At 69.4% G+C, this 51,804-nt stretch carries 52 protein-coding genes; 37 read left to right on the top strand and 15 right to left on the bottom strand.

What is annotated here, in order from left to right; genetic code table 11:
* Window positions 1-193, top strand: a 193-nt coding sequence (locus VHU88_06385) for a hypothetical protein (protein HEX3611298.1), incomplete at its 5' end; no start/stop codon positions are given.
* Window positions 194-206: 13 nt separating this feature from the next.
* On the opposite strand, the gene VHU88_06380 is transcribed toward VHU88_06385, so the two are convergent.
* Window positions 207-1,205: an NAD(P)-dependent oxidoreductase gene (locus tag VHU88_06380; GenBank protein ID HEX3611297.1), complete on the bottom strand. Its 999-nt coding sequence runs from the start codon at window positions 1,203-1,205 to the stop codon at window positions 207-209.
* Between the two features lie 90 nt (window positions 1,206-1,295).
* Here VHU88_06380 and VHU88_06375 point away from each other — a divergent pair, with 90 nt between their 5' ends.
* The 5 genes from VHU88_06375 (at window position 1,296) to VHU88_06355 (ending at window position 5,771) form a co-directional block, all read left to right on the top strand.
* Window positions 1,296-1,949, top strand: a complete 654-nt coding sequence (locus tag VHU88_06375) for a hypothetical protein (GenBank protein ID HEX3611296.1) — start codon at window positions 1,296-1,298, stop codon at window positions 1,947-1,949.
* Between the two features lie 491 nt (window positions 1,950-2,440).
* Window positions 2,441-2,659 (top strand): hypothetical protein, encoded by a 219-nt coding sequence (locus tag VHU88_06370; protein ID HEX3611295.1) that lies wholly within the window; start codon window positions 2,441-2,443, stop codon window positions 2,657-2,659.
* A gap of 79 nt (window positions 2,660-2,738) precedes the next feature.
* The gene (locus VHU88_06365) at window positions 2,739-3,956 is read left to right on the top strand and encodes an acyl-CoA dehydrogenase family protein (GenBank protein ID HEX3611294.1); all 1,218 of its coding nucleotides are present in this window, start codon (window positions 2,739-2,741) and stop codon (window positions 3,954-3,956) included.
* Window positions 3,944-4,714 (top strand): SDR family oxidoreductase, encoded by a 771-nt coding sequence (locus tag VHU88_06360; protein HEX3611293.1) that lies wholly within the window; start codon window positions 3,944-3,946, stop codon window positions 4,712-4,714. The genes VHU88_06365 and VHU88_06360 overlap by 13 nt, the downstream gene beginning before the upstream one ends.
* A 52-nt stretch (window positions 4,715-4,766) precedes the next feature.
* A complete protein-coding gene (locus VHU88_06355) occupies window positions 4,767-5,771 on the top strand; it encodes a phosphotransferase family protein (protein HEX3611292.1) in 1,005 nt (334 codons plus the stop codon).
* Between the two features lie 9 nt (window positions 5,772-5,780).
* On the opposite strand, the gene VHU88_06350 is transcribed toward VHU88_06355, so the two are convergent.
* Window positions 5,781-6,074: an antibiotic biosynthesis monooxygenase gene (locus VHU88_06350; protein HEX3611291.1), complete on the bottom strand. Its 294-nt coding sequence runs from the start codon at window positions 6,072-6,074 to the stop codon at window positions 5,781-5,783.
* 318 nt (window positions 6,075-6,392) lie between these two features.
* Here VHU88_06350 and VHU88_06345 point away from each other — a divergent pair, with 318 nt between their 5' ends.
* From VHU88_06345 to VHU88_06330, 4 genes are all read left to right on the top strand, one after another.
* Entirely contained in the window at window positions 6,393-7,871 is a 1,479-nt protein-coding gene (locus VHU88_06345; protein HEX3611290.1) for an aldehyde dehydrogenase, read from the top strand.
* 189 nt (window positions 7,872-8,060) lie between these two features.
* Window positions 8,061-8,291 (top strand): hypothetical protein, encoded by a 231-nt coding sequence (locus tag VHU88_06340; GenBank protein ID HEX3611289.1) that lies wholly within the window; start codon window positions 8,061-8,063, stop codon window positions 8,289-8,291.
* 250 nt (window positions 8,292-8,541) lie between these two features.
* Window positions 8,542-9,450: a hypothetical protein gene (locus tag VHU88_06335; protein HEX3611288.1), complete on the top strand. Its 909-nt coding sequence runs from the start codon at window positions 8,542-8,544 to the stop codon at window positions 9,448-9,450.
* A 117-nt stretch (window positions 9,451-9,567) separates the two neighbouring features.
* Entirely contained in the window at window positions 9,568-9,762 is a 195-nt protein-coding gene (locus VHU88_06330) for a hypothetical protein (GenBank protein HEX3611287.1), read from the top strand.
* A gap of 89 nt (window positions 9,763-9,851) precedes the next feature.
* Here the strand turns inward: VHU88_06330 and VHU88_06325 are convergent, their stop codons facing one another.
* Entirely contained in the window at window positions 9,852-10,409 is a 558-nt protein-coding gene (locus VHU88_06325; GenBank protein ID HEX3611286.1) for a TetR/AcrR family transcriptional regulator, read from the bottom strand.
* Window positions 10,410-10,506: 97 nt separating this feature from the next.
* On the opposite strand from VHU88_06325, the gene VHU88_06320 reads away from it, so the two are divergent.
* The 5 genes from VHU88_06320 to VHU88_06300 all read left to right on the top strand — a co-directional run bounded on the left by VHU88_06320 (window position 10,507) and on the right by VHU88_06300 (window position 13,719).
* Window positions 10,507-11,271, top strand: a complete 765-nt coding sequence (locus VHU88_06320) for an SDR family oxidoreductase (GenBank protein HEX3611285.1) — start codon at window positions 10,507-10,509, stop codon at window positions 11,269-11,271.
* A gap of 59 nt (window positions 11,272-11,330) precedes the next feature.
* Window positions 11,331-11,600 (top strand): type II toxin-antitoxin system prevent-host-death family antitoxin, encoded by a 270-nt coding sequence (locus VHU88_06315; GenBank protein ID HEX3611284.1) that lies wholly within the window; start codon window positions 11,331-11,333, stop codon window positions 11,598-11,600.
* Window positions 11,590-11,991 carry a type II toxin-antitoxin system VapC family toxin gene (locus VHU88_06310; protein HEX3611283.1) on the top strand — a complete coding sequence of 134 codons (402 nt, stop codon included), beginning with the start codon at window positions 11,590-11,592 and terminating at the stop codon, window positions 11,989-11,991. Before VHU88_06315 ends, VHU88_06310 begins: the two co-directional genes overlap by 11 nt.
* 71 nt (window positions 11,992-12,062) lie before the next feature.
* On the top strand, window positions 12,063-12,710 hold the full coding sequence (locus tag VHU88_06305; protein HEX3611282.1) for a DUF1345 domain-containing protein: 648 nt from the start codon (window positions 12,063-12,065) through the stop codon (window positions 12,708-12,710).
* 130 nt (window positions 12,711-12,840) lie between these two features.
* Window positions 12,841-13,719: an alpha/beta hydrolase gene (locus VHU88_06300; protein ID HEX3611281.1), complete on the top strand. Its 879-nt coding sequence runs from the start codon at window positions 12,841-12,843 to the stop codon at window positions 13,717-13,719.
* Between the two features lie 11 nt (window positions 13,720-13,730).
* Here VHU88_06300 and VHU88_06295 read toward each other — a convergent pair whose 3' ends face one another.
* Window positions 13,731-14,270: a PadR family transcriptional regulator gene (locus VHU88_06295; GenBank protein ID HEX3611280.1), complete on the bottom strand. Its 540-nt coding sequence runs from the start codon at window positions 14,268-14,270 to the stop codon at window positions 13,731-13,733.
* Window positions 14,271-14,353: 83 nt separating this feature from the next.
* Between VHU88_06295 and VHU88_06290 the strand changes: the two genes are divergently transcribed.
* The 6 genes from VHU88_06290 (at window position 14,354) to VHU88_06265 (ending at window position 22,002) form a co-directional block, all read left to right on the top strand.
* The gene (locus VHU88_06290; protein ID HEX3611279.1) at window positions 14,354-15,880 is read left to right on the top strand and encodes a class I adenylate-forming enzyme family protein; all 1,527 of its coding nucleotides are present in this window, start codon (window positions 14,354-14,356) and stop codon (window positions 15,878-15,880) included.
* Window positions 15,873-18,290, top strand: coding sequence for a xanthine dehydrogenase family protein molybdopterin-binding subunit (locus VHU88_06285; protein HEX3611278.1), 2,418 nt, complete (start codon window positions 15,873-15,875; stop codon window positions 18,288-18,290). Before VHU88_06290 ends, VHU88_06285 begins: the two co-directional genes overlap by 8 nt.
* 37 nt (window positions 18,291-18,327) lie before the next feature.
* On the top strand, window positions 18,328-19,107 hold the full coding sequence (locus tag VHU88_06280; GenBank protein ID HEX3611277.1) for an enoyl-CoA hydratase/isomerase family protein: 780 nt from the start codon (window positions 18,328-18,330) through the stop codon (window positions 19,105-19,107).
* Between the two features lie 6 nt (window positions 19,108-19,113).
* Window positions 19,114-19,995 carry an FAD binding domain-containing protein gene (locus VHU88_06275; GenBank protein ID HEX3611276.1) on the top strand — a complete coding sequence of 294 codons (882 nt, stop codon included), beginning with the start codon at window positions 19,114-19,116 and terminating at the stop codon, window positions 19,993-19,995.
* On the top strand, window positions 19,992-20,723 hold the full coding sequence (locus VHU88_06270) for a (2Fe-2S)-binding protein (GenBank protein HEX3611275.1): 732 nt from the start codon (window positions 19,992-19,994) through the stop codon (window positions 20,721-20,723). The genes VHU88_06275 and VHU88_06270 overlap by 4 nt, the downstream gene beginning before the upstream one ends.
* 178 nt (window positions 20,724-20,901) lie before the next feature.
* Window positions 20,902-22,002 carry an alpha/beta hydrolase gene (locus tag VHU88_06265; protein ID HEX3611274.1) on the top strand — a complete coding sequence of 367 codons (1,101 nt, stop codon included), beginning with the start codon at window positions 20,902-20,904 and terminating at the stop codon, window positions 22,000-22,002.
* A gap of 149 nt (window positions 22,003-22,151) precedes the next feature.
* Here the strand turns inward: VHU88_06265 and VHU88_06260 are convergent, their stop codons facing one another.
* Both VHU88_06260 and VHU88_06255 read right to left on the bottom strand, forming a co-directional pair.
* Entirely contained in the window at window positions 22,152-22,313 is a 162-nt protein-coding gene (locus VHU88_06260) for a hypothetical protein (GenBank protein HEX3611273.1), read from the bottom strand.
* Window positions 22,314-22,529: 216 nt separating this feature from the next.
* Window positions 22,530-22,793: a hypothetical protein gene (locus VHU88_06255; GenBank protein HEX3611272.1), complete on the bottom strand. Its 264-nt coding sequence runs from the start codon at window positions 22,791-22,793 to the stop codon at window positions 22,530-22,532.
* A gap of 242 nt (window positions 22,794-23,035) precedes the next feature.
* Between VHU88_06255 and VHU88_06250 the strand changes: the two genes are divergently transcribed.
* Window positions 23,036-23,305 carry a WhiB family transcriptional regulator gene (locus tag VHU88_06250; protein ID HEX3611271.1) on the top strand — a complete coding sequence of 90 codons (270 nt, stop codon included), beginning with the start codon at window positions 23,036-23,038 and terminating at the stop codon, window positions 23,303-23,305.
* An 865-nt stretch (window positions 23,306-24,170) separates the two neighbouring features.
* Here VHU88_06250 and VHU88_06245 read toward each other — a convergent pair.
* Window positions 24,171-24,830: an NAD(P)H-dependent oxidoreductase gene (locus tag VHU88_06245; protein HEX3611270.1), complete on the bottom strand. Its 660-nt coding sequence runs from the start codon at window positions 24,828-24,830 to the stop codon at window positions 24,171-24,173.
* 100 nt (window positions 24,831-24,930) lie between these two features.
* Between VHU88_06245 and VHU88_06240 the strand changes: the two genes are divergently transcribed.
* The 4 genes from VHU88_06240 (at window position 24,931) to VHU88_06225 (ending at window position 28,598) form a co-directional block, all read left to right on the top strand.
* Window positions 24,931-25,443: a MarR family winged helix-turn-helix transcriptional regulator gene (locus tag VHU88_06240; protein HEX3611269.1), complete on the top strand. Its 513-nt coding sequence runs from the start codon at window positions 24,931-24,933 to the stop codon at window positions 25,441-25,443.
* Window positions 25,444-25,564: 121 nt separating this feature from the next.
* Complete coding sequence (locus tag VHU88_06235) at window positions 25,565-26,704, top strand: TIGR03857 family LLM class F420-dependent oxidoreductase (GenBank protein HEX3611268.1); 1,140 nt, start codon at window positions 25,565-25,567, stop codon at window positions 26,702-26,704.
* On the top strand, window positions 26,701-27,804 hold the full coding sequence (locus VHU88_06230) for a phosphotransferase (GenBank protein HEX3611267.1): 1,104 nt from the start codon (window positions 26,701-26,703) through the stop codon (window positions 27,802-27,804). The genes VHU88_06235 and VHU88_06230 overlap by 4 nt, the downstream gene beginning before the upstream one ends.
* The gene (locus tag VHU88_06225; GenBank protein HEX3611266.1) at window positions 27,801-28,598 is read left to right on the top strand and encodes an SDR family oxidoreductase; all 798 of its coding nucleotides are present in this window, start codon (window positions 27,801-27,803) and stop codon (window positions 28,596-28,598) included. Before VHU88_06230 ends, VHU88_06225 begins: the two co-directional genes overlap by 4 nt.
* A 10-nt stretch (window positions 28,599-28,608) precedes the next feature.
* On the opposite strand, the gene VHU88_06220 is transcribed toward VHU88_06225, so the two are convergent.
* Window positions 28,609-29,253 carry a TetR/AcrR family transcriptional regulator C-terminal domain-containing protein gene (locus VHU88_06220; GenBank protein HEX3611265.1) on the bottom strand — a complete coding sequence of 215 codons (645 nt, stop codon included), beginning with the start codon at window positions 29,251-29,253 and terminating at the stop codon, window positions 28,609-28,611.
* A gap of 242 nt (window positions 29,254-29,495) precedes the next feature.
* On the opposite strand from VHU88_06220, the gene VHU88_06215 reads away from it, so the two are divergent.
* Complete coding sequence (locus VHU88_06215; protein ID HEX3611264.1) at window positions 29,496-32,840, top strand: transglutaminase family protein; 3,345 nt, start codon at window positions 29,496-29,498, stop codon at window positions 32,838-32,840.
* A gap of 57 nt (window positions 32,841-32,897) precedes the next feature.
* Here the strand turns inward: VHU88_06215 and VHU88_06210 are convergent, their stop codons facing one another.
* Both VHU88_06210 and VHU88_06205 read right to left on the bottom strand, forming a co-directional pair.
* Window positions 32,898-33,563: a peroxiredoxin-like family protein gene (locus tag VHU88_06210; GenBank protein ID HEX3611263.1), complete on the bottom strand. Its 666-nt coding sequence runs from the start codon at window positions 33,561-33,563 to the stop codon at window positions 32,898-32,900.
* 10 nt (window positions 33,564-33,573) lie between these two features.
* Window positions 33,574-34,818 carry an acyl-CoA dehydrogenase family protein gene (locus VHU88_06205; GenBank protein ID HEX3611262.1) on the bottom strand — a complete coding sequence of 415 codons (1,245 nt, stop codon included), beginning with the start codon at window positions 34,816-34,818 and terminating at the stop codon, window positions 33,574-33,576.
* 95 nt (window positions 34,819-34,913) lie between these two features.
* On the opposite strand from VHU88_06205, the gene VHU88_06200 reads away from it, so the two are divergent.
* The gene (locus VHU88_06200) at window positions 34,914-35,867 is read left to right on the top strand and encodes a helix-turn-helix domain-containing protein (GenBank protein ID HEX3611261.1); all 954 of its coding nucleotides are present in this window, start codon (window positions 34,914-34,916) and stop codon (window positions 35,865-35,867) included.
* Here VHU88_06200 and VHU88_06195 read toward each other — a convergent pair.
* The 3 genes from VHU88_06195 to VHU88_06185 form a co-directional block, all read right to left on the bottom strand.
* Window positions 35,853-36,905, bottom strand: a complete 1,053-nt coding sequence (locus tag VHU88_06195; protein HEX3611260.1) for a HoxN/HupN/NixA family nickel/cobalt transporter — start codon at window positions 36,903-36,905, stop codon at window positions 35,853-35,855. The two genes, VHU88_06200 and VHU88_06195, sit on opposite strands and share 15 nt — an antisense overlap.
* Window positions 36,906-36,939: 34 nt before the next feature.
* The gene (locus VHU88_06190; GenBank protein ID HEX3611259.1) at window positions 36,940-37,773 is read right to left on the bottom strand and encodes an alpha/beta hydrolase; all 834 of its coding nucleotides are present in this window, start codon (window positions 37,771-37,773) and stop codon (window positions 36,940-36,942) included.
* Between the two features lie 113 nt (window positions 37,774-37,886).
* Window positions 37,887-38,492 carry a muconolactone Delta-isomerase family protein gene (locus tag VHU88_06185; GenBank protein ID HEX3611258.1) on the bottom strand — a complete coding sequence of 202 codons (606 nt, stop codon included), beginning with the start codon at window positions 38,490-38,492 and terminating at the stop codon, window positions 37,887-37,889.
* Window positions 38,493-38,641: 149 nt separating this feature from the next.
* On the opposite strand from VHU88_06185, the gene VHU88_06180 reads away from it, so the two are divergent.
* Window positions 38,642-39,604 carry a DUF4331 family protein gene (locus VHU88_06180; protein HEX3611257.1) on the top strand — a complete coding sequence of 321 codons (963 nt, stop codon included), beginning with the start codon at window positions 38,642-38,644 and terminating at the stop codon, window positions 39,602-39,604.
* Window positions 39,601-40,317 (top strand): SDR family oxidoreductase, encoded by a 717-nt coding sequence (locus VHU88_06175; protein ID HEX3611256.1) that lies wholly within the window; start codon window positions 39,601-39,603, stop codon window positions 40,315-40,317. The genes VHU88_06180 and VHU88_06175 overlap by 4 nt, the downstream gene beginning before the upstream one ends.
* Window positions 40,318-40,321: 4 nt before the next feature.
* On the opposite strand, the gene VHU88_06170 is transcribed toward VHU88_06175, so the two are convergent.
* Entirely contained in the window at window positions 40,322-43,072 is a 2,751-nt protein-coding gene (locus VHU88_06170) for an AAA family ATPase (protein ID HEX3611255.1), read from the bottom strand.
* Window positions 43,073-43,342: 270 nt separating this feature from the next.
* Here VHU88_06170 and VHU88_06165 point away from each other — a divergent pair, with 270 nt between their 5' ends.
* The 5 genes from VHU88_06165 (at window position 43,343) to VHU88_06145 (ending at window position 48,639) form a co-directional block, all read left to right on the top strand.
* Window positions 43,343-43,660: an antibiotic biosynthesis monooxygenase gene (locus VHU88_06165; GenBank protein HEX3611254.1), complete on the top strand. Its 318-nt coding sequence runs from the start codon at window positions 43,343-43,345 to the stop codon at window positions 43,658-43,660.
* A 13-nt stretch (window positions 43,661-43,673) separates the two neighbouring features.
* The gene (ccrA, locus tag VHU88_06160) at window positions 43,674-44,912 is read left to right on the top strand and encodes a crotonyl-CoA carboxylase/reductase (protein HEX3611253.1); all 1,239 of its coding nucleotides are present in this window, start codon (window positions 43,674-43,676) and stop codon (window positions 44,910-44,912) included.
* A 5-nt stretch (window positions 44,913-44,917) separates the two neighbouring features.
* Complete coding sequence (locus tag VHU88_06155; GenBank protein ID HEX3611252.1) at window positions 44,918-46,801, top strand: AMP-binding protein; 1,884 nt, start codon at window positions 44,918-44,920, stop codon at window positions 46,799-46,801.
* A gap of 136 nt (window positions 46,802-46,937) precedes the next feature.
* On the top strand, window positions 46,938-47,564 hold the full coding sequence (locus VHU88_06150; protein ID HEX3611251.1) for a hypothetical protein: 627 nt from the start codon (window positions 46,938-46,940) through the stop codon (window positions 47,562-47,564).
* 7 nt (window positions 47,565-47,571) lie between these two features.
* The gene (locus VHU88_06145; GenBank protein HEX3611250.1) at window positions 47,572-48,639 is read left to right on the top strand and encodes a DUF4331 family protein; all 1,068 of its coding nucleotides are present in this window, start codon (window positions 47,572-47,574) and stop codon (window positions 48,637-48,639) included.
* Here the strand turns inward: VHU88_06145 and VHU88_06140 are convergent.
* Complete coding sequence (locus VHU88_06140; GenBank protein HEX3611249.1) at window positions 48,612-48,938, bottom strand: muconolactone Delta-isomerase family protein; 327 nt, start codon at window positions 48,936-48,938, stop codon at window positions 48,612-48,614. The two genes, VHU88_06145 and VHU88_06140, sit on opposite strands and share 28 nt — an antisense overlap.
* A gap of 41 nt (window positions 48,939-48,979) precedes the next feature.
* Here VHU88_06140 and VHU88_06135 point away from each other — a divergent pair, with 41 nt between their 5' ends.
* Both VHU88_06135 and VHU88_06130 read left to right on the top strand, forming a co-directional pair.
* The gene (locus tag VHU88_06135; protein ID HEX3611248.1) at window positions 48,980-50,389 is read left to right on the top strand and encodes an MmgE/PrpD family protein; all 1,410 of its coding nucleotides are present in this window, start codon (window positions 48,980-48,982) and stop codon (window positions 50,387-50,389) included.
* Window positions 50,390-50,700: 311 nt separating this feature from the next.
* Entirely contained in the window at window positions 50,701-51,771 is a 1,071-nt protein-coding gene (locus VHU88_06130; GenBank protein ID HEX3611247.1) for an alpha/beta hydrolase, read from the top strand.
* Window positions 51,772-51,804: the final 33 nt, after the last annotated feature.

The raw sequence follows: 51,804 nt of genomic DNA, 5'->3' as shown, positions 1-51,804 counted from the left end.
GTCCTACCTGGACCCCGGTTCAGGTGGGCCGGACAACGACTTCACCAACCGCAACACGACGTTCATGACGTGGAACCTGTTGCATCTGGCCCGCATGATCACCGACGCGGGCGGTATCCCCGTGCACGGCAACCAGCGCTCGCGGTGGGACGCCGGCTGCCGTTTCGACTTCCCCAATCCCGAACACCGATGACAGGGGACCGGCATTACCGGCGACGGGTGACCACCGGCGAGATCCCGTTGACGACGTCGTGTATCGGTTCGCCGTCCAGTACGCGGCGGATGTTGGCCACGGATTGGCCGATGACCCGGGCCACGGCCTGGGCGGCTGCGCCGGCTGCGTGGGGGGAGAGCAGGACGCGGTCGTGGGTGCGTAGCGGGTGGTCCGGCGGCAGGGGTTCGGTGGGGTAGACGTCGAGGGCGGCGCCGGAGAGGTGCCCGGAGTCCAGGGCCGCGATCAGGGCCGTCGGGTCCAACACCCCGCCACGGCCCACGTCGACGACGATCGCCCCGGCGGGCAGCGCGGCCAGTTGGGCCTCGCCGATCAGGCCATGGGTGTCCGGTGTCCGCGGTAGGCACAGCAGCAGGACATCGCTGCGCGCGCACAGCGCAGGCAGCTCCAGCCACGGGAAAAGAGCCTCCGGGCGCCTGTGCCGCGACCAGTACGCGACCTCGCACCCCCACGCGGCGAACAACGATGCCGCGAGGCTGCCCACTGACCCGAACCCGAGTACGCCGATCCGCAGCCCACCGATCTCGCCGAGACTGCGGGTCACGACGTCCATCTGCGGCCAACCCCCGGCGCGGATTTGGCGGTCCGCCCAGGCCATGGATCGCGCCACGGAAATCGTTGCTCCGACCGCCCATTCGGCCACCGAGCGGGCATTCGCGCCGGCCGTGTTGGCCACCGGGACCCCGCGGGCCGCCAGGCCGTCGAGATCCACGCTGTCCGTGCCGACGCTCGGCTGCTGGACGAAAGCCAACTGCGGTCCGGCCGCGGCCACCGCGGCGGCGTCGAACGGCAGCGGATGCGTGCCCTGCCAGGCCGCCAACACCAACTCGGCATCGGCCAACGCGGCATGCAGTTCCGGCTGCGACGGGTGGAACAGCATCGTCAGATCGGCGCGCTCCGGCAGGTTACCGAGGAACGGCCGGATCCGTTCCGCCGGCAGGGGGAACAACGACAGCACCCGCCACCGACCCATTCCTTCACCCTAAATCCGTCGGGAAATCACCTCGCAGCGGGCACCAGCGCCAACACCGACGGAGGACCTTGGCGTGTCAGACTCCGCTTCGTGGCAGCGCGGCACGACCTGGCCGGCGGCGGACCTGGACCTGGCTTGCGGGTGCTGGTGACCGCTTTGGCGATCGAGGACGGCCAGACCCCACCGCCCGAGGTGGGGCAGGAACGGCTTTGGACCCTGGAGTTCTTCGAAGCCGAAGGCGATGCGCCCGACACGACCGTGACATCGGTGGAGGCGCTTGCCGAGCCGGAGGCCCCGCCGATGGGGCCCGGCCCCTGCGAGATGGGTGAGCGACCGGGGGAGCGGACCGTGTGGCCGACCCGCCTGACAGGTTTCGATTGGTCGGCAACCTGGTGGGCCCGGCGTCCCGTCACCGGCCGCGTCGCCTTGCGTGGCCGTTTGACGAACGACCTGCACGGATACCTGGGTGTCACTGCCGGAGTCCGGGGCCGCGTCACCCGCGTCCAGGTGGTGGTCGAGACCTACCGGCCCGGGCCCGGGAGACATCGAATTGCGCACCTGCAGCGGACACGCGAGATGGACGTGGCGCCGCGGTGGTTCGACAACGGCCTGGTGCCCGACCTGCCCGCGGGCCCCGTCCCATCCGGTTGGTACCCGATGAAGAGCCCTGACGTCCCGTACACCGCCGAGACCGGGGTACTGATCGACCTCGACCGAACAGTGGATGCGCTCCGGGACGGTTGAGGGATTGCGGGATTGGTGAAGAAAGTGCAGTAGGTCCGGAACCTCTGGTTCGTCCGGGGCGTCGAAGCAGCGGAAGAGGATCACCGTCCCGTCTGCCGGGTGACTGCGCGTGGCGCCACTCCGGAGGTCGTGACATTCGATGTCGCGGACATCGAACCCTGACCGAGGAGACCCGTTTTCGATGCCTGCTGTGCGAACCCGTTCCACCCTCAGCGTCATGTCCGTCGCCCTGCTGGCCGGTTCCTGGGCGGCACCTGCGGCCGGCGCGGCCGTGGTGACCCCGACCGGTGGGGATGTGCCCGGCGATCACGTCCAGGTGACGCTGTGGCGGGGCAGGCCGATCACATGCCCGGACAGCGACGCCTCACTGCGCCCCGGGGCCCTGGTGACCGGCGGGCGTGAGTGTTTCCGTCTTCACCGCCAGGTCATGGCCGTCGAGGAACCCCGCGACGTCAAGGTGTTTCCGGGGGCGGGACGGTGCGGGTTGGCAGGTGGTGGTGACCTTCAACGACCGGCAGCGGCGGGAGTTCGCCCGCGTCACCGCCGCGGCGCTCGGCCATGAACTGGCGATCCTGGACGGGCACCGGCTGATCAGCGCACCCACCGTCATGGACCGGATCACCGCCGGCAAGCTCGGGATCGTCGGACTCACGCGGCCGCAGGCCCGACACCTCGCCGACGACCTCCGAAACTCCCGATCGGACCGCTGAACCCGGCGCGCGCCAACGGGTCACAACGGCTCCTGGCCCCGAAGTCGTCGGCCCGCGGCGCCCGGCAAGAATCAACGCCATGACGACTTCCCGGATCGCGGAGTCCGTACCGAAGAGCCCTGGCCTGACCGAGCGGGTGATCGACCTGAAGGGTCGGATGCTCGAGTTCATCGACGGGGAGGTCTTTCCCGCCGAGCGGGTGGTCGAGGAGGGTGGCGAGGCCGGGCGCAACGCGCTCGCGGAGCTTCGGGCCAAGGCGCAGCGCCTTGGCCTGTGGGCACTGGGTCACCCCGTGGATCTGGGCGGCGGCGGGCTGTCGTTCATGGAGTTCGTCCACCTGAACGAGATCATCGGCCGGTCCGAGATCGGGATGCTCGCCGTCGGGTCGATGACCCAGCACGACACCGTGATGTGGCGCCGCTACGGCACGGCGGAGCAGAAGAAGCGCTGGCTCGACCCGCTGGTGGCGGGGGAGTACCAGTGGATCGGGATCGGGCTCACCGAGCCGGAGGTAGCCGGCTCGGACCCGACGTTGATGCAGACCACCGCCGTACTCGACGGCGAACAGTGGGTCATCAACGGCCACAAGTGGTTCACCTCGTGGGCGAGCGCTTCGCCGGCGGTGCTGGTGTGGGCCAAAACCGACCCTGACGCGAAGCCGCACCGGCAGTTCTCCGCGATCATCGTCCCGGTCGACACCCCCGGGTACACGCACGTGCGCGACATCCGCACGATGGGCCACGCCACCGGCCGGCACGGCGAGATCCGCCTGGAGAACGTGCGCGTCCCGAAGGAAAACCTGTTCGGCCCGCGAGGCGAGGCCTTCGCGATCGCGCAGACCCGCCTGGGCCCGGGGCGCATCTTCCACTGCATGCGCTGGCTCGGTCAGATGCAGCGCGCCTTCGAGCTGATGGTGGACCGCGCCCGCACCCGTTATGCCCACGGCTCCTACCTGCACGAGAAGGGCGAGATCCGCCGGTACATCGCCGAGTCCGCCGCCGACATCCAGGCCCATCGACTGATGACGCTCGAGGCTGCGCGAGTGGTCGACGAAGGCGGCGACGACCGGGTCGCGATCTCGCTGATCAAGTTCCGCGGTGCGCAGTATCTGCACGACGTCATCGACCGCGCGATCCAGGTCCACGGCGCCGCGGGCGTCACGGAGGACTTCCCGCTGGAGAAGATGTACCGCGAGGCCCGCTACGCGAGGATCTACGACGGGCCTGACGAGGTGCACCGCATGGTCGTCGCACGGACCCTCACCAGGGACGGAGCCGTCGCGCCGTGGCGGAAGTAGTGGCATCGCTGGCGGGGCGCGTCGCTGTGGTCACCGGTGGTACTCGCGGCCTCGGCTACGAGATCGCCCGCGCGTTCGCCGAGCACGGCGCCGACGTCGTGGTCGCTTCGCGTAAGCCCGAGGCCTGCGTTGCCGTCGCGCAGGACCTGTCGGGGAGGACCGGCCGCCGCGTCCTGGGCGTACCCGCGCACGTCGGACGGTGGGAGGACTGCGACCACCTCGCCGAGGCTGCCTACGCCGCGTTCGGCCGCGTCGACGTCCTCGTCAACAACGCCGGCATGTCGCCGCTGTACCCCTCGCTCGACCAGGTCGGCGAGGACCTCTTCGACAAGGTGATCGCGGTCAATCTCAAGGGCCCGTTCCGACTCGCCTCGCTCATCGGGACGCGGATGGTCGCGGCCGGTGCCGGCTCGATCATCAACATCAGCAGTGTCGCAGCCGTCCAGCCGAGCGCGGTGGAACTGCCCTACGCGATGGCCAAGGCCGGCCTCAACAACATGACGGTCGCGATGGCCCGCGAGTTCGCCCCCACGGTGCGCGTGAACACGATCATGCCGGGCATGTTCATGACCGACATCTCGAACGCGTGGGATCCCCTCGAGGTCGAGCGCCGCTTCCGCGAGAACGTCCCGGCGGGCCGCGGCGGGCAGCCCCACGAGATCGTCGGCGCCGCGCTCTACCTCGCGAGCGACGCGTCGAGCTACACCACCGGTTCGGTGATCAAGGTGGACGGCGGCATGGCCTGGGCCGCGGGCTGACGTGACGTCAGAAAACATCGAGGGCGTAGACCTCGTCGCGCTCGAAGGATGGATGGACGGTCAGGGCCTCGGTGCAGGCCCCGTCACCGACACCGAGGTCCTCGTCGGCGGCACCCAGAACATCCTGCTCAAATTCACGCGCGACGACCGCGGCTACGTCCTGCGCCGCCCGCCGGTCCACAAGCGCGGCAACAGTGACGAGACGATGCGCCGCGAGGCCCGCGTACTGGCTGCGCTGGCAGGCAGCGAGGTCCCGCACCCCGGGCTGATCGCGGCCTGTGCGACGGAGGAAGTCCTCGGCGCCGCGTTCTACCTGATGGAACCCGTCGAGGGCGTGAACCCCTCCGAGGATCTCCCCGAGCGCCTGACCTACGACCAGGACTGGCAGACCGCGCTCGGCCTGTCGATGGTCGACGGCCTCGCGGCGTTGAGCCGGGTCGACCTGGCAGCGCGTGGACTGGCCGACTTCGGCCGCTCCGACGGCTGGCTGGAGCGGCAGGTCCCGCGCTGGCGCAAGCAGCTCGACTCCTACGCCGCGCTGCCGAACTACCCGGGTCCGTCCCTCCCGCACGTCGACGAGGTCGGCGGATGGCTCGAGGAGCACCGGCCCGAAATGGCGCACCTCGGTCTGCTGCACGGCGACGTCCACTTCGCGAACGTGATCATCAAGCGTGACGCCCCGGAGCTCGTGGCATTCGTCGACTGGGAGCTGGCTACCGTCGGCGACCCGCTGCTCGACCTAGGCCACATGATCTCGACCTGGCCGGGCCGCCCCGCCACCGTCGCCCGCGTCGAGATCCCCGGGCTGCCCGGCCCGGACGTCCTCATCGAGCGCTACGCCCAGCAGTCCGGCCGCGACGTGAGCGACATCGAGTGGTACATCGTCCTGGCCTGCTATCGCCTCGGAATCATCCTCGAGGGTTCCTACGCCCGGATGCTCGCCGGCCAGGCCACGCAGGAAGTCGGCGAACGCCTGGGCCGGATCGCCCGTGAGCTGTTCGGCCAGGCGCACGAGATCACCGGCCGGCCCGGGCCGCGTCCCGCGACCGGTGTCTGAGCTCCTCGCTCACGCCCCGGGGTTGGAGTACGTGCTGAACCCCGGGGGCCCGGCGAGCATCGGCCCGATGGCGTCCATCAGGCCGGTCTCCACCCGCCAGGACAGGTATTTCTGTTGGTGCTCGCGGCTCTCCCAGACCTCGATCAGCAGGATTCTGCTCGCGTCGTCCAGGTCCCGGTGGGTGGTGACGCTGATGCAGCCGGCATACGCCCGGGTCTCCGGCAGTACCGAGACCAGCGCGTTCCAGAAGTTGTCCGACTCCTCGGCCTTGGTGGGGAAAAGCACGGTCACCGTGACTGACATGGATCCGCCCTTCGGGGGTCGCGGATGGGGTCTCTCCCGCACGTGAATCTAAACCGGCGGACCAGGATCCGGAATGGGCGGAGCCCGCCGAGTACCTCCGGCCGTCCCGCAACTCCGCCGGCACCCAAACCGCTCCGCGCCGGCGGGCAGTTGACACGCAACTGCCAGGCCGCGTAGGAGTGGATCCCACTCGTACGCAGGTGATCGCGCAACCTCACAAACCCACGTCCCCCTCGACACGGCCGGACCCGTCCGCGGGCCTCGGCGGTCGAGGGGGACAGCAGGCCTCAGCCCCTTCAGTTCCTAGCAGGAGGAACAGTGACCGTAACCCTCGAACCGCAGACCGATCTGGACCGTCGGCTCTTCTTCATCGACGGGCAATGGGTCCAGCCGCGCGGCTCCGAGACGCACGTGGCTGTGGAGGCCGCCACCGAGAAGGTGCTCGGCACCGCGTCCCTGGGCACCGATGCGGACATCGACGCCGCGGTGCTCGCTGCCCGGCGGGCGCTGGACACCGGACCGTGGGGTCGCACGACCGCCGCCGAGCGGGCCGAGGTGATGCATCGCTTCGCCGCGGCGCTGATGGCGCGCGGGGAGGCCACCAGCAAGCTGGTCAGCCAGGAGAACGGCATGCCGATCGGGCTGTCGTCGATGTTCAACGGCGCCGCGCCGGCGATGATGCTGCAGATGTACGCGGAGTTGATCAAGCAGCTCGCCCTCGAGGAGGTCCGGCCCAGCGCGACCGGTGCCACGATCGTGCGCCGCGAGCCGGTCGGGGTCGTCGGGGCGATCACGCCCTGGAACTACCCGCAGGCGCTCGCCATGTTCAAGATCGCCCCTGCGCTGGCGGCCGGTTGCACCATCGTGCTCAAGCCGTCGCCGGAGACCGCACTGGACTCCTACGTCTTCGGCGACGCCGCCCAGGAGGCCGGTCTGCCCCCGGGCGTGCTCAACATCGTGCTCGCCGGACGCGAGGCGGGCGCGGCACTGGTCTCCCATCCCGGTGTCGACAAGATCGCCTTCACCGGTTCCACCGCAGCCGGGCGGATCATCGGGGCCGAGTGCGGTCGCCTCATCCGACGCGTGACCCTGGAACTGGGCGGCAAGTCGGCCGCGATCATCTGCGACGACGCCGACCTGGACGTGCTGATCGCCGGACTGCCGACCGCCTCGTTCATGAACAACAGCCAGACCTGCACCACCCAGTCGCGGATCCTGGCGCCGCGCTCGCGCTACAAGGAGGTCGTCGACGCAGTGGCGACCGTCGCCAACTCCTTCAACGTCGGCAACCCGCTGGACCCGGAGGTGACCTGCGGGCCGATGGCCAGTGAGACCCACCTGAACCGGGTGCTCGGTTACATCCAGGCCGGGCGCGACAGCGACGCCCGGTTGATCACCGGGGGCGGGCGTCCCGCGAACCAGGACCGCGGTTGGTTCGTCGAGCCGACGGTTTTCGCCGACGTCAAGAACAGCGACCGACTGGCCCGCGAAGAGGTCTTCGGCCCGGTCATGGCAGTCATCCCCTACGACAGCGACGACGAGGCGGTCGCGATCGCCAACGACAGTAACTACGGTCTCGGCGGCTCGGTCTGGACCACCGACGAGGCACGCGGCCTGGACATCGCGCGCCGGGTCCGCACCGGCACCATCGGCATCAACCACTACAACATCGACCTCGGCGCCCCGTTCGGCGGCATGAAGGACAGCGGCCTGGGACGCGAACTCGGCCCGGAGGCCTTCAACGCCTACCTGGAATACAAGTCGATCTACGCCAGCGCAGCCCAACTGAAGGCCTGAACGGCAGCCTGGCGACCCGATCCGACCTGGTTTCATCGGCTGTCCGGCTCGGCCGGGCAGCCGATGACCGAGGAACCGTCGGGTCGTCGGGTCGTCGGACGAGCGAGTCTGACGATGCGTCACTTCGATCGCGACTACTGACAGGCCTTGCCGCCGCAGTCGTGCACGGATCGTAGGACGGCTTCCATCTTGTCGAAGCTGTCTGCCTGGCCGTCGAACCTGGTCATCCTCGCCCGACGAGCACTCGGTCCCGTTCTCGTCGACGAACACGTGGTGATAGTCCCCACCGGGGCGCAGGTCGATCTCGCAGACCGTCATCACGCAGCCGAACGGCGCGAACCACGTGCGCACCTGGTCCGGGCTGGTGAGCACGTCGAACACGAGCGCGGCCGGGGCCTGGAACCTGCCGGGGTGCACTGAACCTCTAGGTCGCCGGGGAACTCGACGAGCATCGACCCCCGCCGCTTTGGTTCCACCGCCGGCCTCCTGACCACCGGTGCCGGCGGACCGGCCTCAGCATGGCTGCCGCCGGGTGGAGTGATCAAGACGCCTCCGGAGCTGCCGGGAAGGATGTGGCGGCGCAGGGTGCGGGATCGACAAATCCCGGCACCGTGTCGGTTAGCGGACGGACATCTGTGCGGGAATGGGATTTTCGGGTGCGAATCCCTCGGTGAGGGTGCTCCTACCCGGCCGGCTGGACCGGGTGTGCGTCCAGGCTGGAGGAATCGTGCGCAACCTGATCCGCGCCGCAGGGACCATGTCCGCCGGCGCTGCTGTCGCCCTGATCGCGGCATCCGGTGCCGGGGCGGTGACAGTCGCCGGGACCCGCGCGGCGCCGACCGTCCTGGCGGCCCCGGTCGAGGTGGATCCGGATCTGCCGGTGGTGACGGCCGGCCCGGGTGGTGCCGCGTTCCGTACCGAGCCGACGCCGGATTCCCCGGTGGTGTTCGTACTGGCCGCCGGCCGCGGCGCGAACGTCGCCTGCTGGATCCTCGGGGACAGCGTGGAGGGGCCCTACGGGACCAGCGCTCGTTGGTTCGTGGCCCCCGACGGCGGCAGCCTGGTCCCGGCCGCGCGGGTCCGCGTCGACGACTCGTCCTACCCGGGTTCGTGCCGGGACGACGGCTGGTACGCCGACGACGGGTTCACCGACGCGCACTGGCACCACAATCACGTCTGGCACTACCGCGGCGATGCGCACCGCGACGGCACGCACCACGACGGCGGGCGGCCAGGGCCGATCACCGGCCCGCCGCACCGGGTCCCGCCGCCGCACACCCGCACCGACCCTGCGCCGCACACCGGCACCGACCCGGGTTCACGCACCGACCCGGGCCACCACACGCGCACCGACCCCGCGCCGCGCCCGCACACCGGTACCGATCCGATGCCGCGCACCGATCCAGGCCCGCGGACCGACCCGGGCCACCACACGCGCACCGACCCTGCGCCGCACGGGAACTTCGACCCCGCGCCGAGCCCGCACACCGGTAGCGCCCCGATGCCGCGCACCGATCCAGGCCCGCGGATCGACCCGGCCCCCCACGCTCATCCCGGGCCCGTGCACCCGGTCGGCTGAGGCCTACGCCCAGGCCGGCCGGCCCGGTTGCTGATGTTGCCGTCTTCCTGAACCGGGAAAGAACTCTTCGTCCTTCCCGGAGCGATCCGCCGGACGATGGCTCTAGGGTCAGTGCCCATGAATACGGAGACGATCAGGGCTCGGCTGCACGACGCGATGCATCACAGTCACCGCAACGCGACCGAGGAGGAGCTCGCCGAGGTGGGTGCGCTCGTGCTGACCGTGGTCGCCGCAGTCACCGCGGAACTGGCCGAGGTGATCGCGGAACTATCCGCCCGCGTCACCGCCCTGGAGTCGGCCGCCGGCGCCTGAACCTGACGCGCGCCGGTCAGTCCGGTGATGCGTCGGTCGGCCACCAAGGTTCGCCGCGTCAGTGCGGTGGCGCCTCCGACAGCGAGGCCTCATGGGCCTGCGCGCAGCAGTCCCTGGGCGATGATCCTCAGCATGGGGCGGACAGCGCCGGTATCGAGTCGGCCCTGGTCGGCGACGGCGGCCACGCCGAGCAGGAGACGGCACACCTGTTCCGGCTCTACGCCGCCGCGCAGGGATCCCGCGGCGCGCAACCGTTCCAGGACCTCGGCGTTGGCCTGCGCGAGCAGCTCGTACCTGGGCTGCATGGGAGTGCCGGGGTTGGCGAGGGCGGCGATCAACCGTGCGGGCCCGCCGCGGTACCGACGGATGTGGGCGACGAAGTCCTCCAACCAGGCCAACAGCACCTGCCACGGTGTCCGCTTGCTCGTCATGGCTCTGTCGACGGCAGTCCGGATCTGGTCGATCCAGTTGCCCATGGCCGCTTCGACGAGGTTCTCCCGGGTCGGGAAATGCCGGTAGAGCGTGCCAGGGCCGACCCCGGCCCGCTTCGCGATCTCGTCGAGAGACGCGTCGGTGCCGCTGGCCGCGAAGACCTCACTGGCCACCGCGACGATGTGGTCGTAGTTGCGCTGCGCGTCGGCACGCATGCCCACCTCCCTTTGACAATCGGAGACTGTCTCCGTATCGTCGAAACGGAGACACTCTCCAGATACATTACATGCCGGAAGGGCCCGGTGGGGCAGCATGACTGGTGCGTTGGAAGGTGAAGTAGCCGTCATAACTGGCGGCGCCCAGGGAGTCGGCTTCGGCATCGCCCAGGAGTTTCTCGAGGCAGGCGCGACGGTCGTCCTGACCGACCTGAAACAGCAACGACTCGACACGGCGGTCGCTCAGCTCGGTCCGAGGAGTTCCGGGATCGTGGCCGACGTCTCGAAGCGCTCACACATGGCGCAGATGTATCGCGAGGTACATCGCAGGCACGGACGCGTGGACGCAGTGGTGGCCAACGCCGGGGTCGGCGACAGCGCTCCGCTCGGCGGCATCACCGAGGACCAGTTCGATCTCATCTACGGCGTCAACGTCAAAGGCGTGCTGTTCACCGTTCAGGAGGCACTGCCACTGCTGCCCGCCGACGGAACCGTCGTCATCATCGGCTCGACCGCCTCGGTGCAGGCCCTGCCCGGGATGAGCCTCTACAGCGGCGCCAAGGCCGCGGTGCGCGCCCTCGTCCGGGGCTGGATCCAGGACATCAAGGGCTCCGGCGTCCGGATCAACGTGCTCAGCCCCGGGGCAGTGGACACCCCGTCCCTGCGGATTGCCCTGGCCGGCGCGTCGGGCGCCGATCAGGTCGATGCGAAGGTCATGCAGATGGGCGAAGGCAATCCCATCGGGCGACTGGCCGACCCACGAGAGATAGGCAAAGCGGCAGTCTTCCTCTGCGGTGCTGCCTCGAGCTTCATCACCGGTGTCGAGTTGTTCGTCGACGGCGGCATGGCCCAGACCGGCTGAGAGCATCGATTCCCGAGCGGTTGGTGCGGTACGGCCTCCCGATGTGCTACTAATAGCACATGACGTCGGTTGGGGTGCGGGAGTTGCGTCAACGGGCCAGTGAGTTGCTGCGCTTGGTCGAGGCAGGAGAGACGGTGGAGATCACCGACCGGGGTCGACCGGTCGCGGTGCTGGCGCCGCTGCCGGGCGGGCCGTTGGCGCGGTTGCGTGCGGCGGGCGAGGTGGAACCGGCGTCGGTGAGTGAGTTCTTCGAGCCGCCGATCGCCTCGGTCGAGGGTGCGGAGTCGCCCTCGGCGGTGCTGGCCCGGTTGCGAGCCGATGAGCGGTGAACGGGCGACCTACCTGGATTCCTCGGCGATCCTGAAGTTGGTGGTCGCCGAGCCGGAGTCGGCGGCGCTGCGGAACTTCCTTCGGCGGAGGCGTCCGTGGGTCTCCAGTGCGCTGGCGCGCACCGAAGTACTGCGCGCACTACTGCCACTCGGTGAGACCGGGGCGCGCAAGGGGCTGTCCGTGCTGGGCCGGGTCGACCTGATCCGCATCAGTACGCCACTGCTGCAGGATGCCGCAGCGTTGCAGCCGCCCGAACTGCGCTCCCTGGACGCGATCCACCTCGCGACGGCGTTGCGGCTGGGGGAGGACCTGGCCCGCTTCGTCGCCTACGACGCCCGACTGGCCGGTGCCGCCAGGGCCGCGGGTCTCATCGTCGACTCACCATCTTGATGACGGCCCGTCAGTTCCAGTCCGGCCGGGCGGGCTGACTGCCCGAGCAAGGTGGGTGACAGGGTGCTGTCATGCGTGGCGAAGTGGCGCTGTCCTCCACGGCGCGGGTCAAGTTGCTGGTGTCCTGTGTCGCGGGAGCCGCGGCGACGGTGTGCGCTGCGGCGTGGGGAGCCGGGCGCGGGGCTCCACTGCTCGGTTGGGACGTGCTGGCCACTGTGTACATGGTGTTGGTGTGGACGGCATTGTGGCCGCTGGACGGGGCGGCGACCGCAGCGCATGCGCAGCGGGAGAACCCGGGTCGCGATCTTGCCGACCTGGTCCTGCTGGGTGCCGCGGTGGCGAGCCTTGTCGCGGTGGGGGCGGTCCTGTTCGGAGCAGGCAGTGCACCGGGTGACGCGAAGTATGTCCGTGCCGGGCTCGCGTTGGCGTCGGTGTTCATCTCCTGGGCCCTGGTGCACACCGTGTTCACGTTGAAGTACGCGCAGATCTTCCATTCCGGGCCCGGTGGCGGGATCGATTTCAACCAGCCCGGCGACCCCTCCTACAGCGACTTCGCGTACCTGGCGTTCACGATCGGGATGACCTTCCAGGTCTCGGACACCGACATCGGCCGCAGCGACATCAGACGCACCGCGCTTCGTCACGCGCTGCTGTCCTATCCGCTGGGCGCGGTGGTCATCGCGGCCTCCATCAACCTCGTATCCGGTCTGGCCAAATGAAGCTGCGTCGCGTCGCGGACAGCCGCAGCGAGACGGCAGCGCGAGGATCTGGATTAGTCTGGGCGGGTCGAGCTGCGGGGGCTGAGCGATGGAAGTGGCACGCCGGGATGTGACCGTTCACCGAGGCCAGGTGAGCTTCCTGGAATCGGTCGGCGACCGGCCGATGCCGGGTGTCGACCGGCACGTGGTGGTGCTGGTGCACGGTCTGGCGGGGGATTCGGCCACCTGGCTGCCGGTCCTGGAGGAACTGGACCGCCGCCGCCACGGGTATCGCTTCATCGCCCCGGACCTGGTGACCCCGGATCATTCCGATCACTCCCTGGGCGGCTACGCGAACGGAATCCGGGACCTGCTGGCGCGCCTGGGCCACCACCGGGCCACCGTCGTCGGGCATTCCCTCGGCGGCGGCATCGCGTTGCAGTTCGCCTACCAGTACTCGCACATCTGCGCCCGACTCGGCCTGATCAGCAGCGGCGGACTGGGACCGGAGTTGCACCCGCTGCTGCGCGCCGCGACCGTGCCCGGGGCGGAATGGGTCCTGCCGTGGCTGGCCCATCCCCGGGTGATCAGCGTTGCGGGCAAGCTCCACTCAGCTGCCCTGCGGCTGTCCTTCCCCGCCGCCAGGCCGTCCCTGCAACAGTCCGCCGCGGCCTTCGCCTCGCTGTCCGACGCGGCCCGACGGCGGGCCTTCGTGCTGGCCGCCCGCAACGTCATCGACAGATCCGGCCAGCGGGCCAGCGGCCTGGACAAGCTCTACCTGCTCGGAGACATCCCGACTCTGATCGTCTGGGGATCACTCGACCCACTGATCCCGGTCTCACACGGCCACGCCGCCGCCGAAGTCCTGCCCGGCGCCCGCTTCGAACTGTTCGAGGGTGCCGGGCACTTCCCCCACAGTGATCAGCCCGCCCGGTTCACCGACCTGCTGCTCGACTTCCTCGACACCACCGAACCCGCGGAATCGGACCCGGACACATTCGCGACCCGACTGGCCTCCGGCGCCGACTGAACTCCGTCGTCTCAGGGTGCTCCGGGGTCGGCGTACAGCGACTGCCAGAACCGCAACGCCGCGTGCTCCATCTCCAGGCCCAGTCGGAGGGTGACCATCCGGGGGGCAACCGCGTCGACGGCGCCGAACCGGTCCCGCATGCCCTCGTACACGCGGATGCGTTCGGTGTGCTGCGCGATCTGCTCGCGCGCCAGGCGCGCGACGTTGCCCGGTTCGCCGAGCTCGTTGAAGAACAGCTTCAGCTCCGCGATGTCACGCATCTGGAAGTGCTCGTTCGTCGGCGCCGCCAGCCAGGTCCGCAGCCGCGCCGCTCCGGCGTCGGTCAGCGAGAAGACCTGACGCCGACGGCCGTCGTGCTCCTCGGCGCACGCGAGGAGGCCGAGCTCGGCGAGCCTCCTCGGCTCGGAGTAGAGCGCCGCGTGCGGGAAGGCCCAGAAGTAGCCGACGGACCGGTTCACGGCTCGCTTGAGGTCGTAGGACGTGGACGGCCCACGCAAGCCGATCATCCCGAGCACCACGTAGGAGATGGGGGACAGGCGCTCCGTCGACACGTGACCAAGCATATAGTCGGATCCATACCATCTGATTTGGATGGTCTGTCGAATCAACCGGCGCCGAGCCCGGGGGTGATGCGTTGGACCTCGTCACCGCACTGGCGTGGGCCGCGCAGCGACATCCGAATCGGATGGCCGTGGGCGGGCGGGCCCGGATGACCTACCGGCAGTGGGATGCGCACACGAACCGGCTGGCCCGGCGGATGGCCGACCTCGGCGTCGGGCCCGGCGCCCGGGTCGCGTTGAGCCTGTCCGGCGGCGAGCCGCTGGCCAGCCTGCACCTGGCCACCCAGAAGCTCGGCGCCGTCTCGGTGCCGCTGTCCACCCGCCTCGGGCCGGCCGAACTGGCGTACTGCCTCACCGACGCGGAACCAGTCCTGCTCGTCACCGACGAGGGCACCGCGGCCGCGGCCGAGCAGACCGGCACCTGCGTGCCGCAGCGTGACGTCGCGGAGCTCGACGGCCACGACCGGCCGGACCACGCGCTCGGCCTCGCGGTGCCCGAGGACGAGATCAGCGTGCTGCTGTACACCTCCGGCACCACCGGGAAGCCCAAGGGCGTCCCGCGCTCGCATCGGGCCGAACACTCGGCGGCGGTCGCCCAGATCGCCCAGACCCAGCTGCGCCCGGGCGAGGTGGTGCTCGGCGTGATGCCGATGTTCCACACCATGGGTCTGCGCACGCTGCTGGCCAGCGTGCTGTGCGGGGGCACGTGGGTGCCGCAGGCGAAGGTTGACCCGGCCGAGTCGGTGGCGCTCATCCACGACGAGAAGGTCACCTCGCTGTACCTGGTGCCGGCCTTCTACTACGCGCTGCTCCATCAGGACGGGTTCGACTCGATCGACACCCTGGACCGCCTCGCCTACGCCGGCGCCGCGATGGCACCGATGCTCGCCGATCAGCTCGTCGCGGCGTTGCGCCCGACTGTGCTGGTCAATCACTACGGCAGCACGGAGATCTACACCTTCAGCATCGGTCCCGACGGGATCCGCAAGCCCGGCTGCGCCGGTCGCGCGGGCATGTTCAGTTGTCTACGGCTGATCGCACCGGAACCCGGCGCCGACCCGGATCACCTGGTGAAGCCCGGCGAGCAGGGCCAGGTCATCGCCTCGATGTCCAGCCCGGAGGCCTTCGGCGGCTACTGGCACCGACCGGACGCCGACGCAAAGGCAATCCGCGAGGGTTGGTACTACACCGGTGACCTCGCCACCGAGGACGACGAGGGCGACCTGTGGATCGCGGGCCGGGTCGACGACATGATCAACTCCGGTGGGGAGAACATCTACCCGGACGAGATCGAGGCCGCGCTGGCCCGGTGTCCCGCGGTCGGGGACGTCTGCGTGGTGGGGCTCCCGCACGAGCGGTGGGGCAGCGCGGTCACCGCGTTCGTCGTCCCGGCCGACGGCGTCGATCCGGCCGCAGCGCTTTCCGAGGTGGCCGGATTCGTGCGGGAGCGCGGCGGCCTGCCGGCGCTGAAGCGACCCAAGCGCATCGTCATCGTCGCCGCCGTCCCGCGCTCCGCGGTTGGCAAGACGCTACGGCGAAAGCTGACCGCCGGTGACTACGACGCCGTCGCCGAGGTCGACCTCGAGGTCGGCCGTGGCTGATCGCGCGCAGGCAAGCTGGATCGCCAGTCGGGTGGAGGACGCGCCGCTGCTCACCGGCCGGGGCCGCTTTCTCGACGACCTGGACCCGTTGCCCGGAACCCTGGTCGCCGCCATCGTGCGAAGCCCCCACGCGCACGCCCGCATCACCGACGTCGATCTCGAATGTGCTCGGCGACACCCCGGCGTCGCCGCGGTCATCGGGCCGGAAGAGGTCCGGGCACAGCTGCGCCCGTTCCCGCTGTCGGTGAGCACCAACATGCCTTATTTCCCAACCGGTACGGACAAGGTCCGGTACGTCGGCGAACCGGTCGCCGTGGTGGTGGCCACCGACCGGTTCGTGGCCGAGGACGCCGCCGAGTTGGTCACGGTCGAGTACGAATTGCTCGACGCCGTAGTCGGAGTGCACCCGGCGCTGGCCGATGGCGCCGTGCTGCTGCACGAGGAGAACGGGTCCAACCTCGCCACCGACCGAACCTTCAGCTTCGGCGAGGTCGAGGCGGCCTTCGCCGCGGCCGAGCACGTCGTCACCGGGGAGTACGAGTTCCCGCGGTACTCCTCGGTGCCGATGGAGTGCTACTCGGTCGTGGCCAACTGGCGTGAGGATGCCGACGGCCCGGCGGTGGAGGCGTGGGCCAATTTCCACGGCCCGTTCACGATGGTGCCGGTGATGGCCGCGGCGCTGGGCATTCCGACTTCCCGCCTACGTCTGCACGTGCCGGCCGACATCGGTGGCAGCTTCGGCATCAAGGCCGGGATCTACCCGTACGTTGTGCTGCTGGCTCTCGCGTCGAGGCATGCCGGTACCCCGGTGCGGTGGAGCGAGGACCGCATCGAGCACCTGCTGGCCAGTTCCTGCGGGGCCGACCGCTCGATGCGCTTCGAGGCGGCCGTGGCCGGCGACGGGACGGTCACCGCGTTGCGCGCCGACCTGCTCGACAACGTGGGCGCCTACCTGCGTCCACCCGAGCCCAGCACCCTCTACCGGTGCTACGGCAACCTCACCGGGGCGTACCGCATCCCGGCGGTCGAGATCCGGGCCCGCGCCGTGGTCAGCAACACGATGCCCACCGGCTTGAACCGGGGCTTCGGCGGCCAACAGTTGTACTTCGGCCTCGAGCGGTTGATGGACGCCGTGGCCGCGCGCACCGGTCTGGACGCGGTGGAGGTGCGCCGACGCAACCTGGTGCCGGCCGACGCCTTTCCCTACCGGACCCCGACCGGCGGGGTCTACGACTCGGGGGACTACGAGCGGGCACTGCTGCTCGCGGTGAAGGGCGCGGATCTGGACCAGCTTCGGGTGCGGCAGGCGCAGGCCCGTGGGCGCGGCGAGTACTACGGCATCGGGGTGGCCACGGTCGTCGACCCGTCCGGCACCAACATCGGCTACGTCGGCCTGGCCACCCCCGCCGCGGAACGCCGGCCGGGGCGGGACAAGTCCGGCTCGGCCGAGCACGTCCGGGTCAGCGTCGATGTGCAGGGCGTCGTGACGGTGCTGCTGGGCAGCGTGCCGCAGGGCCAGGGCCACGCCACGACGGCCCGTCGGGTGGCCGCCGCACGCCTTGGACTGCCCCTGGACGGTGTGCACGTGGTGGTCGAGATGGACACCGCGACGACCCCGTGGACGGTCACCTCGGGCAGCTACTCCTCGCGCTTCGCGCCGCTGGTCACCAGCGCGGTGGTGGGGGCCTGCGACCGGATCGCGGCCACCCTGCGAGCCGCGGCCGGCGTGCTGCTCGACGTCGATCCGGACTCCCTCGAGCTCGCGGCGGGCACGGTGCGCAGCACGGCGGATCCTGAGCGCTCGGTGCTGTTCCGGCACGCGGCCGGCCTCGTGCACTGGGATCCGGGCGCGCTGCCCGAGGGCACCGCGGCGCGGCTCTACGAGGAGGGCGTGTTCTCCCCGCCGCAGTCCCGGGCGGCGGCGCTCGACGACACCATAAACTCCAGCCTCTGCTACGGATTCGTCGCCGAGGTGGTCGCGGTACACATCGACCCGGAGACGCTCCAGCTCACGATCGACCGGGTCTCCAGCGTCCACGACTCCGGGACCGTGCTGGACCAGACCCTGCTCGACGGGCAGGTCCACGGGGCGCTCGCCCATGCCCTGGGCGGCGCGTTGTTCGAGGAGTTCACCTACGCCGAGGACGGCCAGCCGACCTCGGCCACTTTCCTGGACTACCTCTGTCCCACCTCCGCCGAGGCCACATTCCCGCTCGTCACCGACCACGTCACCACCCCCTCGCCGTTGACGCCGTTGGGTGCGAAGGGCTGCGCCGAGGGCAGCTCGATGAGCTTCCCGGTGGCGTTGGCCAACGCAATTTCTGACGCACTGTCACCCAGAGGGGTTTCGATCGACCGGCTGCCGCTGCACGGCAGCGTCCTGCACGACCTGCTCGAACGCCCGACCTGAACGTCCGAACGCTCGTCGAAATCCCCAGGAGCCGCACATGCCCACCACCGGTGGTGACGTCCTTCTCGATCACGGCCACGACGGTCAGGTCGCGTACCTCACGCTCTCGCACGGCGGGTACACCGTCGTGACGATGGAGATGCGCGCCAAGATGGCGCAGCGGTTCGCCGAGATCGACCGCGACGAGCACGTGCGCGCCGTGGTCGTCCGATCCGACGGCAAGCACTTCACCTCGGGCGGCGACATCGCCGGGTTCATGGAGGTGGACCCGATCGATCTCACCGCGCTCGGGCACGACATCACGGCGCCGTCGCGAAGCCCGAAGCCGGTCGTGGCGGCCGTTGACGGCTACTGCTTCGGTGTCGGTCTGGAACTCGTGCTCTCCTGCGACATCCGCCTGGCCACCGAACGCAGCGAGTTCGCGCTGCCCGAGATCAACCTCGGCATGATTCCCGGCAGCGGCGGCACGCAGCGCCTGGCCCGGCTGATCGGCCTGTCCCGGGCGAAGTACCACATCCTGACCGCGAAACGGATCAGCGCGGCAGCGGCCCACGACTGGGGCCTGATCGCCGAACTGCACGCCGACCGCGAGGCGTTGGACGGCGCGGTCGAGGCACTGGTGACCAAACTGATCGCCTTCTCGCCCGCCGCGCTGCGCACGGCCAAGGAGGTGCTCGACCGCGGCGTCGACGGGCCGCTGTACACGGGCATCGAGTTGGAGCGGAAGGCTTACGCGATGCTGCGCGGTACCCAGGACTTCGCCGAGGGCGTGAAAGCGTTCGCTGAGAAGCGCAAGCCGCACTTCACGGGACGCTGAGCGGCGATGAAGCCCGCCCCCTTCGCGTACGTCCGGCCGGCGACCCTGCAGGACACGATCGCCGAGCTCGCCGCCGCGGGCGAGGACGGCAAGATCCTCGCGGGTGGCCAGTCACTGCTCCCACTGCTGGCCATGCGGTTGAGCAGGCCCGGGACGTTGGTGGACATCAACGCCGTTCCCGGTCTCGACGGCATCGAGCTGAGACAGGGAATGCTGCGGATCGGCGCGACGGTGACGCAGCGTCAGATTGAACGCGACACCCGCGCCGCGACCGTCCCGCTGCTCGGTCTGGCGCTGCCGTTCGTCGGCCACCGGGAGCTGCGCAGCCGCGGCACGGTGTGCGGCTCCCTGGCGCACGCCGACCCGGGTGCCGAGCTGCCCGCGGTTGCCTCATGCCTGGGTGCGACGCTGGAGATCGCCGGGCCCGCCGGGCGGCGTACCGTGCCCGCCGCGGAATTCTTCGTCGGCGTGATGACCACGACGGTGGGCCCGGAGGAGATCGTGGTCGCCGTGAACTTTCCGGTAGCCGGGACTGGCGAGGGTTTCGGCTTCGCCGAGATCGCCCGCCGGCACGGCGACTTCGCTCTGGCCGGTGTCGTCACGCGCGTCCGCTCGGCGCAGGGACAGGTGCTGGACGCGACGATCACCGGCTTCGGAGTGTCCGACCGGCCGATCACCCGCGACGTGACCGGGTTCGTGGCCTCCGCCGCCGAGCAGACCGACAGCGCGGGCGCCCTGCGGGCCGGCACCGATGCACTCGCAGCCGAGGTCGTGGACACCGTCGGCGACGGCCACGGCTCCCGGGCCTACCGCCGCCGACTGTTCGCCGTCCTCGCGGCCCGCGAACTCGCCCGCGCGTTGCGCGGATCCCGAGGAGTCGAGTCGTGACAGCGGGGCAGCGCGCGGTAAAGGTCGCCGCCGACGGGCTCGCCGAGGTGGGCTTCACGGTGAACGGCTCGCCGGTGACCGTCCGGGTGCCCACCCGGATGCATCTGGCCGACGCGTTGCGCAACGACCTCGGCCTGACGGGTACTCATCTCGGCTGCGAGCACGGCGTCTGCGGCATGTGCACCGTGCTCGTGGACGGCGCCGCCGCCCGGGCCTGCCTGATCCTCGCCGTGCAGGCCGAGGGCGCCGAGATCGTCACGGTCGAGGGCCTGGGCACCCCGGACGACCAACATCCGTTGCAGCGCGCGTTCAGCCACCACCATGCGCTGCAGTGCGGCTTCTGCACTCCCGGCTTCCTGCTCAGCTCCTACGACCTGCTCGCCCATGGTGGTGTCGATCCGGACACGTTGCCCGCGGCGCTGTCCGGCGTCCTGTGCCGCTGCACCGGCTACCGAGGGATCCTGGCAGCGGTCGGGGACGTGGCCCAGGCCTACCCGGAGGGAATCCCCGCCCCGGGCAACTGCACTGCCCGCACCATTGTCGGGCACGAAACCGGCGGCGGGTCGGTGGCCGGCACGGGTTCGTCCGCGCAGTCGCCGGCGGCAAGCACTTCTCCACCCGCCGTCGGCGCCGGCCCGTTCGTGGTCGGCGCCAGGCCGGCGGGTGCCGCATTCCGGCGTGGTGCCGCCAAGTTTCGGCATGCGGTCCGCACCTGGTTCCGGCCGTGACGGGCCGTCAGCACTGCGCCTTCGCCCGGTAATAGGTGTCGCGACCGATCTGGTCGGTTGGACCGCCCGGGCACTGGCGCCGTCAGGCACGAAGGTTTCCGTCAGATGACCGCGGGAACCTCGTCACATTTCTGACCCATTGCGTTGCGGCGTTCGAAACATCGCTGCTGTCTTCTCGATGCGATCGCGGGCCGGGAAGGAGGACGGCGATGCCTGGGCGACCGGCAACATGTGGCGGCAGCGCCGGCCTGGCGGAGCCGTCGGCCTCGCGGCCTGCACCGACGCCATGACCAGTAACGGGGCCGTGCCGCAGTGCGTCGGTCTGCCACGGCGGTTCGTCACCGTCCACGGTCATCGCCGCGCCTACGTGCACTGCGGGGAGGGACCGCCGCTGCTTCTGCTGCACGGGATCGGGGACAGCGCCGACACCTGGCGGACCGTGGTTCCCGGACTTACCGAGCACTACACGGTAATCGCCCCGGACCTCCTCGGTCACGGCCTTTCCGACCGGCCGCGGGCCGACTACTCGGTAGCCGCCTACGCCTGCGGGATGCGCGACCTGCTCTCGGTCCTGGACGTCGAACGGGTCAGCGTGATCGGTCACTCCCTCGGCGGGGGCGTGGGCATGCAGTTCGCGTATCAGTTTCCGGAGCGCTGCGAACGTCTGGTACTGGTCTCCTCCGGGGGTGCGGGCCGACAGACCAATCAGCTGCTCCGGCTGCTCGCCACCCCGGGCGCCGAAACTGCGCTACCGCTGCTGGGCATTCCGGGAACTCGCCAGTTCATCGGCGTGCTGGCGTTCGCGCTGCGCGCGTTGGGCACGGATCTCGGGCGCGATGCGCAGGATCTGGGCCGGCTCTTCGAGGCCTTCCCGGACCGGACCGCGCGTAGCGCGTTCGTCCGCACCCTGCGTTCGGCGGTGGACCGGCACGGCCAGGTGATCACGATGCTCGACCGGTGCTACCTCGCCGAGGGCATCCCGGCCCTGCTGATCTGGGGCGGCCGCGACGCGGTCATTCCCGTGGCACACGGGCAGGTACTCAACCAGGCCATGCCCGGCAGCAGGCTCGAGATCTTCCCGGAAGCCGGTCACTTCCCGCACCACGCCGACCCGCGGAGATTCCTGCGCGTCGTGCAGGACTTTCTCGGCGAGAACCCACCGGCTTCCTACGACGTCGACCAGTGGCGCCGACTGCTGCGACGCGGTCCGTCGAGCGGTGACGTGGTGGAGGACGGCACGCTCCCGGCCCGAACAGGCATCACAGCCAGCGGGGCGTAGGCCCGAGCGCACCCGGATCCGCTGTGCGCAGGGAAGCGGCGTCGGGTCGGCTCGTGCCTGGGACCATCCACGCCCGGATCGGGTGGTGGCCGGGGTGTCCCGGCCACCGGCCACCACCCGTCTTCACGGACCGGCCCTCGCCGCGGCGCTCAGCCGTCGTCGGGAGCGAACATTCCCACGTGGGTGCGCCGGTTGCGGCCGGACCGCAACCCGTCCAGCAGGCGGGTCCGCGCAGTGCGGTTGGTGCGTGGCCGGGCGAACGAGATCACGACGGACGGGTTCGCAGTCGTGGGGGTCTTAGATGTGGACATGGAGCGCCTCCCTCTTTCCCGCGGGCCGATCCGGCCCGGGTCGCTCGAAAGTGTGGTGCCATCGCCTTCCGGTCCCCGGGTCGCGGGAACCTGCGATGAGACAACTGAACCGGACGCCTGTTGCGAGCAAATTGCACGGCAGTGAATACGGTCGGTGCGAACGCGCACGCCCGCGCGCCGTCAAGCGCTCCTTCGATGTCAATATCTGATGGCCTGTCAGTACTGCTGCGCCGGCGAGTCGACGGGCGCATCTCGTGGCGTCCCTGCTCGCGTCGACTGCTCGACGGACTGCGGCCCACCGGTCGCACCGCGTCGCCGAAGATTGACCAGGCCGGGCCAGTCCGGCGGCAACGCCCCTAGCCCGGGCCGCCCGTTGCCCCCTGAGCCCTTGCCTGTCAACGCGTGCTCCAGGCCCGGGCCAGTTGCGTTGCGGCGCTGCCACATGGTCACCAGGCCGGGCCAGTCCTGCGGGATCGGCATCAGTTCCTCCTGTGCTAAGTGATCTGGCCTTCATTCCGAGTTGACGTGCGTCGTGCGCAGTCTTCGCCCGCCTGTGGCGGACTCGCGTTGCCGGCCGATGTCGAGTTGATCAATCCAGCCGCACCGCCCGCGGTCGTGCGCTCGTTGGAGCGGGCCAGTGGGGTTCACGGCCGCGAAGTCGGCCGGAAACACAGGTCCGACAGGCTCACTACCGAGCCGCGCGAACGACAAGGGGGTCATGGATGGAGTGGTTGGAGCGGGCATCCTGCCGGGGGGTCGCCGACCCGGACGTGTTCTTCCCGAACCGGACCGCTGCCGGCGGTGCGCGGCAACTGCGTGCGGCCCGGGCGATCTGCGCCGGCTGCCCGGTCGCCCGGCAATGCCTGCAGTGGGCCGTCGCCCTCGAGGTCCAGGAAGGCGTTTGCGCAGGCACCACACCCGAGGAACGGCTGGCGTTGCGCTACTTCGAGGCGCGTCCAACCGGCCGCAGGCTCCGGCGGGCGTCCTGCTAGTGCTCGTGATCACCGCGGCGGCGCGGTCGACGAGCACGCCCGCTCGGCGCTCGACCGAGACTCGGTCCGGCCTGTCGCCCGCGCCGTGGGCCGGTCAGTCGGTCGGCGTTGTCGGCTGCGGAAGTGGGCGGCGCCGGACCGCCAGTCGGGTTCCGGGTCGGGACCACGTCGACCAGTTCGTGGCGGTGCCGGGCAGGGCCGGACCCCAGGCGGAGGCTGGGGCCGGCGGCGCGTCGGTGCCACAGTGGTCGCACAGCAACAGCAGGCCCGCGTAGAGGATTCGGTGCACCGCCAGATCGGCACCGCAGCGAGGGCAGTCGTCGTCTGTTCGCGACGGCTGTTGCGGCGGCTCCGATCCGGTCACAGTCCACCCGTCCTTCGCATCCTCGGCCTGGTCCTTCGAGAGTGGCGCGCTCGTGTTGCGCCGCTGCGACGCGCACGTGAACAACATTCGTTGGGGCCGTCAGGCGCGGGGCGGACCTCGGTCGCAGGATTCACGGTGGGCCGGGACCCGAAGCGCGACCGCAACCGTGCCGTAACAGCCACGACTTTCCGTCCGGGCACGATTGGCGGGTATGGCGGGGAACGTGTTGACGGTCGCGGCGGTCGCCGCCGGCCAGGGGATCGGCTCCGAGCCGGCCCAGCACGGGTGCACGTGGTGCCGGAGCGCGGAGGGCACCTGGTGCAGCTGCACCAGTGACTGCGGTTGCCGCGAGTGCCCCGTCTCACTCGTCGCGGAGGGCGCGGCCCCGTTCAGCTCCCCACCGGTCGCGGTGCCCCGCTTCCGGTAATCGACCCCGGTCCGGTACGTCGTGTCCGGGCCGCGGCCGGCTCCGGGCGGGGCCGGGACTGAGTTCCGTTGGGGTTACGCGGCGCGGGTCTGCGCCTGCCGGGCAAGCGTCCGGCCGTGGGCGTCCGCCGCGAGGTGTGCGTCCCGACGAGACTGCTCGGCCAGGGGTCGCAGCGACTCCATCGCCGGCACGACGGGAGCCATGGTCAGCTCTGCCTCGGCCCGATGCAGGTCCAGGCCGAACACGTCGCCGAGGATCCGCTGCACCCATGGTGTGGCATGGTCCCAACCCTCGCGGGGGGTGCCGGGGGCGTAACCGCCTCCACGGGCGATGGCGAGGACGCCCTGCCGTCCGGCCAACGGCTGCACGCTGCCGGGAGCGAAGCGCGGGTCGGTGAAGAGCAGATCGATCCAGGTCTTGAACGGCGCCGGGACGCTGAAGTTGTAGAGCGGCAGCGACACGATCACGGCGTCTGCCTCGAGGAGCTCGTCCGCCAGGCGCGCGGCGAGTCCGGTCGCCTCCCGCTGAGCGTCGGTGCGGTCGGCGGGCGGGGTCGAGCCGGCGGTGACCGCGTCCACCCAGGACGAGGCGAGCAGAGGGTCGGTGCCCAGATCACGGCGGACCACCACGCCGTCGGGGTGCTCGGCCAGCCAGGCGGCCTGCGCCGTGTCGGCGAGCTCGCGGCTGACCGATCCGTCGGTGCGAAGGCTGTTGTCCAGGCGGAACAGGCGCATCTCAGTCTCCTCGGTAAGCGGTTCAGCGGATCATCTGTGAAACAGAACATCTGTCGTGAAGAAATTCTTCCGCGCCGGCGTGGTTGATTAGGGTGTGACGATGAGCGCCGACCCGATCCCCGCCGCCCCGACCGGGGCGTGTGGCGCGCTGGGCGGCGACCTCGGCTGGGCCCTGGGGGCGGTGTTCCGCTCCTACGGCAAGGCCGCGACTGCCGTGATGGCCGATCTGCCGGGCGGGCCGCGCAGTTATCAGGTGCTTTCCGCGGCGGCCCATGACCAGCCGGGAACCCAACTCGCGCTGGCTGCCCGGATGGGCGTCGACCGCACCGTCATGACCTACCTCCTCGACGCGCTGGAGGAGGCCAAGCTCGTCACCCGTGTACCCGATCCGGCCGACCGGCGCGCCCGTCGCATCGGCATCACCAAGCGCGGGGCGAAGTTGCTCGCCGACCTCGACCAGCGCTTGGCCCTGGTCGAGACACAGGTGCTGTCCGCCCTCGATGCGGAGGAACGCGCCATGTTCCGCTCACTGCTGCAGCGCATCGCCACCCAGGCCGAAGCCCTCGATCCGGAGTCGGCCTGCGAAGTGACCACCGCGTGCCCGGTGTCCTGACGGACCCGGACCGACGGTTGACGTTTAACTATGTACGCCATACGGTATTCCGAATTCCGTATGACGTACGGTGATCTGTGCCGGACGGCTCGGCGGATCGGTCTGTGCAGGTGAAGGATCAATGGGAGAAGCGGATCTCACGGCACACGGTGTCGGCGACCTGGCGCCGGTCACACCGGATTTCAGCGCTTACATCATTGCCGGAGCGGTGAGTTCGGACCCGGCCAAGTTCGCGCGGGAGACGGAGGGACGCACTCCTGCGCAAGGGATCGAGGACGGGGTGGACGCCGAGCGGCTCGGGTTCCGCCGGGTGCTGATCTCCGAACGGTGGGACCTGAAGGAAGCCGACGTGATCCTTGCCGGCATCGGGGCGCGCACGACCCGGCTGGAACTGGTCACCGGCATCATCGTGCCGACGACGCGGCATCCGTGGATGATCGCCGCGCTGGGGGCGACGATGCAGGCGTGCTTCGGCCCGCGTTTCGTGCTCGGGCTGGGTCGCGGCGAGGTCGGTGCCTTCAAAGGCATGGGTATCGAGGTGACCAGGTTTCCCGCCATGGTGGACTGCGCCGGGATCATGCGTCGGCTGTGGGCCGGTGAGAGCGTGGCCTACCACGGTCAATTGGGCAGCTTCGACGCGTTGCAGCCGCACGAGACCTACGCCGGCCCGCAGCCGCCGATCTGGATCGCCGGGTTCTGCCACGACCGGGGCGCGGCGGTGGCTGCTGCGGCGTTCGACGGGGTGATCCTGCCCCCGATGCTGACGCCGGCGGCCACGGCGGATGCCGTGACGCGGATCCGCAAGGCCTGCGAGCAGATCGATCGTGATCCGGCCAGCATCCGCGTGGTTCAGCCGGTGGTGACGGCCCCTCAGATGGACGACTTCGAGGCGAGGTCGATCTCCGCAGGCAGGTTGGTCACCTATCTGCAGTACCCCTACTACGGGGACGTGCTGGCCGCCGCGAACGGCTGGGATCCGGCGACGGTACGTCGGATGCGAGAGCACCCGCAGTTGACCTCGGCACCCCGAGTCGGAGACCTGACCTTCCACAGGCACCAGATGGTCGAGGGGCCCGGCGCGGTGATCCCGTGGGAATGGGTTCTCGACTGCAGCGCGATCGGAACCGTCGACGAATGCGTGAGCTCGCTGCAGCGTTTCGTCGACGCGGGCGCCGACGAGGTCACCACCTACGGATCCACCCCGCGGCAGAACGCGGCACTGATCGAGGCGTGGCGTAAGCGACCGGAGGCATCTCGATGAGCGCGCACACACTCCCGGCCGTGGTTGTCGTCGACACCGTCGAGGACCTGACCCCGGAATGGCTCACCGCGGCATTGCGATCACGCGGCACGCTCGCACCCGGAACCGAAGTGGCGGCCGCGGACAGCGAGGTCATCGGAACGGGACAGCTTGGTCACGTCGTACGAACCACGCTGCGTTACGCCGGCGACGGTGCCGGCCCTTCCTCGGTCGTGGTGAAGCTGCCGTCCGAGGACCCCGGTAGCCGGCAGCTGGGTGCCGCGATGGGGGTCTACGAGGCCGAGGTCCACTTCTACGAACAGGTCGCGCCCCGACTCACCGGCCGCGTGCCCGACCTGTACCACGCCGCAGTCGACCCCGCGACGGGCCGGTTCACCTTGGTCATCGAGGACGTCGGGGCCAGCACGGTGCCCGGTGACATGCTCGCCGGCTGCACCCCGGACCGGGCCGCGCTCGCGATCGGCGAGCTCGTCGGGCTGCAGGCGCCGATCTGGAACGACCCCGAGTTGATCCGCCTGCCGTGGCTCGACATCGCACGCACCAGGATGCTCTTCGCCCAAGTGCCGCAATGCATCGAACTCTTCCGGGAACGGTTCGCCCACCGGCTCGATCCCGAGCACCTGGCCCTCGTCGAGCAGCTGGCGCCGTTGGCGCCTGTGGTGACCGACGCGGTCTGGAAGCCCCCGTTCGTGGTCGCGCACGGGGACTACCGCCTGGACAACATGATGTTCGGCATTACTGCGGCGGACCCGCCGATCGTGGTGCTGGACTGGCAGGGCGCCCGGTTGGCGCCGCCCCTTCTCGATGCGGCGATCTTCCTGACCACGGCCTTGGATCCCGGCCTGCGTGGCGAACTCGAGCGGGACCTGTTGGGCCAGTACCTCGACGACCTGAAAACCGCCGGGGTACGCGGGTTCGAGGCGCAGGACTGTTGGGAGAGCTATCGGGCCTGCTCGCTGTACCCGTTCCTGCTCACCGTCGCGGTATCGGTGACCATCTCGCGGACCGAGCGCGGCGACCAGATGTGGACCCGCATGCTCACCGGCGCCGCCGACCTGGTGCTCACCACTGGTGCAGCCAAATTGGTCGGCCGGGGATGACCATACCCACGCCCCGGGCCGGTCGGGCGGCGCTGATCACCGGTGCCTCCTCGGGCCTCGGGTTGGAGTTTGCGCGACAGCTGTGCGCTCGCGGTCACGACGCGATCCTCGTCGCCCGGCGAGCCGATCGGCTGGAGAGCCTGGCCGCCGATCTACGGAAGCGATACGACCGCAGGGTCGAGGTGCTGCCCTGCGACCTTGCCGACGCGGCCGCCCGAAGCCGGATGCTCGTCGACCTGGCGGCGCTCGACCTGGAGCTCGACGTTCTGGTGCTGTGCGCGGGATTCGGTCTGGGTGGGCCGTTCCTGCACCAGGACCCGGACCGCATCACCGCCATGGTCCGGACGAACGTCGAAGCAGTGATGGTGCTGTCACGTGCACTCATCCCGCCGATGGCGGAGCGACGTAGCGGCGCGGTCCTGCTCGTGTCCTCGATGGCCGGCAACCAACCGATGCCGAACTTCGGCGCCTACGCGGCCACGAAGGCCGCGATCACCTCGCTGGCACAGGCATTGCACTGCGAACTGGCCGTCCACCGGGTCGGCGTCACAGCCTTGTGCCCGGGGGGTGTGCGGACCGAGTTCTCCAGTGTCGGCGGCGTCGAGCATGTGGAGAAGCGCACTCCGGGTGTCGTCATGATCGGGCCCGAAGCCTGTGTTCGCGCGGGCCTGGAAGGGCTCGACCGGGGCAAGCGGATCGTCATGCCACGGGTGGGCGTTCGCGCGATGGCATGGTTCGGTTCACACGCGCCCCGAGCGCTCTGGCTGCCACTGTGCAAGAAAATGATGGCCTGACCGCGGTCGGTCAACCGCGACGCCGTCGGCGAAGACCCTGAAGCAGCAGGTCCAGGCCGAACTCGAAAGCCTCCTCCGAGGCATGGTCGGCGTACTTGTCGGCCAACGACGTAAGCCGCGGGAATTCCCCCGGGGGCAGATGGGGGATGGTTCCCGCCGCGCCCGAGGTACTGAGGCCGGCCTGGCCACCGGCAAATCCCGTGGTGTAGTACGCCAGCACCCCGAACGCGTGCAGCGCGGTGTCGGCATCGAACCCGGCGTCCAGCAGGATGCCCAACATTCGCTCGCGGACATGGAGCAATTCCGGTCGGTGGGCATTCCGGTTTATCACCAAGGTCGCCAGATGCGGGTACTGACGACACAACGCATGAATCTCACGCAATGAAGCTCGGATCTGCTCGTACCACGGCGCTTTCGTCCCTGGATCGTGGTGGAACTTGGCGAGCGCGAGCTGGGTGACCCCGGCCAGGACGTCGTCCTTGTTCTTGACGTACCCGTACAGGGTCATCGGGCGAACACCCAACGCCTGACCCAACTTGTGCATCGAGAACTTCTCCGGCGGCATCGACTCGATGAGTTCCAGCGCCGCCTCGAGAACCTGTTCCCTGGTGAACCGAGGCAACGGCCCGGGACGACCCGGTGGGCGCTCGGTCACCGGGCCATGGTTGCACGTCACCCAGGCCCCGAGCCGCGGCCGCGGCCGGCCAGTTGCAACCGGTCCCCGCGTGGATGCAAAGCTGTAGTTCCGCACCCGACGGCGCGAATGAAGCGCTGCGCCGGTGGTAGCCCACGAATGATCGGCAGGCCAGGCGCCGCGGGCTCCGGTAAACCGTTGGAAACGTGCGGCTGCCAACCTGGGCCGACGTCAGGGCGCCCGGCGCGGGAAAGGGGTATGGCATGGCAGCTCGGGTCGCCTTGGAGCACCGCACGACCTACCGGTTCGACCGGCCGGTCGAGGTCGGGCCGCACACGATCCGTCTGAAGCCTGCCCCGCACTGCCGCACCCCGATCAGCGGCTACGCCCTGCGCATCAACGGGGCCGAGCACTTCGTCAACTGGCAGCAGGACATCTACGGCAATCACGCGGCCCGGGTGGTGTTCCGGGAGCCCACGGACTTCCTGGAGTTCACCGTCGACCTGATCGCGGACATGACCGTGATCAACCCCTTCGACTTCTTCCTCGACCCCGTCGCCCGCCACTGGCCCTTCGACTATCCCGCCGAACTCATGGCAGACCTTGAGCCGTACTTGCGGCCGGTCCAGGAGCCGGATGCTGCCGGCGGCGGAAGCGGTCCACGGCTGCGGGAGTGGCTGGCCGGTATCGAGTTGACCGGCACCAAGGACGTACCGACGGTCGACTTCCTGGTCATCCTCAACCAGCATCTGGCGGCGGCGATCGAGTATTCGCTGCGCCTGCCCGAAGGCGTCCAGTCCCCGGACCGCACGTTGGAACTGGGCGTGGGTTCCTGTCGCGACAGCGCGTGGGCACTGGTCGGCGCCCTGCGCACCCTCGGCCTGGCCGCCCGCTTCGTGTCCGGATATCTGGTCCAGCTCGCCCCCGAGGGCGAGGCAGGCCCGGTGCGCGACTTCACCGACCTGCACGCCTGGGCGGAGGCCTTCATCCCGGGGGCCGGGTGGATCGGCCTGGACTCGACCTCGGGACTACTGGCCGGGGAGGGCCATCTGCCGTTGGTCGGCGCACCACGCCCGGAGCAGGCAGCGCCCATCAGCGGCACCACCAGCCGCGCGGTCGCGACCTTCGAATACAGCAACCTCGTGCACCGCATCCGGTCCGACCCGCGGACCGCCGGACCCTACCGGCCCGAACAGGTCGAGGCGATCCACTCCCTCGGCCGGTCGGTCGACCAACGTCTGCAAGCCGGCGACGTGCGGTTGACGATGGGTGGTGAGCCGACGTTCGTGTCCGTCACCGACCGGGAGTCCGCCCAGTGGCGCTTCGCGGCCGACGGGGAGGACAAGCGACGGTTGGGCGCCGCACTGGCCCGCCGACTGGCGCAACGGTGGGCGCCCGACGGGATCCTGCATCACGGTCAGGGCAAGTGGTACCCCGGTGAGCCGCTGCCCCGTTGGCAGATCACCCTCGCCTGGCGCACCGACGGGCAGCCGCTGTGGTCGGACCCCGGACTGCTGGCCGATCCCTGGGGCCCACCGTCGGCCCCGGCCGCGGCCGCGACCGGCCTGACCGCCGCCATCGCTGCGAATCTGGGTGTGGCCGCCGACTGCGTCAGCCCACTGTTCGAGGACCCGCTGGACCGGCTCGCGGCCGAGGCGCAGCTGCCGTCGGGCGCGCAACCCGCCGGCCTCCCGCCGATCGCCCCGGCGCAGGCCGAGGAACGGGCTGCGTTGGTCGCCGCGCTGGACGCCGAACGCGGCGAGCCGGTCGGGTGGGCGATCCCACTCAGCTGGGCCGAGGACGACTCCGGCTGGGTCACCACCCGATGGAACACCCGCCGCGGCGCGGTCTTCCTGCGCCCCGGCACCTCCCCGGCCGGGTTTCGCCTGCCCTTGGACGCACTGGCCTGGTCCACCCCCCCGCCACCGCCGCCCCCCTCCGGGTACGCCCCGCTGTTCCCACTGCCGGACGTCGGGCCCGGTTCGGCCGGAGACCGTCCCGCCGCGCAGGTGGTATCCCCGGATCGGGCTGCCGGCACCGCGTTGTGCGTTCAGGAACGCGACGGGCACCTGTTCGTTTTCCTACCCCCGTTGCCCGATGCCGCCGTTTGTACCGAACTGCTGGCCGTCGTGGAGGACGCGGCCCGCGCCGCGGGAGTACCGGTCGTGCTGGAGGGATACTCCCCGACCGGGGACCGCCGGTTGCAGTCGCTGTCGGTCACCCCCGACCCCGGTGTGATCGAGGTGAACGTCCACCCGGCCGCCGACTGGACCGCGATGGTCAAGACCGCCGAGGTTCTGCACGCCGAGGTCACCGAGATCGGGCTTACGGCGGAGACCTTCGCGATGGACGGCATCCGCACCGGCACCGGCGGCGGCGGGCACCTGACTCTGGGCGGTGCCGGGCCGGCCGACAGTCCGCTGCTGCGTAGACCGGACCTGCTCGTCAGCATGCTGACTTACTGGCAGCACCACCCGGGGTTGACCTACCTGTTCTCCGGGCGCTTCGTCGGTCCGACCAGCCAGGCACCGCGCGTCGACGAGGCGCGGCACGAATCCCTGTACGAACTGGAGATTGCCTTCGCCGAACTCGCCGCACTGGCCGACGAGCCGGAAGGCACCCGCCCGTGGCATGTCGACCGGGCGCTGCGCCATCTGCTGGTGGACATCACCGGCAACACCCATCGCGCGGAGTTCTGCATCGACAAGCTCTACTCCCCGGACGGCGAACGGGGCCGGCTGGGTCTGCTCGAGTTGCGGGGCTTCGAGATGGCACCGCACCCGGACATGTCCCTGGTGCAGGCACTCCTGGTGCGAGCGCTGGTAGCCCGTTTCTGGGAGAACCCCTACCGTGCACCGCTGGTCCGCTGGGGTACCCGACTGCATGACGAGTTCCTGCTGCCCGAATACGCCTTGGCCGACGTCGCTGACGTCGTGGCCGACCTCAACGCCCACGACATCGCCTTCGACCCGGCCTGGTTGGAACCCTTCGCCGAGTTCCGTTTCCCACGCCTGGGCTCGGTGGTGGTCGCCGGTGTCGGGCTGGAAGTTCGCGCGGCCATCGAGCCCTGGCACGTGCTCGGCGAGGAGGTCGCCGCCGGCGGCACGGCCCGATACGTCGACTCCTCCTGTGAAAGGGTCCAGATCAAGGCCAGCGGCGTCGTTCCCGGTCGACACGTCGTGCTCTGCAACGGTATTCCGCTGCCGACCGGTCGGTGTCGCGTCGCCGACACCGTCGTGGCCGGGGTACGGTTCCGTGCCCGGACGCCACCCTCGGCCCTGCACCCGACCATCGGCATCCACTCACCGCTGGCCATCGAACTCCTCGACACCTGGAACGACCGGTCGCTGGGCGGGTTCACCTACCACGTGATCCACCCGGGCGGACGCGACTACGACCGGTATCCGATCAACGCCGCAGAGGCGGAGGCCCGGCGCGCGGCCCGCTTCCAACCCGAGGTCAGCACGCCCGGGCAAAGTCTCGTCACCGGCCGGCGCGCCCTGCCGCCGCAGGCTCCGGAGTACAGCTGCACCCTCGATCTACGTCGTACCGCTACCAGCCGCGCATCACGGCCGGCAGTTGCCGACCCGGCCGGCCGCGAAACCTGAGGCACCGTCACCGGGCCGGAGCTTTCGTGGCCCATCCGCGTCGGGTCGTACGAAGCTTCAGCGAGGAAGCCCGGCCAGGTGTTCGAGGATTTCGGCCGGCTCCGTGCGGGTGGTGTAGTCCGGATGGACGTCGATCCAGCGGATCTCGCCCGCCGCGTCCACCACGACCACCGTCGGCATCGGGATGCCTGCCGTGCCGTCGGCGTTGCCTGCGGCGACGTCGATCCCGACTCCGGCGACCGCTGCCTGGGCGGCCGCGCCGAACGCGGTGAGCACCCCGAGCGCAACCGCGATCTGGTTGCCAGGATCGGAAAGCACGGGGAACGCCAACTCGTTCTTCTCCTGAAGCGACAGCGCCTCGTCCGGCTTCTGCGGACTCAGCGCGATCAGGACGCCGCCGCGGGAGGACAGCTCCGAGGCCAGCGCGTCCTGGTACGCCCGAAGGGTGATGTTGCAATAAGGACACCACGCGCCGCGGTAGAGCACGATCACGGCGGTGCGGCCGGCGCGCGTCGCGCTCAGTGTTGTGGCTCGCCCGTGGGCATCGAGCAGATTGGCGTCCGGCATGGGCGATCCGATGGCGGGCAGCGCTCCGGGAGCACTTGCGCGGTGGGCGTTCTGCTCCTGGACGATCACCTCCCAAACGTCGGCGGGGAACAGGCCCGGGACCTGGGTGTGGAACGCCTCGACCCGTTCGGCGATGGTCTGGTCGGTCGTGGTCATCGGAGCCTCCCTATCGGGCTTCGGCCGAGGCCATGGAGTCGTAGCCGGGTGTCATGAAGGTGCGGTGCAGTTGTCGGCGGCGGACGCCCATGTTGCCGCCGTCGTAGAGGGGGAAGCACAAGGCGTCCTGGATGAGTCCGGACAGCGGGCTCAGGTCGCTGTAGCTGTTGACCCCGACCAGACGCATCGCGTCGTAGACGACCTGGACGCACAGTTCGGAGCTGTAGATCTTGGTCATGATGGCCAGTTCGTCGCTGGAGTGGTCCAGGTCGAACTGGTGGCAGGCCTTCCAAGTCAGGTATCGAGCGGCCTCGATGCGCATCTTCAGGTCGGCCAGCATGTAGCCGGCGTTCTGGTGCTCGATCACGAACACGTCGCCGCCGCGCTTGTCGGTCCTGGCGAACTCGAAGGCCAGATCGAACGCGGCGCGCATGACCCCGACGCAGGCGGCGCCGATGATGGCCGCGGTCCAGGAGAACGTCTGCCGGCAGATCATGGGGCCGTCCCCGGGCTTGCCGAGGATGTTGCCCGCCGGCACGTGGACGTCGTTGAAGTGGACGATCGGTGAGGCGACCGCGCGGTGCCCGACGGTGTCCAGGTAGCCGACCAGTTCGATGCCGGGCGCGTCGCCGGGCACGACGATGACCGCGAGTGAGTCCGGGGTGGGTTTGTCCGGGTCGGTGCGGCACACGACGGTGTAGAGGTAGGCGCCGGTGCCGTCGAATCCGCTGCCGTTGTTGGTGAAGTGCTTCTTGCCGTTGATCACCCACTCGTCGCCCTCGCGGCGTGCCAGGGTGCGGACGCCCGCGCCGGGAGCGGGGTTGTCGAAGTTCGCCCCTCCGATGGTCTCGGTGGCGGCGAACGAGGCCAGATTGTGTTCCGGGTCCTCCAGCAGCCCCGAGACGAACCGGCGTTTCTGGTCATCGGTGCCGAAGCTGAGGATCGGTTCCATGCCCAGGCCGCAGCCGAGCAGCGTAGTGGGCACGTTGATGTCCACGGCGGTCAATTCCTCGGCGGCCAAGGCGAAATCCAGGGTCGACATGCCTCCCCCGCCGTACTCCTCGGGGAACATCGCGTGCACGAAACCGGCCTTTGCCAGCTGGGCGTACATGGGTTGGGTGGCGAAGAACCGGTCCTCAGGTTTGGGCAGCGGGTCGATGACCGAACGGACCTCGGACAGCACGGTCCGGGCGAACTCGCGAGCATTCGCCTGCAGGGCCTGCTGTTCCGGGCTGAGCCGGAAGTCGATGGCCATGAGTGCCCGTCCCTTCTCGTCCTGCGCCCGAAGCTAGTGGCCGCAGCCGATGCGGAACTAGTGGCGTATGCGCCCGGTTCGCTAGCGTTTGCGCCATGCGTATCGGATTGATCGCCGTCGACGGTTGTTTCGGTTCCGCGGTCGCGTCGCTGGTAGACATCATCGGCACCGCCGAGATCGTGCGAGCCTCGGTCGACGCGGCCATCCCACCGATCGAGCTGTCGATCGCCGGGGTCCGGCGGCGGGTGACCACCTCCAGCGGCATGGTCATCCCGACCACCCGCAGTCTTCGGGAACTCGAGGATCTCGACGTCGTGGTGGTGGCCACCCTCGGCACCTTCACGGGGCCGGCCACCGAGGAGGCCATGGAACATCCGGACACCCGCGCGGTGGTCCGGGCCCTGCGTTCCCTCGATTCCCAGCGCACCCGGTTGGCGGCCGCTTGCACCGGGGTGTTCCCGCTCGCCGAGGCCGGTCACCTCGACGGGCGGTTGGCCACGACCACCTGGTTCCTCACCCCGACCTTTCGTGCTCGTTATCCGCGTGTGTCACTGGACCTGGAGCGGATGGTCGTCGCCGACGGTCCGGTGCTGACCGCCGGTGCCGCCTTCGCGCACATCGATCTGGGGTTGGCGATCCTGCGTTCGATCAGTCCGGAGCTCACCGGCCAGGTCGCCCGGCTGCTGCTCATCGACGAACGGCCCGCGCAGTCTGCCTACGTCGTCTACGACAATCTCCAGCACGAGGATCCGCTAGTGCTCGCCTTCGAACGCTACGTGCGCCGCCACCTGAAGAAGCCGTTCGACATCCGCCTGGCCACACGGGCGATCGGCACCAGTCGCCGCACGTTGGAACGGCGCACGCGCGAGGTTCTCGGCATGAGTCCGTTGGACATCGTGCACCGGATCCGGCTCGAGCGGGCCGCCCATCTGCGCCGGACGACCGGCCTGAGCAGTGAGGCGATAGCAGCCCGCGTCGGCTACGCCAACGCCGAGACACTGCGCGCACTCGAACGTCGCGCCGCGCGCCCCGACTCAACCCGATCCTGACACCTGAGCAGATTCAGGGCCCCGCAGAGCGGCGGACCACTTCTGCTCGACGTGGGCGAAACGCCAGACCGACAGCGCGATGACCCAGGTGACGACGAACAGGCCGACGATGACGAAGCCGGCTTTGTTCAGGTCGAAGTTGTTCACGTAGTCCCACAGGCCGCCGGTGAGGTTCAGCCGGCCGGCGGTCACCTGCAGGACCTCCAGCCCACCGATGAACCCGGCCACGATCACCGACAGGCCCGTGATCGTCAGGTTGTAGAACACTTTCCGGACGGGCTTGGAGAAGGCCCAGCCGTAAGTGAAGTTCATGAAGGTGCCGTCGACGGTGTCGAACAGGCACATCCCGGCGGCGAACAGGAACGGCAGCGACGCGATCGCGTACCAGGGCAGTCCACCGACGGCCCGTTCCGAGGCAAGCACCAGCAGCGCGACCTCGGTGGCGGTGTCGAAACCGAGGCCGAACAGCACCCCGACCAGGTACATCTGGCCCGGTCGGGTGATGGACCTCGTGACCGGACGCAGGACGCGGTTCATCAGGCCGCGATTGTTCAGGTGCTCCTCGAGAGCCGCCTCGTCGTACTCGCCTCGCCGCATCGCGCGGAGGACCCTGAGGATGCCCAGCAGGATGACGATGTTGATCCCGGCGATGAGGATCAGGAACCCGCCGGAAACGGAGGTGCCGATCAACCCGGCGACCTGGTGCAGTCCGGAGTTGTCGTCCGCCACCGGGCCGACCAGCGACTTGATTCCCAGCGACAGCAGGAACGCCAGGACGAGCACCACCGTCGAGTGACCCAGGGAGAACCAGAAACCCACCGACAGCGGACGCTTCTCCTCGCTGATCAGCTTGCGGGTGGTGTTGTCGATGGCGGCGATGTGGTCGGCGTCGAAGGCATGCCGCATGCCCAAGGTGTACGCGCTCACCCCGACGCCCAGGCCGAAAGTCTTCGTCCCCAGAGTGTGCTGGTGGGAGGCGAGGAACGCCGCGAGGCTGACCCAGCCGACCACGTTGAGGACGACGATCGTCGAGGTCATCCCGCCGAGCTTGATCCATTCGGTGCGGGTCAGGCTACTTCGCGAGAAAGGCCAGCAACGCACTGTTCACCTCGTCCGGGTGGGTCCACGCGATGTTGTGTGGGCCTCCTTCCACGGTGACGAATTCGAGGTCCTTGATCAGACCCGGTATGCGTGCGGCCGTTGCGGCGTAGGGGAGGATCCGGTCCGCGTCGCCGTGGATCAGCAACGTCGGCACGTCGATCTTCGACAGGTCGTCGCGGAAGTCGGTCAGCCAGGTGTCCACGCAGGCGTGGGCGGCGTACGGCGAGGCGGCGATGGCGAGGGTGAAGCTGTTCTGCCAGGCCTGCTCACTGATCCGGGTGCCGCCCAGCACGTCGACGTTGTAGAAGTTGTCGAGGAAGTTCTTGAAATAGGCGGGCCGGTCGTTCACGACGGCCGCCTTGATGTCGTCGAACACCGATCCGTCGACCCCGTCCGGGTTGTCGCCGGTCCGCAGCAGGAACGGTGGGATCGCCCCGAGGAGAACGGCCTTCGCGACGCGGGCCGAGCCGTAGGCGCCCAGGTAGCGAGCCACCTCTCCGGTGCCCATCGAGAAACCGACCAGGACGACATCGTTCAGGTCGAGATGCTCGACCAGGGCATTCAGGTCGGCGGCAAACGTGTCGTAGTCGTAACCCACGGTGGGTTGGCTGGACTTGCCGAAGCCGCGCCGGTCATAGGTGATCACTCGGTACCCGGCCTGCAGCAGGACCCGCTCCTGCTTCTCCCACGACGCGCCGTTCAGTGGATAGCCGTGGATCAGCACGACCGGTCGACCGGAACCGTGGTCCTCGTAGTGGATCTCGATCGCGGCGCTGTTCTCGGCGCCGACGGTGATGCGTGGCATGGGGGTCTCCGTCCCGTTGAGTGGCTGAGCATCGGTGATCCGATGCCCAGCCACCGTCTCGGGCCAAGGGATGGAACCACACCCGGGTCCACCCCCGGCCGACGCCGGGTCGTTCACACCGCGGCCGCGGCCGGATCGCTCGGGTGCTCGCTGAGCTGGGTCGGGTCCGTCGTCATCCACTTGTCCATGGGCAGGGAGGCGAGCATCGCCGCGAGCTGCTCGGCGTCCTCGGCCCGCCACAGACCCAGCGCCCGCCAGCTCGCCGGCGTGGGCGCCAGCATCCACAGCCGGACGAGGTTTCCCTGCGCGGCGAGCTCGCGCGTCCGCTCGGCCTCGCCGGCCTTGATCCGGTCCAGCTCCGCGGGATCGACATCCTCGGGAATCGTCACGGTGAACGTGGTCAGGAAGTCGGTGCCACCGCCCGCGTGGGACGGCGGCGGGTCGTTGGGATGGGCCCCGAGGACGACAACCTGATCGGAGCGCCAGACACGCAACGGCATCGAGGCGAGCACCTTCTCCAGTTCGACCTCGTCGTTGGCGGCGAACAGCCCGATCGTGCGCCATTCGCCCGGTTGCAACGGAGGTCGCCACAAGCGCAACAGGTTGCCCTGCGCGGCAAGCTCGCGCGCCCGGGCCGCCTCGCGGCTCCGCATCTGCTCAACCGCCTCGTCCGTGGTTTTGTCCGGAACCAGCGTCGTCATCGTGACGAGATACTCCATCGCCGGGTGCCCCCTCGATTCAGCTGCTCGGGTCGACGGCGCCGGCCCCACGGCAGATACTTCCCGGTTCGCCGTACGGCCCAGGCCCGGGGAATGCCCGGGCATTCCCCGGGTGCGCCCGGGCAGCCGCGGGCACGAGGCTGCGGCACATGTCGAACCACTTCAGTGCCGCCAATCTGAAATTCCCCGAGGACGACGCGCGTCTGGACCTCACCGACCTGTTCGTGTTTCCCGCGCCGGACGACCCGGACCGGACCGTGCTCATCCTCGACGCCAATCCGTTCATGACCGGCTCGGAGTTCCACCCGGACGCGGTCTACCGCATCCACATCGACAACGACGCCGACGTGCAGGCCGATGTGGCGTTCAGCTTCGTGTTCTCCGAACCACAGGGCGGCAGGCAGACCGCGACCGCGTACTACGCCACCGGCAGCCAGGCCCGCGAACCGGAGCCCACTGGTGCAGTGCTCATCGCGGCCGCCCCGGTCGGCCTCGACGCGAACGCGGACCCGGTCGAGACGAGCCGTTGCCGGTTGTTCTTCGGAGTGCGCAGCGACCCGTTCTTCGCCGACGCCGAAGGCTTCCTCCACGGTTTCGAATGGACCGGTGTCGACACCTTCGCGGGCAAGAACGTGCTGAGCATCGCCCTGGAGGTCCCCAACGACATGCTGGGTGCCGGCCCGGTGATCGGGCTCTGGGCCACGGTAAGCGTGCGCCGCGACGGCAAGCTCGTGCAGGTCGAGCGCGACGGCCATCCGTCGATGAACCCGATCGTCATCGCCGACGAGGCGAAGAACGACTTCAACGCCGGTCACCCGGCCGACGACGTTCAGCTCTACCTCGAGCCGTTGTCCAAGCTGCTTCAGGAACACGGCTACGAGACATCCGCCGCGTACTCGGCAGCGCTGACCCTGCTGCCGGACATCCTCGGCTACGACCGCAGCCGGCCCGCCGGCTATCCCAACGGGCGCGTCCTCACCGACGACGTGTTCGCGGCCCGAACCGCCTACCTGACCAACGGAAAATTCAGCTCCAGCGGCGTCAAACCGCACGCGGACCTGCGAGCGGAATTCCCCTTCCTCGGCGTGCCGAACCAGGAGACCACATCATGACCACCGTCGACCAACGAGTTGCCGTCATCACCGGCGCGTCCCAGGGCATCGGCGCCGCGCTGGTGGAGGCCTACCGCAAACGGGGTTGGGCCGTCGTCGCCAACTCCCGCTCGATCCAGGCATCCGGCGACGCGGACATCCTCGCCGTGCCCGGTGACATCGCCGACCCGGCCACGGCGCGCAACGTGATCGACAATGCCGTACGGGAATTCGGCCGGGTGGACACGCTCGTCAACAACGCGGGGATCTTCATCGCCAAGCCGTTCACCGACTACACGGCCGAGGAGTACCAGGCCCTGATCGCAGTCAATCTCACCGGCTTCTTCACCACCACTCAGCTGGCCATCGCGCAGATGCTGCGCCAGGGCGACGGCGGCCTTGTCGTGCAGGTGACGACCAGCCTGGTCGACAACGCGAGCAGCATGGTGCCCTCGGTACTGGCCTCGCTCACCAAGGGCGGTCTGCAGTCGGCGACCAAGTCGCTGGCCATCGAGTTCGCCAGACGGGGCGTGCGAGTCAATGCCGTCGCGCCCGGCATCATCCAGACCCCGATGCACTCGCCGGAGAATTTCGAGGTCATGGCCGGGATGCACCCGATCGGCCGCATGGGCATGATCAGCGACATCGTCGACGGCGTCCTCTACCTGCAGGACGCACCCTTCGTCACTGGCGAGATCTTGCATGTCGACGGCGGGCAGAGCGCGGGCCGCTGACGGGTCAGTCGGGTGGCTGATCGGGAGGGAAGTCGAGCACCGAGTTCCGCAGCTGTCTGCGTGAGGAGATGCCGAGCTTGGCGAAGACCTTCCCGAGATGCCATTCGACGGTCCGCGGGCTGACGAAGAGACGGGTACCGATTTCGGCATTGGACAGGCCGTCGCGGGCGAAGCGGGCGATGTGGAACTCCTGCACAGTCAGCTCCTCGGTGGTCTCGATGCTGCGCTGAAGTGTTTTCTCGCCCATCACGACGAGCTCCCGCCGGGCTCGTTCGGCGAAGCCCGTGGCCCCCATGGCCAGCAGCGTCTCGTGCGCGGCGCGTAGCTGCTCACGTGCCTCGGTCCGCTCACCGGTGCGGCGCAGCCACTCGCCGTACAGGAGGCGACCCCGGGAAACCTCCGTGCGCAGACCCGCGCGGTCCAGGTGCTCGATCGACTCGCGGAACGACGCGGCCACGTCTGGGCCGCCCTGGATCGCGCGGAGCCGGGCTGCCATACCCAGTGCCCAATCGGTCGGCGTGGCAGCGGAACGCGCCGACATCCGCTGCGAGGCGGCCGTCACCAGGTCGGTGTCCCCGGTCCGCGAGGCCGCCTCGGCAAGCTCGGAGACCACCATCATCGAGTAGCCGCCCACGGCATCACGGTCGAAGACCTCGCGGGCGGCCTTCACCGCGATGTCGTGCCGACCGAGGCCGTTGTTCAGCACCGCACTGGCGTAGCCGGCGAAGTTGACGATCCGCCCCTCGCCCAATGCCAGGGCCTCATCGCGAACGGCGGCGATCAGCCGCGAGGCCCCATCGCCGGTGCAGCGCAGGGCAGCAAGCAGCGTCGCCGCGTAGCCGACCGGGCGATTGCCGGTGATATCGGAGACCATTCGGTCCTCGTCGATCAGTACGGCGGCATCAGTCAACCGTCCCGCCAGCAACTCGACGACCGCGAGCGCGTTGACCGCGAACTGCAACTGCACCAGCGCTCCGGCGTCCCGAGCCCGTTGAACTTGTGCCTGTGCCAGGCAGCGCCCGGCTTCGAAGTCCCACAGCTCGGAGGCGAGGTACCCGGTGAACAGGTCGCTGCCCAGCCAGAGCAACCGGCTCACGTCCTCGCCGCGGTGATCGATGTTCCGAACGCTGTCCAAGGCTCGAGTCAGGGATGGCACAGCCGCGGCGTGGCCGTCGATGAATCGCGTGGCCAACGCGTCGAGGACCAGGTCGGTGACCCGCGGCTCCGGACGGATCGTGGCCGCGGCCCGGGCGGCTGCCGCGACGGCGCCGGCCGCGTCGTCCGTCGTGCTCGACAAAACCGCGGCACCGAGCGCGTCGAGGTACGCCTCCTGGGCCAATTCGCGATCGAGCGGCTCGAGTTGTCGGGCGGCGTCGACCAGGACGGGAACGGCCTCGGTGGCTCGGCGCTGGTCGAAGGCGATTCGTCCCCGCAGATGCTTCGCCTCGGCAGTGCGCAACTCGTCGGCCGGGCCGGCTTCGACCGCGGCCAGCAGCGCGAGAGCTGCATCGAGCGCGCCGCCACCGCGCTTGCGCCAGGCTGCGGCGAGCTCGCGGTCTGCTCGCCGGTCGGAGTCGGGTGTGAGACTCGCTGCACGTTCCAACAGAGCGGCGGCGGCCAGCAGGCCACCGCGGGATTGCGCTCGTGCCGCTGACAATTCGAGCGCAGCCGCGATCTGTTCGTCGGGTACCGGAGATGCGTGCGCGCGGTGCCAAGCACGCCGGTCGGGGTCGACGTCCGCGTCGGTCGCCTCCGCCAGCGCACGGTGTGCTGCCTGTCGTATCTCGGTGGACGCGCGGCGATAGGCGGCCGCGCGGACCAACGGATGCCGGAAGCGAATGCGGGAGCCCAACTGAATCAACCCCGCCGCCTCGGCAGCGTCGCCCGCGTTCGGGCCGAGCCCCAGCAGTGCGGCGGCGCGCCACAGCAGAGTTGCGTCGCCGAGTGGTTCCGCAGCCGCAGCCACGAGCAGACGCCGCGTGTCCTCCGGCAGCGCCGACAATCGCCGCACGAAGCTCTGCTCGATGCGGCTGACCAACGGATCCGGTCGCTCGAATCCATCCGCAAGCTCGGCGGCGGTCCAGGCACGTGGCAATTCGAGCAGCGCAAGTGGATTGCCGCGGGTCTCGGCAATGATCCGGTCGCGGACGCGAGCATCCATCGGCCGTTTGACCACCGAGTCCAGCAGACGCCCGGCCTCGACTTCACCCAGGCCAGTGACCGTGAGTTCGGGTAGGCCGCGGAAGTCGCGATCGTCGCCGGGCTCCCGCATCGCCAGGACGAGGACGACTCGCTCTGCCATGAGGCGGCGTGCTACGAAGGCAAGTGTCTGCGCGGACGCCCGGTCAAGCCACTGCGCGTCGTCGACGAGGCAGATCAGCGGCCGCTCCTCGGCGCGGTCCGCCAGGAGGTCCAGCACCGCGAGCCCAACCAGGAAGCGATCCGGCGCCTCCCCGCCGACGAGCCCGAACGCCTTGCTCAACGCGATCCGCTGCGGGTCGGGCAGGCGGTGGAGCCGGTCGAGGAAGGGGCCGCAGATCTGATGGAGTCCGGCATGGGCGAGCTCCATCTCGGCCTCGGCGCCGGAGGATCGCACGATCCGGAACCCGACGGCGCGCGACTCGAGTTGGTCGAGCAGCGCTGTCTTGCCGATCCCGGCCTCGCCGCGCACGACGAGCACCTGACTGCGCCCGGCGCGTGCCTCCGCGATCAGACCGTCTAGGGTCGCGCTCTCGTTGTGCCTTCCGAACAGCATGGCCGGACCGTCCTTGATTAGCCTGGTCAGGAGGTCTCCGTGGGAGGTTCCGACGCCCACGGGGCTCGCCGAAGTTCCGTCCCCGCCCAGTCGAAGACGGGTTTCGCGCGTACCTTATTCCCCCCCGGCAGCGATCAGCCACCAGCTCGATGACGATGACGCAAATGATGGTGAAGCAGGCGCATACGCCACTGGAGAGGGGCCCTCGCGACCCCTAGCGTCGGAGGGACGGGCCGTCGAACCACGCGGCGGCTGACCGGAGGAGAACCCGTGACGACAATTACCCCGACCCTCAACGTTTCCTTCGTCGTCAAGCTGGTCGCCAAACCGGAGACGGCCGAGGAAGTGGCCGGCTTCGTCGCCGGGGCGATCGGGCTGGCCAACGAGGAGGCCGGAACGATCGTCTGGCTCGCGCTGCGAACCGACGAGACGACGTTCTGGATCGTGGACGCGTTCCCCGACGAGGCCGCCCGCCAGGACCATCTGACCGGTCGCATCGCCGCCGCGCTGATGGCCAACGCCGAGCGCCTACTGGCCGTCGCGCCGGAGATCCTCCCCGCCGACGTCCTGGCCGCGAAGGTCCCGTGACCGGGGCCCGAGGATGATCGAGGCTGTTGCTGCCGGCTCGTTGCCGGAACTCGGGATCATTCCCGAGTTGATGTCCGCCCAGGTGCTGCGCACCGAGCGGTTGGGTGAACCGCGGACCGCCTTCCAGGTCGAGCAGTTGACCACGCCCATGCCGGGCCCCGGCGAGGTCCTCATCGCTGTGATGGCCGCGGGGATCAACTTCAACAACGTGTGGGCCGCGCGGGGTGTGCCGATCGATGTGATTGCGGAGCGTCAGCGGGCCGGTGAACCGTATGACTTCCATATCGGTGGTTCGGATGCCTCGGGAATCGTGTGGGCACTCGGCGGCGGTGTGGAAGGCCATCGGGTGGGCGACCACGTGGTGGTGCATCCGGGGTACTGGGATCCGACCGATCCGCAGGTGCGCCGCGGCGGGGATCCGATGCTTGGCGCCACTGCGCGGATCTGGGGCTACAACACGAACTTCGGTTCCTTTGCCCAGTTCTGCCTGGCCCAGGCCCACCAGGTCCTGCCCAAGGCCGAACACCTGACCTGGGCCGCCGCCGCGGCGCCGACGCTGGTCGGCGCCACCGCCTACCGGATGCTGCACGGCTGGGCCGGGCACACCGTCGAGCGTGACGACGTGGTTCTGGTGTGGGGCGGGTCCGGTGGGGTCGGCAGTCAGGCGATCCAGTTGGCGCGCGAGGCCGGTGCGCTTCCCGTCGCAGTGGTCTCCGATGCGGAGAAGGGTGCCTACTGCGAGAAGCTCGGCGCGGTCGGTTGGATCGACCGTCGGGACTTCGACCATTGGGGGACTCCGCCGCACTGGACCGACGAGGCGGGTCAGAAGCAGTGGTCGGCCTCGGCCCGGGCTTTCGGCAAGCGGCTCTGGGAGGTGGTCGGCTCCAAACGCAGCCCGCGGATAGTGGTGGAGCACCCGGGTGAGGACACCGTCCCCACCTCGATCTTCGTCTGCGACGCGGGCGGAATGGTCGTGATCTGCGCGGGCACCACGGGCTATTCGGCAGTGGTCGACCTGCGGCACCACTGGGTGCGGCAGAAGCGGCTGCAGGGGTCGCACGGCACCAACGACATCCAGGCCCGTGCCTACAACGAGTTGGTCCGGGCCGGGCGCGTCGACCCGTGCCTCGGCGACGTGCGGGCGTTCACCGAGGTTGGTCAGATCCACCAGGACATGGGGGACGGCCGACTCGGGCACGGCAACACCGTGGTCCTGGTCGGAGCCGACTCCGCCGAGGCCGGCGTGGGGTGAGGGCGGTGCCGGGTTTCGCAGATGTCCTCGAGGCGAGCCGTGCGGACCCCGAACGGTTCTGGTTGGATGCGGCCGGCTCCATCGACTGGGACCTCGAGCCCACCCGAGCCCTGGACAGCTCAGCGCGGCCGTTCTTCAGGTGGTTCCCCGACGGGCGGCTGAATGTGTGCCACAACCTGTTGGACCGTCACATCGAAGCCGGACGGGGTGATCAGCCGGCGCTGATCCATCACTCACCCGTCACAGGTACTCGCGCGAGCTGCACCTACGTCGAGCTGCGGGAGCAGGTCGCATTGTTCGCCGGTGTGCTGCGGGGCCTGGGCGTCGGCCGGGGCGACCGGGTCGTCATCTACCTGCCCATGGTCCCGCAGGCCGTGATCGCGATGCTGGCGTGCGTGCGCATCGGCGCGGTGCACTCAGTGGTGTTCGGCGGTTTCGCCCCGCGCGAGCTGGCCGCACGCATCGACGACGCGCGGCCGAAGGTCGTCGTGTCCGCCTCCTGCGGGGTCGAAGGCAGCCGCGTCATCGAGTACAAACCCTTGCTGGAGCAGGCTCTGCGGCTCGCGACACACGCCCCGGCGGCATCGGTGATCCTGCAGCGCCCGCAGGCCCCGGCGATCCTGGGGCCCGGCGACCTGGACTGGTCGACGGTGATGGCCGGCGCGGCGCCGGCCGAATGTGTCGCGGTAGCGGCCACCGATCCGCTGTACATCCTCTACACCTCGGGCACGACCGGGCGGCCGAAAGGCGTCGGGCACGACTGCGGCGGTTACGCGGTGGCGCTGGCCTGGTCGATGGCAAACATCTATGACGTCGGTCCGGGCGAGGTCATGTTCACCGCCTCGGACGTCGGGTGGGTGGTCGGGCACTCCTACTTGGTCTACGCACCATTGCTGGTCGGGGCCACAACCGTGCTCTACGAGGGAAAACCGGTCGGCACCCCGGACGCCGGGCAGTTCTGGCGGGTCCTGGCCGAGTACGGCGTGAAGGTCATGTTCACCGCTCCGACCGCGTTGCGCGCGATCCGAAAGGTCGATCCAGCAGGCGATCTCGTAGGCCGGTACGACCTGTCCGGCCTGCGCTACCTGTTCCTGGCCGGTGAACGGCTGGACCCGGAGACTTACCGATGGGCCGGCGAACTGCTCAGTGTGCCGGTGATCGATCATTGGTGGCAGACCGAGACCGGCTGGCCGATCGTGGCCAACCCGGCGGGGCTGGAGCTGCTGCCGATCAAGCCCGGTTCCCCGACAGTGGCCCTGCCGGGTTGGGACGTGCGTGTGCTCGACGTCGCGGGTGCGCCGGTCGGGGCCGGTACCGAGGGCTCGATCGCGATCGGGCTGCCGCTACCGCCCGGCGCACTGCCCACGTTGTGGAACGACGACGAGCGCTTCATCGCCTCATACCTGTCGACCTTCGAGGGCTACTACCTGACCGGCGACGGTGGCCACCTCGACGAGGACGGCTACCTGTTCGTGATGGGCCGCACCGACGATGTCATCAACGTGGCCGGACACCGGTTGTCCGCCGGTGGGATGGAGGAGGTCCTCACCGCGCATCCGGCGGTGGCCGAGTGTGCGGTCGTCGGCGTCGCCGACCTGATGAAAGGTCAGATCCCGCGCGGGTTCGTGGTCCTCAAGGCCAATGCCCGCGCCGAGGAAGGTCTGCTGCGGGCCGAGTTGGTGCAGTTGGTACGCGACCAGATCGGTGCGGTCGCCTCGCTGAAGGACATCGATTTCGTGGCCGGGCTGCCGAAGACCCGGTCGGGGAAGATCCTGCGCCGCACGATGCGCGACATCGCCGACGGCAAGGAGACGACGGTGCCTTCGACGATCGAGGACCCCTCTGTGCTGGAGGACCTGCGGCCGATTCTCCGCCGTCCCGTCACCTGATCCACCGGGTAAGCACCCCTGATCGCGTCGGACCCGGGTCGGGCCCGGGGGTTTGCCGGGTGCAACGACCTGCGTGAGAACGCGACCGTGGAGCTACGGCGTCGGGCGAGTCCCGACCACCGCAGGAAGGACACGGATGAAGGTCGTGCGCGGCAAGCCGAAACATTCAGCAGACGAACGCCCCGGGGGCCTGGGCGAGGCGGGGCCGAGTCGGCGTAGCCTCCTCGGCGGTCTGATAGCCGTCCCGGTGCTCTACCGGGTCGCGCCTGTCACCGCCGCTCCGGCCGCCACGGCGGCTCGGCCGAGAAGCGGGTCGGATGCATTCGGTGATCTGGAACGCGAGGTGGAGCGTCGATACAACGGCCCACTGCTCACTGCGGGGACCCGGCTGTTGCTGCCGGCGGGGATCAAGGCCGTGCCCATCGAGGACTTCTACCGGTATCCGCACCTGGCCTCCGCCGAATCGCACTGGCCGCGCATGACGGCAACCGACGGCACCACGGTCGACGCGTCGATCGTTCCCGAGCGTGGCGCCCCCACCCGTGTCGCGATCCTGAGCGGGTTCGCGGATGGCTGGTACGAACTCATCCATGCATTCGGCCGGGCCGATCGCGTGAGCTGGGATGCCCGCAAGTTCCCGTTCCTCTGGTTCTACGGCGAGTTCGGCGCCACGAACGAAACCCCGTACCACAACTGGTTCTACACGCTCGCGCTGCAGCCGATGTCTCGTAATCCCTATCCCCAGTCCACCGTGACCAGCTAGGAGCGGAATGTCCCACCACTTGGATGCCGCCGTAGACCCGACCCTGGACATCACCGATGCCTTCTGCTTCGCAGGTGCCGGGGACAGGTTCGGCCCACGGACGGTATTCGGGATGAACACCTCGCCGACGACCGGCGCGCCCTGGAACCCTGCGGGCTACTACGAGCTGAGGATCGACACCAACGGTGATCACGTCGAGGACATCACGTTCCGCGCCACCTTCCCGATCGGCGCCGACGGCACGCAGCACGTGAAGGTCGAGCAGCTCACTGGCGCCGCGGCCGCTGACCGCACTGCCGCGGGCACGGTCATCACGCCCCCCGACGCTCCCGTCGGAGAGGTGGTCGACTGCGCGGGCGGCATCAAGCTCTTCGCCGGGCAGCGCCGCGACCCGTTCTTCAACTACCTCCCGTACCCCCTCGCATCGACGACTGCCCTCGCGACCGGAACCAGCCCGGATTACGCGGCCCTGGGCCCGGCCCACAACGATTTCATGAACACCAGCGTCAGGTCCTTCGTGCTGGAGGTGCCAGTGCGGATCACGGGCCCTGGCCCGGTGAACTACTGGGCAACCACCGCGATCCACGATCTGGGCCACGGGGCCTGGTTCCAGCTCCAGCGCGCCGCCGCGCCGAACGTCAACACCGACTGGGACTTCCGCATCGGCTCGGCGCACGTGGACCCCAACACCACCGGCCCGAGCCATGACCTGGTGGGCAGGCCTGCCAACCCGGCTACCGACCCTGCCTCCGGAGTTTGGGGTCAGATCAGAGACACCGTGACAGCGGTCGTCGCGGCCCGCGGGACTTACGGCAACTCTCCACACCGCTATGCGACCCCGCTGGCCTACGGCGCCTGGGTGGCGGACACCCTGCTCCCCAACGTCCTCACCTTCACTCCCGGCACGGTCGCGCTGTGGGACCCCTGGCACGGCGTCAAGAACGGCAAGGGCCTGGTGGAGGACGCGGCGGACAACATGATCAAGTTGGTCATCAACGAGGACTTCAGCTCCGGCCTCAAAGCCGGGCCGCTCCTGGACCACTTCCCCTACGTCTCTCCGCCACCGACCGACTGACCCGGCCCCCGCAGCGCCGGATCGTTCGGGTGCACGCCAAGTGGCGTGATCTCGATCGTCATCCAGGAGTGCAGCGGCAGTGTCTCGAGGACCGCTCTGACGCCAGCGAGATCGTTAGCCACGAACAAGCCCAACGCTCCGCGCTCGCCGGGCTCGAGCGGTGGCCGCCAAAGTCGAAGAACCGCGCCACCGGCAGCCAGTTCCCGAATTCGCACGGCCTCACGTTCGTAACGATCACGAACCTCGCCGTCGGTGGTCCCCTCGGGCACGACGGTGCTCAACGCGACCAGAAACTCCATCTGGACTCCCGAAGACGGCACAGCGGAAGAAGAAGGGCATCATGACAGGCGACGGTTACCTGGTGGAGCGCCTCGCACAGTTCGTGGTCTGCGCCGCTCACGATGATCTGCGCGGGGATTCGCTGCGTGCAATGAAGCGAAACCTGCTCGACAGTCTCGCCTGCGCGCTCGGTTCCCTCGATGGCGAAATGGTGCCGTCCGTGCGTGCTCACGCGCGGTATTTCAGCAGCAAGCCGACCGCCACACTCATCGGTGGTGGCAAGGCTTCGGTCGATCAGGCCGCGTTCTTCAACGCGGTCCTGGTCCGATATCCAGATCTGCTGGACACGTACCTGACACCGGGCGGCCTGTGCCATCCCGCCGACAACCTCGGTGCGGTCCTGGCCGTCGCGGAACACACGCGGGCCGGCGGAGCTGAATTCCTTCTGGCGTTGGCTGTCGCGTACGAGGTCCAATGTCGCTTCAGCGCTGAGGTGCCCCTCATGGCGCAAGGCCTGAACCATGCGCTGCAACTGGCCATGTCGGTGGCTGCGGGTACCGCCAAGCTCCTCGGGTTGGACGTCGACCGGACGGCCGATGCCATCAGCGCCTCCAGCATCGACAACATCTCTCTCGCGGGCGTACACGCTGAACCTGTCGCCATGTGGAAAGGGGTCTCACCCGCCATCACGGGCATGCGCGCGGTGTATGCCACCATGCTCGCGCAGCGCGGTGTGACCGGACCCAGGGCGCTGTTCGAGGGGCCCAACGGGCTCGATCGGCTTCTCGGTCGCACCTTCGACCTGCGGCCGGCCGACCGAAGCCTCGACGCTGCCGGGCACACCTATCTGAAGAAGTACTGCGCGCTGATCCACGGCCAAGTGATCATCGACGCCACTCTCGCGCTACGGGAGGAACACGGGATCGAGGGAGCAGACGTCGAACATGTCGTCCTCGATGTGTTCCAAGGAGCCTTCGACTTCGCCGGCGGCGGACAGTACGGCAACAAGGACCACCCATGGACCAAGGAGCAGGCCGATTACAACGTCAAGTACCTGGTCGCCGTTGCCCTGCTCGATGGCGGGGTCGGCCCCGCACAACTGGAGACGTCCCGGGTCAGGCAGCCCGATGTGCAGGAGCTGCTCACCCGAGTGGCTGTCGTCCCGTCCGAGGAATTCACGGCGGCGTACCCGGATCGTACGCAGGCACGGGTGACCCTGAGCCTCCGTGGCGGCGAAGTCCTAAGCCGTTCACAGTCCGACTTCGAGGGCTCCTTGACCCGGCCGATGAGCTGGGATCGCGTCGTCGACAAGTTCCGCTGGCTCGCAGAGCCTTTTGCCGGTGAGGCATTGTGCGCCGAGATCATCGACGCAGTCGACCGCCTGGAGCATCTCGAGGTCGTAGAGCTGGCCCGCTTGCTCGCGGCGGCAAGTCCGCAGGCCCTCGGTGCACCGAGACCGACTCGATTCTGATCAGACAAGCATGGCGCAAACGATTGTGAACCTGCCGCATCCGCCACTCGATCGACTAGCTTCACGAGTCGTAAGGTGGAGCCGACCGGCCCACGTGCGGCGCCCGTACTCGCACCGAAAACGGATTTGTCACCGCGCCGCGCTGGACGACATCGATTCAGCCACCGGCAGCCGGCGACTATTTATTTAGCGTATTTCGAAGCTGCGGGCCACATCGTGACGGCGGCGGTAGTTGCTCGATCGCGAGCGAGCGTCTGCCCGCGTGAGTCGAATCCTGGCCTGAGCAGGCGTCACTATCCGTGGGAGTCCAGATGCGTTCCAAGAGTTTGACCGCAGTGTCCTGCGCGGCCCTGGCAGGGGTTCTGGCCATTCCGGCGTCGGCGCACGGGGCCGGCCGATCCACCTCGACGAGCGCGACCGATGACGCTGTGATGTCGATCGCCGTGTCGTTCCCTGTCCAGAACACCAACCACACCAGCGTGGCCTGCGTCAGTGACGGTGGGAACTACATGATCCGCGGGCACATAGTGGCGACCCGGGCAGCGTTGGCCCACCCGGAGGCGGCGACCCTGTACCTGCATGCCGTGACCCAGGGCGAGTTCTACTGGAACTTCAAGGGTGTCCCGGGCTACGACTACGCTGACCAGCAGGCGCGCAAGGGCCACATCTCGGTGACCATCGACCGGCTCGGCTACGGCGCGAGCGACAAGCCGCCGGGCCTGGGGAGCTGCTTCGGGTCGCAGGCCGACACCGCCCACCAGGTCGTGCAGGCACTGCGCAACGGCAAATACTCCTCCGACGCCGCCTCGCCCGCTTTCAGGAAGGTGTTCCTCGCCGGTCATTCCGCGGGTGGCCTCACCGCCACCATCGAGGCCTACACGTTCCACGACATCGACGGGCTGATCGATTTCGGCTGGGCCGATCAGACGACCGCGGCGTTCGCCGCCGAGGAGGTGTCCGACACCGAGAAACGCTGCGCCGAATCAGCGGCAGGCCTGTACAGCACGCCGGGGGCGCCGGCGAACTACACGCCCTTCGGCGACGGCGCGGCGGGCATCCTGTTCAGCAGCGCCTCGCAGGCGGTCCGCGCGGCGGTTCCCCGCGAGTCCGACCCGTGCGGAGACCTGCTCTCCTTCGGGGACGGCATCACGGCCGACTACACCGGCGTCTCGCAGACGACCGTCCCGGTGCTGATCATCGCCGGTGCGACGGACGAGCTGTTCCCGCCCCCCGCCCTGCGGATCCAGGCGGAGCGCTACACCTCCAGCTCGAAGGTCACCTACAAGGAGATGCCCGACACGGGACACGGCTTCGGTTACGAGGCCAGCCACCTGCAGACCGTGGACGTCGTGGACCAGTGGCTGCACGAGCTGGGCGGCTGATTCACGTCGTCGGCGACGACCTGCCGTGGAGGC

The sequence above is a fragment of the Sporichthyaceae bacterium genome (assembly GCA_036269075.1).
GTDB lineage: Bacteria > Actinomycetota > Actinomycetes > Sporichthyales > Sporichthyaceae > DASQPJ01.
Note: the sequence above shows the minus strand (reverse complement) of the source record. Positions and strands in the feature narration are given on the sequence as shown.

Coding starts and splice junctions, on each gene's coding strand:
- VHU88_06235 (HEX3611268.1), top strand. CDS start 25,565: ATGGGAGAAGCGGATCTCACGGCACACGGTGTCGGCGACCTGGCGCCG.
- VHU88_06250 (HEX3611271.1), top strand. CDS start 23,036: ATGGAGTGGTTGGAGCGGGCATCCTGCCGGGGGGTCGCCGACCCGGAC.
- VHU88_06135 (HEX3611248.1), top strand. CDS start 48,980: ATGACAGGCGACGGTTACCTGGTGGAGCGCCTCGCACAGTTCGTGGTC.
- VHU88_06205 (HEX3611262.1), bottom strand. CDS start 34,818: ATGGCCATCGACTTCCGGCTCAGCCCGGAACAGCAGGCCCTGCAGGCG.
- VHU88_06255 (HEX3611272.1), bottom strand. CDS start 22,793: ATGCCGATCCCGCAGGACTGGCCCGGCCTGGTGACCATGTGGCAGCGC.
- VHU88_06150 (HEX3611251.1), top strand. CDS start 46,938: ATGAAGGTCGTGCGCGGCAAGCCGAAACATTCAGCAGACGAACGCCCC.
- VHU88_06170 (HEX3611255.1), bottom strand. CDS start 43,072: ATGCTGTTCGGAAGGCACAACGAGAGCGCGACCCTAGACGGTCTGATC.
- VHU88_06225 (HEX3611266.1), top strand. CDS start 27,801: ATGACCATACCCACGCCCCGGGCCGGTCGGGCGGCGCTGATCACCGGT.
- VHU88_06305 (HEX3611282.1), top strand. CDS start 12,063: ATGCGTGGCGAAGTGGCGCTGTCCTCCACGGCGCGGGTCAAGTTGCTG.
- VHU88_06350 (HEX3611291.1), bottom strand. CDS start 6,074: ATGTCAGTCACGGTGACCGTGCTTTTCCCCACCAAGGCCGAGGAGTCG.
- VHU88_06200 (HEX3611261.1), top strand. CDS start 34,914: ATGCGTATCGGATTGATCGCCGTCGACGGTTGTTTCGGTTCCGCGGTC.
- VHU88_06365 (HEX3611294.1), top strand. CDS start 2,739: ATGACGACTTCCCGGATCGCGGAGTCCGTACCGAAGAGCCCTGGCCTG.
- VHU88_06145 (HEX3611250.1), top strand. CDS start 47,572: ATGTCCCACCACTTGGATGCCGCCGTAGACCCGACCCTGGACATCACC.
- VHU88_06310 (HEX3611283.1), top strand. CDS start 11,590: ATGAGCGGTGAACGGGCGACCTACCTGGATTCCTCGGCGATCCTGAAG.
- VHU88_06210 (HEX3611263.1), bottom strand. CDS start 33,563: ATGACCACGACCGACCAGACCATCGCCGAACGGGTCGAGGCGTTCCAC.
- ccrA (HEX3611253.1), top strand. CDS start 43,674: ATGATCGAGGCTGTTGCTGCCGGCTCGTTGCCGGAACTCGGGATCATT.
- VHU88_06355 (HEX3611292.1), top strand. CDS start 4,767: ATGGACGGTCAGGGCCTCGGTGCAGGCCCCGTCACCGACACCGAGGTC.
- VHU88_06215 (HEX3611264.1), top strand. CDS start 29,496: ATGGCAGCTCGGGTCGCCTTGGAGCACCGCACGACCTACCGGTTCGAC.
- VHU88_06380 (HEX3611297.1), bottom strand. CDS start 1,205: ATGGGTCGGTGGCGGGTGCTGTCGTTGTTCCCCCTGCCGGCGGAACGG.
- VHU88_06260 (HEX3611273.1), bottom strand. CDS start 22,313: ATGTCCACATCTAAGACCCCCACGACTGCGAACCCGTCCGTCGTGATC.
- VHU88_06195 (HEX3611260.1), bottom strand. CDS start 36,905: ATGACCTCGACGATCGTCGTCCTCAACGTGGTCGGCTGGGTCAGCCTC.
- VHU88_06265 (HEX3611274.1), top strand. CDS start 20,902: ATGCGATCGCGGGCCGGGAAGGAGGACGGCGATGCCTGGGCGACCGGC.
- VHU88_06140 (HEX3611249.1), bottom strand. CDS start 48,938: ATGGAGTTTCTGGTCGCGTTGAGCACCGTCGTGCCCGAGGGGACCACC.
- VHU88_06275 (HEX3611276.1), top strand. CDS start 19,114: ATGAAGCCCGCCCCCTTCGCGTACGTCCGGCCGGCGACCCTGCAGGAC.
- VHU88_06180 (HEX3611257.1), top strand. CDS start 38,642: ATGTCGAACCACTTCAGTGCCGCCAATCTGAAATTCCCCGAGGACGAC.
- VHU88_06240 (HEX3611269.1), top strand. CDS start 24,931: ATGAGCGCCGACCCGATCCCCGCCGCCCCGACCGGGGCGTGTGGCGCG.
- VHU88_06245 (HEX3611270.1), bottom strand. CDS start 24,830: ATGCGCCTGTTCCGCCTGGACAACAGCCTTCGCACCGACGGATCGGTC.
- VHU88_06280 (HEX3611277.1), top strand. CDS start 18,328: ATGCCCACCACCGGTGGTGACGTCCTTCTCGATCACGGCCACGACGGT.
- VHU88_06325 (HEX3611286.1), bottom strand. CDS start 10,409: ATGCGTGCCGACGCGCAGCGCAACTACGACCACATCGTCGCGGTGGCC.
- VHU88_06175 (HEX3611256.1), top strand. CDS start 39,601: ATGACCACCGTCGACCAACGAGTTGCCGTCATCACCGGCGCGTCCCAG.
- VHU88_06315 (HEX3611284.1), top strand. CDS start 11,331: ATGACGTCGGTTGGGGTGCGGGAGTTGCGTCAACGGGCCAGTGAGTTG.
- VHU88_06190 (HEX3611259.1), bottom strand. CDS start 37,773: ATGCCACGCATCACCGTCGGCGCCGAGAACAGCGCCGCGATCGAGATC.
- VHU88_06330 (HEX3611287.1), top strand. CDS start 9,568: ATGAATACGGAGACGATCAGGGCTCGGCTGCACGACGCGATGCATCAC.
- VHU88_06185 (HEX3611258.1), bottom strand. CDS start 38,492: ATGGAGTATCTCGTCACGATGACGACGCTGGTTCCGGACAAAACCACG.
- VHU88_06130 (HEX3611247.1), top strand. CDS start 50,701: ATGCGTTCCAAGAGTTTGACCGCAGTGTCCTGCGCGGCCCTGGCAGGG.
- VHU88_06230 (HEX3611267.1), top strand. CDS start 26,701: ATGAGCGCGCACACACTCCCGGCCGTGGTTGTCGTCGACACCGTCGAG.
- VHU88_06320 (HEX3611285.1), top strand. CDS start 10,507: ATGACTGGTGCGTTGGAAGGTGAAGTAGCCGTCATAACTGGCGGCGCC.